This is a genomic window from Ruegeria sp. P8 (genome assembly GCF_056534665.1).
In genome coordinates this window covers 1-56,815 of sequence record NZ_JBQERC010000007.1, presented here as the reverse complement: position 1 = coordinate 56,815, position 56,815 = coordinate 1, and the positions used below count along the sequence as shown (strand labels likewise).

Annotated in this window: 56 protein-coding genes; 32 read left to right on the top strand and 24 right to left on the bottom strand. The window is 56.7% G+C overall.

Annotated elements, in window-relative coordinates; all coding sequences use genetic code 11:
• Positions 1-52: 52 nt before the first annotated feature.
• The 5 genes from ACR0BZ_RS10880 to ACR0BZ_RS10860 are packed head-to-tail and all read left to right on the top strand — an operon-like array spanning position 53 to position 6,008.
• The gene (locus ACR0BZ_RS10880; RefSeq protein WP_480488014.1) at positions 53-1,564 is read left to right on the top strand and encodes a tripartite tricarboxylate transporter permease; all 1,512 of its coding nucleotides are present in this window, start codon (positions 53-55) and stop codon (positions 1,562-1,564) included.
• Entirely contained in the window at positions 1,561-2,016 is a 456-nt protein-coding gene (locus ACR0BZ_RS10875; RefSeq protein ID WP_480920183.1) for a tripartite tricarboxylate transporter TctB family protein, read from the top strand. Before ACR0BZ_RS10880 ends, ACR0BZ_RS10875 begins: the two co-directional genes overlap by 4 nt.
• Positions 2,017-2,058: 42 nt before the next feature.
• The gene (locus tag ACR0BZ_RS10870; protein WP_480483461.1) at positions 2,059-3,018 is read left to right on the top strand and encodes a Bug family tripartite tricarboxylate transporter substrate binding protein; all 960 of its coding nucleotides are present in this window, start codon (positions 2,059-2,061) and stop codon (positions 3,016-3,018) included.
• A gap of 60 nt (positions 3,019-3,078) precedes the next feature.
• Positions 3,079-4,500: an acylating sulfoacetaldehyde dehydrogenase gene (gene sauS, locus ACR0BZ_RS10865; protein WP_480483459.1), complete on the top strand. Its 1,422-nt coding sequence runs from the start codon at positions 3,079-3,081 to the stop codon at positions 4,498-4,500.
• Positions 4,497-6,008 carry a class I adenylate-forming enzyme family protein gene (locus tag ACR0BZ_RS10860; RefSeq protein ID WP_480832981.1) on the top strand — a complete coding sequence of 504 codons (1,512 nt, stop codon included), beginning with the start codon at positions 4,497-4,499 and terminating at the stop codon, positions 6,006-6,008. The genes sauS and ACR0BZ_RS10860 overlap by 4 nt, the downstream gene beginning before the upstream one ends.
• A 195-nt stretch (positions 6,009-6,203) precedes the next feature.
• Here the strand turns inward: ACR0BZ_RS10860 and ACR0BZ_RS10855 are convergent, their stop codons facing one another.
• On the bottom strand, positions 6,204-6,368 hold the full coding sequence (locus tag ACR0BZ_RS10855) for a hypothetical protein (protein WP_480832979.1): 165 nt from the start codon (positions 6,366-6,368) through the stop codon (positions 6,204-6,206).
• A gap of 343 nt (positions 6,369-6,711) precedes the next feature.
• Here ACR0BZ_RS10855 and ACR0BZ_RS10850 point away from each other — a divergent pair, with 343 nt between their 5' ends.
• The 5 genes from ACR0BZ_RS10850 (at position 6,712) to ACR0BZ_RS10830 (ending at position 12,619) form a co-directional block, all read left to right on the top strand.
• Entirely contained in the window at positions 6,712-7,014 is a 303-nt protein-coding gene (locus tag ACR0BZ_RS10850; protein ID WP_480920182.1) for a hypothetical protein, read from the top strand.
• 239 nt (positions 7,015-7,253) lie between these two features.
• Entirely contained in the window at positions 7,254-8,882 is a 1,629-nt protein-coding gene (locus ACR0BZ_RS10845) for a peptide ABC transporter substrate-binding protein (protein WP_480483451.1), read from the top strand.
• A 66-nt stretch (positions 8,883-8,948) separates the two neighbouring features.
• Positions 8,949-9,872, top strand: coding sequence for an oligopeptide ABC transporter permease OppB (oppB, locus tag ACR0BZ_RS10840; RefSeq protein ID WP_209507493.1), 924 nt, complete (start codon positions 8,949-8,951; stop codon positions 9,870-9,872).
• Positions 9,873-9,882: 10 nt separating this feature from the next.
• Positions 9,883-10,812, top strand: a complete 930-nt coding sequence (locus ACR0BZ_RS10835; protein ID WP_209507494.1) for an ABC transporter permease subunit — start codon at positions 9,883-9,885, stop codon at positions 10,810-10,812.
• Between the two features lies 1 nt (position 10,813).
• The gene (locus tag ACR0BZ_RS10830; protein ID WP_480920181.1) at positions 10,814-12,619 is read left to right on the top strand and encodes an ABC transporter ATP-binding protein; all 1,806 of its coding nucleotides are present in this window, start codon (positions 10,814-10,816) and stop codon (positions 12,617-12,619) included.
• Positions 12,620-12,711: 92 nt separating this feature from the next.
• On the opposite strand, the gene ACR0BZ_RS10825 is transcribed toward ACR0BZ_RS10830, so the two are convergent.
• The 3 genes from ACR0BZ_RS10825 to ACR0BZ_RS10815 are packed head-to-tail and all read right to left on the bottom strand — an operon-like array spanning position 12,712 to position 14,599.
• Positions 12,712-13,773, bottom strand: coding sequence for a YeeE/YedE family protein (locus tag ACR0BZ_RS10825; RefSeq protein WP_480920180.1), 1,062 nt, complete (start codon positions 13,771-13,773; stop codon positions 12,712-12,714).
• Positions 13,774-13,815: 42 nt separating this feature from the next.
• Entirely contained in the window at positions 13,816-14,172 is a 357-nt protein-coding gene (locus tag ACR0BZ_RS10820) for a metalloregulator ArsR/SmtB family transcription factor (protein ID WP_480483447.1), read from the bottom strand.
• Positions 14,173-14,224: 52 nt separating this feature from the next.
• A complete protein-coding gene (locus ACR0BZ_RS10815) occupies positions 14,225-14,599 on the bottom strand; it encodes a hypothetical protein (RefSeq protein WP_480920179.1) in 375 nt (124 codons plus the stop codon).
• Positions 14,600-14,679: 80 nt separating this feature from the next.
• Between ACR0BZ_RS10815 and ACR0BZ_RS10810 the strand changes: the two genes are divergently transcribed.
• The 14 genes from ACR0BZ_RS10810 (at position 14,680) to ACR0BZ_RS10745 (ending at position 27,358) form a co-directional block, all read left to right on the top strand.
• Positions 14,680-15,420, top strand: a complete 741-nt coding sequence (locus tag ACR0BZ_RS10810) for a cytochrome c biogenesis CcdA family protein (RefSeq protein ID WP_480920178.1) — start codon at positions 14,680-14,682, stop codon at positions 15,418-15,420.
• Between the two features lie 14 nt (positions 15,421-15,434).
• Positions 15,435-16,013, top strand: a complete 579-nt coding sequence (locus ACR0BZ_RS10805) for a thioredoxin family protein (protein ID WP_480588162.1) — start codon at positions 15,435-15,437, stop codon at positions 16,011-16,013.
• A 131-nt stretch (positions 16,014-16,144) separates the two neighbouring features.
• Positions 16,145-16,621 carry a sulfur oxidation c-type cytochrome SoxX gene (soxX, locus tag ACR0BZ_RS10800; RefSeq protein ID WP_209507501.1) on the top strand — a complete coding sequence of 159 codons (477 nt, stop codon included), beginning with the start codon at positions 16,145-16,147 and terminating at the stop codon, positions 16,619-16,621.
• Between the two features lie 46 nt (positions 16,622-16,667).
• Positions 16,668-17,084 (top strand): thiosulfate oxidation carrier protein SoxY, encoded by a 417-nt coding sequence (gene soxY, locus ACR0BZ_RS10795; RefSeq protein WP_209507502.1) that lies wholly within the window; start codon positions 16,668-16,670, stop codon positions 17,082-17,084.
• A 34-nt stretch (positions 17,085-17,118) separates the two neighbouring features.
• A complete protein-coding gene (soxZ, locus tag ACR0BZ_RS10790; RefSeq protein ID WP_209507503.1) occupies positions 17,119-17,448 on the top strand; it encodes a thiosulfate oxidation carrier complex protein SoxZ in 330 nt (109 codons plus the stop codon).
• A 70-nt stretch (positions 17,449-17,518) separates the two neighbouring features.
• Positions 17,519-18,364: a sulfur oxidation c-type cytochrome SoxA gene (gene soxA, locus ACR0BZ_RS10785; RefSeq protein ID WP_267366180.1), complete on the top strand. Its 846-nt coding sequence runs from the start codon at positions 17,519-17,521 to the stop codon at positions 18,362-18,364.
• An 87-nt stretch (positions 18,365-18,451) separates the two neighbouring features.
• Positions 18,452-20,149 carry a thiosulfohydrolase SoxB gene (gene soxB, locus ACR0BZ_RS10780; protein ID WP_480507619.1) on the top strand — a complete coding sequence of 566 codons (1,698 nt, stop codon included), beginning with the start codon at positions 18,452-18,454 and terminating at the stop codon, positions 20,147-20,149.
• Between the two features lie 65 nt (positions 20,150-20,214).
• A complete protein-coding gene (soxC, locus tag ACR0BZ_RS10775) occupies positions 20,215-21,486 on the top strand; it encodes a sulfite dehydrogenase (protein WP_480920177.1) in 1,272 nt (423 codons plus the stop codon).
• Positions 21,470-22,510: a c-type cytochrome gene (locus ACR0BZ_RS10770; protein ID WP_480920176.1), complete on the top strand. Its 1,041-nt coding sequence runs from the start codon at positions 21,470-21,472 to the stop codon at positions 22,508-22,510. Before soxC ends, ACR0BZ_RS10770 begins: the two co-directional genes overlap by 17 nt.
• A gap of 2 nt (positions 22,511-22,512) precedes the next feature.
• Positions 22,513-23,220 (top strand): c-type cytochrome, encoded by a 708-nt coding sequence (locus ACR0BZ_RS10765; RefSeq protein WP_480920175.1) that lies wholly within the window; start codon positions 22,513-22,515, stop codon positions 23,218-23,220.
• Between the two features lie 24 nt (positions 23,221-23,244).
• The gene (locus ACR0BZ_RS10760) at positions 23,245-24,507 is read left to right on the top strand and encodes an FCSD flavin-binding domain-containing protein (RefSeq protein ID WP_480920174.1); all 1,263 of its coding nucleotides are present in this window, start codon (positions 23,245-23,247) and stop codon (positions 24,505-24,507) included.
• A gap of 80 nt (positions 24,508-24,587) precedes the next feature.
• Positions 24,588-25,022, top strand: a complete 435-nt coding sequence (locus ACR0BZ_RS10755) for a DUF302 domain-containing protein (RefSeq protein ID WP_267366782.1) — start codon at positions 24,588-24,590, stop codon at positions 25,020-25,022.
• A gap of 1 nt (position 25,023) precedes the next feature.
• Positions 25,024-26,247, top strand: coding sequence for a 5-aminolevulinate synthase (hemA, locus tag ACR0BZ_RS10750; RefSeq protein WP_480920173.1), 1,224 nt, complete (start codon positions 25,024-25,026; stop codon positions 26,245-26,247).
• Between the two features lie 52 nt (positions 26,248-26,299).
• Positions 26,300-27,358, top strand: coding sequence for a YeeE/YedE family protein (locus tag ACR0BZ_RS10745; RefSeq protein ID WP_480920172.1), 1,059 nt, complete (start codon positions 26,300-26,302; stop codon positions 27,356-27,358).
• A 1-nt stretch (position 27,359) separates the two neighbouring features.
• Here the strand turns inward: ACR0BZ_RS10745 and ACR0BZ_RS10740 are convergent, their stop codons facing one another.
• The 3 genes from ACR0BZ_RS10740 to ACR0BZ_RS10730 form a co-directional block, all read right to left on the bottom strand.
• Complete coding sequence (locus tag ACR0BZ_RS10740; RefSeq protein WP_480920171.1) at positions 27,360-28,304, bottom strand: MBL fold metallo-hydrolase; 945 nt, start codon at positions 28,302-28,304, stop codon at positions 27,360-27,362.
• A complete protein-coding gene (locus ACR0BZ_RS10735) occupies positions 28,301-29,230 on the bottom strand; it encodes an MBL fold metallo-hydrolase (RefSeq protein WP_480920170.1) in 930 nt (309 codons plus the stop codon). The genes ACR0BZ_RS10740 and ACR0BZ_RS10735 overlap by 4 nt, the downstream gene beginning before the upstream one ends.
• A gap of 300 nt (positions 29,231-29,530) precedes the next feature.
• Entirely contained in the window at positions 29,531-30,376 is an 846-nt protein-coding gene (locus ACR0BZ_RS10730; RefSeq protein ID WP_480920169.1) for a LysR family transcriptional regulator, read from the bottom strand.
• An 86-nt stretch (positions 30,377-30,462) separates the two neighbouring features.
• On the opposite strand from ACR0BZ_RS10730, the gene ACR0BZ_RS10725 reads away from it, so the two are divergent.
• Both ACR0BZ_RS10725 and ACR0BZ_RS10720 read left to right on the top strand, forming a co-directional pair.
• Positions 30,463-30,930, top strand: coding sequence for a c-type cytochrome (locus tag ACR0BZ_RS10725; protein WP_480478107.1), 468 nt, complete (start codon positions 30,463-30,465; stop codon positions 30,928-30,930).
• A 14-nt stretch (positions 30,931-30,944) separates the two neighbouring features.
• Positions 30,945-31,832 (top strand): c-type cytochrome, encoded by an 888-nt coding sequence (locus tag ACR0BZ_RS10720; protein WP_480920168.1) that lies wholly within the window; start codon positions 30,945-30,947, stop codon positions 31,830-31,832.
• 92 nt (positions 31,833-31,924) lie between these two features.
• Here the strand turns inward: ACR0BZ_RS10720 and nagA are convergent, their stop codons facing one another.
• Genes nagA through ACR0BZ_RS10700 form a run of 4 tightly spaced genes read right to left on the bottom strand, consistent with a single transcriptional unit; the run spans position 31,925 to position 35,743 of the window.
• The gene (gene nagA / locus ACR0BZ_RS10715; RefSeq protein ID WP_480920167.1) at positions 31,925-33,058 is read right to left on the bottom strand and encodes an N-acetylglucosamine-6-phosphate deacetylase; all 1,134 of its coding nucleotides are present in this window, start codon (positions 33,056-33,058) and stop codon (positions 31,925-31,927) included.
• Positions 33,055-34,083: an SIS domain-containing protein gene (locus ACR0BZ_RS10710; protein ID WP_480559070.1), complete on the bottom strand. Its 1,029-nt coding sequence runs from the start codon at positions 34,081-34,083 to the stop codon at positions 33,055-33,057. The genes nagA and ACR0BZ_RS10710 overlap by 4 nt, the downstream gene beginning before the upstream one ends.
• 29 nt (positions 34,084-34,112) lie before the next feature.
• Positions 34,113-34,868, bottom strand: coding sequence for a GntR family transcriptional regulator (locus ACR0BZ_RS10705; RefSeq protein ID WP_480478115.1), 756 nt, complete (start codon positions 34,866-34,868; stop codon positions 34,113-34,115).
• Positions 34,865-35,743 (bottom strand): glucosamine kinase nucleotide-binding domain-containing protein, encoded by an 879-nt coding sequence (locus tag ACR0BZ_RS10700; protein WP_480920166.1) that lies wholly within the window; start codon positions 35,741-35,743, stop codon positions 34,865-34,867. The genes ACR0BZ_RS10705 and ACR0BZ_RS10700 overlap by 4 nt, the downstream gene beginning before the upstream one ends.
• Positions 35,744-35,909: 166 nt before the next feature.
• Here ACR0BZ_RS10700 and ACR0BZ_RS10695 point away from each other — a divergent pair, with 166 nt between their 5' ends.
• The 6 genes from ACR0BZ_RS10695 to ACR0BZ_RS10670 all read left to right on the top strand — a co-directional run bounded on the left by ACR0BZ_RS10695 (position 35,910) and on the right by ACR0BZ_RS10670 (position 41,931).
• Positions 35,910-36,797 carry an N-acetylmuramic acid 6-phosphate etherase gene (locus ACR0BZ_RS10695; protein ID WP_480920165.1) on the top strand — a complete coding sequence of 296 codons (888 nt, stop codon included), beginning with the start codon at positions 35,910-35,912 and terminating at the stop codon, positions 36,795-36,797.
• 24 nt (positions 36,798-36,821) lie between these two features.
• Entirely contained in the window at positions 36,822-38,075 is a 1,254-nt protein-coding gene (locus ACR0BZ_RS10690; protein WP_480773800.1) for an ABC transporter substrate-binding protein, read from the top strand.
• Between the two features lie 66 nt (positions 38,076-38,141).
• On the top strand, positions 38,142-39,056 hold the full coding sequence (locus ACR0BZ_RS10685; protein ID WP_267366203.1) for a carbohydrate ABC transporter permease: 915 nt from the start codon (positions 38,142-38,144) through the stop codon (positions 39,054-39,056).
• A gap of 12 nt (positions 39,057-39,068) precedes the next feature.
• Positions 39,069-39,908, top strand: a complete 840-nt coding sequence (locus ACR0BZ_RS10680; RefSeq protein ID WP_267366204.1) for a carbohydrate ABC transporter permease — start codon at positions 39,069-39,071, stop codon at positions 39,906-39,908.
• Complete coding sequence (locus ACR0BZ_RS10675; protein ID WP_480920164.1) at positions 39,905-40,939, top strand: Gfo/Idh/MocA family protein; 1,035 nt, start codon at positions 39,905-39,907, stop codon at positions 40,937-40,939. Before ACR0BZ_RS10680 ends, ACR0BZ_RS10675 begins: the two co-directional genes overlap by 4 nt.
• Positions 40,936-41,931 (top strand): ABC transporter ATP-binding protein, encoded by a 996-nt coding sequence (locus ACR0BZ_RS10670; protein ID WP_480483400.1) that lies wholly within the window; start codon positions 40,936-40,938, stop codon positions 41,929-41,931. The genes ACR0BZ_RS10675 and ACR0BZ_RS10670 overlap by 4 nt, the downstream gene beginning before the upstream one ends.
• Before the next feature lie 83 nt (positions 41,932-42,014).
• Here ACR0BZ_RS10670 and ACR0BZ_RS10665 read toward each other — a convergent pair whose 3' ends face one another.
• The 13 genes from ACR0BZ_RS10665 to ACR0BZ_RS10605 form a co-directional block, all read right to left on the bottom strand.
• Positions 42,015-44,234: a CHASE2 domain-containing protein gene (locus tag ACR0BZ_RS10665; protein ID WP_480920163.1), complete on the bottom strand. Its 2,220-nt coding sequence runs from the start codon at positions 44,232-44,234 to the stop codon at positions 42,015-42,017.
• A gap of 45 nt (positions 44,235-44,279) precedes the next feature.
• A complete protein-coding gene (locus ACR0BZ_RS10660) occupies positions 44,280-45,233 on the bottom strand; it encodes a FecR family protein (protein ID WP_480920162.1) in 954 nt (317 codons plus the stop codon).
• Between the two features lie 298 nt (positions 45,234-45,531).
• Positions 45,532-47,046 (bottom strand): aldehyde dehydrogenase (NADP(+)), encoded by a 1,515-nt coding sequence (locus ACR0BZ_RS10655; protein ID WP_480920161.1) that lies wholly within the window; start codon positions 47,044-47,046, stop codon positions 45,532-45,534.
• Between the two features lie 71 nt (positions 47,047-47,117).
• Positions 47,118-47,798 carry a GntR family transcriptional regulator gene (locus ACR0BZ_RS10650; protein WP_480483392.1) on the bottom strand — a complete coding sequence of 227 codons (681 nt, stop codon included), beginning with the start codon at positions 47,796-47,798 and terminating at the stop codon, positions 47,118-47,120.
• A gap of 226 nt (positions 47,799-48,024) precedes the next feature.
• Entirely contained in the window at positions 48,025-49,050 is a 1,026-nt protein-coding gene (locus ACR0BZ_RS10645) for a trans-3-hydroxy-L-proline dehydratase (protein WP_480920160.1), read from the bottom strand.
• Between the two features lie 8 nt (positions 49,051-49,058).
• A complete protein-coding gene (locus tag ACR0BZ_RS10640) occupies positions 49,059-50,159 on the bottom strand; it encodes a cis-3-hydroxy-L-proline dehydratase (protein WP_480920159.1) in 1,101 nt (366 codons plus the stop codon).
• Positions 50,160-50,174: 15 nt separating this feature from the next.
• Positions 50,175-51,425 carry an NAD(P)/FAD-dependent oxidoreductase gene (locus ACR0BZ_RS10635; RefSeq protein ID WP_480920158.1) on the bottom strand — a complete coding sequence of 417 codons (1,251 nt, stop codon included), beginning with the start codon at positions 51,423-51,425 and terminating at the stop codon, positions 50,175-50,177.
• A 66-nt stretch (positions 51,426-51,491) separates the two neighbouring features.
• Positions 51,492-52,424: a 4-hydroxyproline epimerase gene (locus tag ACR0BZ_RS10630; protein ID WP_480920157.1), complete on the bottom strand. Its 933-nt coding sequence runs from the start codon at positions 52,422-52,424 to the stop codon at positions 51,492-51,494.
• On the bottom strand, positions 52,415-53,374 hold the full coding sequence (locus ACR0BZ_RS10625) for a dihydrodipicolinate synthase family protein (protein ID WP_480588206.1): 960 nt from the start codon (positions 53,372-53,374) through the stop codon (positions 52,415-52,417). The genes ACR0BZ_RS10630 and ACR0BZ_RS10625 overlap by 10 nt, the downstream gene beginning before the upstream one ends.
• A 37-nt stretch (positions 53,375-53,411) precedes the next feature.
• The gene (locus tag ACR0BZ_RS10620) at positions 53,412-54,134 is read right to left on the bottom strand and encodes an amino acid ABC transporter ATP-binding protein (protein WP_480911418.1); all 723 of its coding nucleotides are present in this window, start codon (positions 54,132-54,134) and stop codon (positions 53,412-53,414) included.
• On the bottom strand, positions 54,131-54,793 hold the full coding sequence (locus tag ACR0BZ_RS10615) for an amino acid ABC transporter permease (protein WP_480920156.1): 663 nt from the start codon (positions 54,791-54,793) through the stop codon (positions 54,131-54,133). The genes ACR0BZ_RS10620 and ACR0BZ_RS10615 overlap by 4 nt, the downstream gene beginning before the upstream one ends.
• Positions 54,794-54,804: 11 nt before the next feature.
• On the bottom strand, positions 54,805-55,467 hold the full coding sequence (locus ACR0BZ_RS10610; RefSeq protein WP_209507537.1) for an amino acid ABC transporter permease: 663 nt from the start codon (positions 55,465-55,467) through the stop codon (positions 54,805-54,807).
• A 72-nt stretch (positions 55,468-55,539) separates the two neighbouring features.
• Positions 55,540-56,340, bottom strand: a complete 801-nt coding sequence (locus tag ACR0BZ_RS10605; RefSeq protein WP_480483375.1) for a transporter substrate-binding domain-containing protein — start codon at positions 56,338-56,340, stop codon at positions 55,540-55,542.
• Between the last annotated feature and the right edge of the window lie 475 nt (positions 56,341-56,815).

The window sequence follows — 56,815 nt, the reverse complement described above, 5'->3', positions numbered from 1 at the left end:
CCTGATTTGTCAACAAACCAAAAGTGCAGACAAACGGGTTGGGAGGCACTGGATGGAATTCATTTACTACTTCGGGGATGTGTTCACACCGATGTCCTTCTTGCTGCTTTTGGGCGGCACGATCGGAGGGCTGATCCTGGGCGCGACACCAGGCTTGTCACCAACGATGGCGGTTGCCCTTTTGATTCCGTTCACCTTCCAGCTTGAGGCCGCACAGGGGCTGATCTTGCTGGGAGCCGCCTATACCTCGACCGTTGCTGGTGGCGCGGTGAGTGCAATTCTACTGAAAATCCCAGGCGCTCCAGCCAATATTGCCACCACTCTGGACGGCCACACCATGGCCAAGCAGGGACAAGGGGCGCGGGCGCTGCAACTGTCGTTTCTGGCCTCGGCGGTTGGCGGCATCTTCGGTGTGCTCCTATTGATCTTTCTGACACCGGTTTTGGCCAAATGGGCGCTGGCGTTTGGCCCCTCACACCTGTTCTGGTTGGCCATTTTGGGGGTGACTGTGATTGGCACGCTAGATTCTGCATCCGTGGTCAAAGGTTTGCTATCGGGTTGTATCGGATTGTGGCTGGCGACAGTCGGTTTCGACGACATTATGGGCGCGCAACGCTTTATCTTTCACCCTGCACTGGGCGGCGGCATCAACATTATCGCGGCGCTGATCGGTCTGTTCGCGATCCCTCAGGTGCTGACGATGTTTGCAAAGGGACGCCACGACACGGGTGCTGAAGTCATTGAAGTACAGCGCCATTCGATCATGGCCGCATTGCGAGAACTGTTCAGCCGTACCCGAGCACTTAGCATCGGCACACTGACAGGTTCCATCATTGGCCTGATCCCAGGCGTTGGCGGGCAAATTGCCGGGCTGGTTGCCTATGATCAGAGTAAGAAGTTTTCAGCCGAGAAGGACAAGTTCGGCACGGGTCATTCCGAGGGCGTAATTGCCGCGGAGTCCGCCAACAATGCGATGGTGGGCCCATCTCTGGTACCGTTGTTGACCTTGTCGATCCCGGGTAGCCCAACCGCAGCCGTTTTGCTGGGCGGGCTACTGATTCACGGAATTTTCCCGGGCTCGGATCTGTTCGACAACCACCCGGACGTGGCGTGGACGTTCATAAACTCCATGCTGATCGGCCAGGTCCTGATGTGCGTCTTCGGCCTATACATTGCTGGTCTGGCCGCGCGTGTCGCGCAGGTGCCGCAATCGGTCATGGCGGCCGTTGTTCTGGCCCTTTCGGTCTTCGGCGCCTACTCGGTTCAGAGTTCGATGGGGGATGTCTATGTCATGGCGTGCCTTGGCATTGGGATGTTCTTTCTGGAACGATTTGGATTCTCGGCTGCTCCGTTGGTACTGGGATTGATCCTTGGTCCGATTGCCGAAGCCAACTTCATTCAGGGCGGAATGATCGCGGACGCGACCGTCGGCAAGGCCTCTTACTTCCTGACGGGCGGATTGAATCTTCTGCTGATCGCCGTTGTACTGGCTTCAATTGCCTACTCGGTTTGGATGGAACTTCGCCACCGGCGCTATACCACCAAAGAGGAGGCACAGGCATGAACCGCACACAACACATAATCGGGTCGGGTTTGGTTTTTGCCGTAGGACTTTGGGTAACCTGGGTCAGCTTTACTCAGCAACCGGTCGAGGCATTTCTGTTTCCGCGTCTTATCGCTTCGGTCTTTGTGGTTTTGGCAGGGTGGACCTTCGGCAAAGCGCTGATGGGATTGTCCAAGGTAGGCAACGGCGTGACCCGCATGATGTTCATCAACATGCTGCCGGGCCTGTTCGTCACCCTTATCTATGTCTTCTGGGCGTCCAGATCGCTGGGGTTCTACACAGCAACGGCAATCGCGTTTTTCATTCTGCTGTCGATTTACGATCCAGACCCACATTCCGAAGCCAAAACCTGGGTCAAGCGCGGTGTCATCACAGCGATCTTTGTGGCGGTGATGTACGGGCTCTTTGCCATGCTTCTGCAAGTCTACACACCAAGGGAATTTCTGTTCTGACCGCAAGGGATGCGGATGAACCAAAATAGGGAGGAAACGCAAATGAAACGGTTGATTACAGGGGCAGCACTGGCCCTCACGAGCCTGGCGGGCGCGGCGGTTGCCGAGGAGTATCCCGAACGCCCAATCATGATGATGGTCAGTTACGGCGCTGGTGGCGCAACCGACTTTCAGGCGCGGATTGTCACCATGACATCCGGGAATGAAGACGCGCTGGGAATGCCAATCGCCATCATAAACAAACCGGGCGCCGGAGGGCGTGTGGGTTGGAACTGGTTCGCAACCCAGGCCGACGCCGATGGCTACACGCTTGCTGCCTACAATGTTCCACATTTCATCGCCCAATCTATTAAGGGTGGGGTCGAGTATTCGGTCGACAGCTTTGAGCCCATCGCCAACTGGGGCGCCGACCCGGCTGTCTTCGTGGTTGGTGCGGACAGCCCGTTCAACTCGATGGAAGGTGTTGTCGCATATGCCAAGGAAAACCCCGGCAAGCTGACCGTGTCCGGGGCTGGGCTTTTTGTTGGTCACCACATTGCGGCTCTTCAAATCGACAAGGCTGCAGGAACAACGATGGCCTATATCCCGACCAAAGGTGGTGGCGCGGCGGCCATGAAAGCGGTAATTGCTGGCGAAGTCATGGGTGGTATAAACAACCTGTCGGATGCGTTCCGCGCAAAAGAGGCGGGCAACGTCAAAATCCTGGGTGTCGCAGATCTTGAGCGAAACGCGTTCCTGCCCGACGTGCCGACCATGATGGAACAGGGGCTCGATGTCGACAACTCGTCGGTCAATTTCCGGGGCGTGATGGTACCCAAGGGAACGCCGCCCGAGGTGATCGAGAAACTTGCGGAAACGGTTCCCGAGATGTTCGCCAACGATCGTGTGGTGAAAAAGATGGAAGCCGGCGGATCGCCCATGCACATCATGACACGCGATGAAGTGATCAAGATGTGGGAGAAACGTCAGCAAACACTGAACGAATTGTTGGCTGGGCTCTGAACCAGTCAACTCCCTACGGGGCGGAGTGGGTCCGCCCCGATCAAACAATCGAGGACCGAGATGAACGCTCAGGAAGGGGTTTCCCCCGAGATCGACGAAGTTGATCGCATAGTAGCGCATGCGCGCAAGGCCCAAGCGACCTTTGAAGAAAGCGGCAGTCAGGCGCTGTACGACAAGGCGGCGCTGGCGGCGGGATGGGCAATCATGGAGCCAACACGCAATCGGGCACTGGCGGAAATCGCTGTTGCGACCACCGGTCTGGGTAATGTTCCGGACAAGATTACAAAGAACCACCGCAAGACTCTGGGCTTGTTGCGCGATATCGCTGACGTGAAAACCCACGGCATCATTAGCGACAATCCAGCAACCGGCATGACCGAGATTGCACGTCCAATCGGTGTAATCGGTGCTGTGGTTCCATCGACCAACCCCGCTGCGACGCCGGCGAACAATATCATCAATGCGCTCAAAGGAGGCAACTCCATCGTGGTGGCACCATCCCCCAAAGGAGTCGCTTCCTGCGAGATGCTGATCGCTTTTATCCATTCAGAGTTTGACAAGCTCGGCCTCGATTGCGATCTGGTCCAGATGATCCCTGCGCCCGGATCCAAGGCCAAGACACAAAGGTTGATGGAAGCCGTAGATCGCGTGATCTGTACCGGCAGCCAGAACAACGTCCAACGCGCGCAATCCTGTGGAACGCCAGCAGTGGCGGTTGGTGCGGGCAATGTGACGGTGATTGTGGACGAAACCGCAGATTTGGCCGCAGCTGCTTCCAAGATCACGGCATCGAAATGCTTCGACAACGCGACGTCCTGCTCGTCTGAAAATGCGCTGGTTGTTGTAGATGCGGTCTATGACGCCTTTGTCGCCGCGATCGCCGTTGAAGGCGGTGCCTTGGTGCCATCTTCCGAGGCTGGAAACATCATCGCACGGCTGTGGCCCGATGGGCATCTCAACCGATCTGTAATCGCGCAGGACGCTGGCAAGATGCTTGAAGCACTGGATATGGCGGATAAGGTCCCCGAGGGGACCAAGTTCCTAGCCGTGGAAACTGACGGAATTGGCCCGGATCATCCTTTGTCGGGGGAAAAGCTCAGCCGGGTTCTGGCGCTTTATCGAGCGGCAAATTTTGAAGAAGCCAAGGTAATCGCGGCTCGTATTCTGGAACACCAGGGCGCGGGGCATTCTGTCGGAATCCATACCAGCGACGACGCGCGCGCGGTTGGGTTGGGTCGTGACCTGCCCACCTGCCGGGTCATTGTAAACCAGGCGCATACCTTTGCCACTGGTGGCAGCTTCACCAACTGCATGCCCTTTTCGCTGTCAATGGGCTGCGGCAGTTGGGGAGGCAATTCCATCGACACCAATCTGCATTGGCGGCATTTCGTTCAAACGACAAAGATCATCCGTGAAACGCCGCCGCGCGAGCCCGAATTGGAAGCGATATTTGGCGGCTATTGGTCGGAGGCGGGGCAATGATCGAACCACCCAAGGGAACCGTCCGGGACTGGCTTGACCGTCGGGCAAGCCGCGGGGGAACCGGGTTCGTTTTCCCGGACGGGGCGCGGGACCTGAATTGGGGTGAATTGCGTGACTCAGCTCGCCGCATCGCAAGCATGTTGACCGAACGGGGTGTGGCGAAGGGAGAAAGCGTCGCCATCCTCTACCCCAATTGCCGGGAAGCGCTTGAGGTCCTTTTTGGCGTTCTCTATGGCGGGTTTCGGGCCACGATGATCAATCTTGTCGCGGGTGACAGCGCCGTTGCCTATGCGCTGGAACACAGCGGCGCATGCTATGGATTTGTACATTCCGATCAAACGGACCTGTTCAGGCGAACGGCCAATCCTGCGAAAATCAAACAGTTGAAGGTGGCAGATGCCGTTGAGTCCGGCAGCAACCTGCATAGCCTCTCGCCTCATAGCCACGCGTTGTTGATGTATACATCCGGAACAACCGGTCGCCCCAAGGGGGTGGTCCACACACATTCCAGCCTGTTGGCAGGGGGTTGGACGACCAAAATTGCCCATGAATTGTCCGAGGCTGATCGCGGGTTTTGCGTCTTGCCGATCTATCATATTAACGGGCTCTGCGTGACGGTGATGGGAACACTGGTCTCAGGCGGATCGTTGGCCGTGTGCGAACGATTTTCTTCCAGCAAGTTCTGGGACAATCTTGGAAAGGCCGAGGCAACGTGGTTCTCGGTCGTGCCGACCATTATCTCGCACCTGCTGCACTCTGAGACTAGTCCGGATGCGCAATCCCGGCAACGCGTGCGTTTCGGGCGCTCTGCGTCGTCAGCCTTGGCGCCGGACGTGCAGCGTGGCTTTGAGGATCGTTTCGAAATCCCAATCGTGGAAACCATGGGCTTGACGGAAACTGCCGCTCAGATTCTGTCAAACCCGCTGCCCCCCGGCGTTCGGAAGATTGGTTCACCCGGCATTGCATATGGAAATGAGGTTGCAATTCTGGACGCGGAACTTCGGCCTGTACCTACCGGAACAGAAGGTGAGTTGGTCATACGCGGTCCGAATGTGATGCTGGAGTACCTCAATGACCCGGATGCTACTGCGGGCACATTTACTTCGGATGGCTGGTTGCTGACCGGAGATCTCGCCCGCATGGATCAGGACGGGTATGTTTATGTGACCGGTCGATTGAAAGAACTGATCATTAAGGGAGGGGAGAATATAGCCCCTCGTGAGATTGACGAGGCGCTTTATTCACACCCCGACGTTGTTGAAGCTGCGGCCTTTGCCCGCCCTTGCAAAAGCTACGGTGAAACCGTCGAGGCAGCGGTCAAAATTCGAGAAGGTTCTGAATTGACGCCGCAAGCTTTGTCAAAGATCTGTGAGTCCCAGCTAGGCCGTTTCAAGTCTCCTGACAAAGTTCATATTCTGATTGATCTTCCAAAGGGCCCTTCGGGAAAGATCCAGAGAAACAGGATCCTACAAATCGTTAGCGAGGAGGCGAGCGACTTGAAAATGTAGATGGCAATGCCGGTCCGACTCTACCTGAAAAATAAATGCCAAAACAACAGCGGGAATAGCCACAAAAGCAATTCCCGTCGCCAGCTTCAGCAGTGCCGAAGGCCTTTCAGTCGTCATGATTAGCGTGTTTCCATCAATGGTTCCACGCACCCGCTGTGGCAGATGCCTGAACGCCTCTCCTCTTTCAGAGCGATCTTACTCAACCGCCACCGTCACCGAGATTACCTTGCAGGTAAAGCGCAAAGCTGCTTCGGTGCCGTTCGCTTTGGCCACCGGTGTGGAAAGGTCGAAGCCAATGTCTGCTGTTTCGTCCGCCGAAAAGATGATGGCCTGCGTCTGGTCGGTCCTGCCCTGCGCCACCTGTATCTCGTCAACAAAGAGGGTGCCGTCCCGCCTTTGTCAGGGCTTCCACCGTCATAATCGAAATCGAGGACGACTTCATGAGTACCTTCGGTCACAGGTTCGGACGCCGAAACGGTAAGTATCTCGATCCCCAACCAGTTGTAGGCATAGGCTGGAACGCCATTTTCAACATAAAACGACCAGCCGCCAAAGCGGCCCGCTTGTGCGATAATAGCCGGGTGGTCTCCGTTAGAAGGTTCTTCGATATGTTCTGCAATGCGTTAGGAGAGGTTCTGGATATTCGGGGTCATGCCGGTCATGCCACTGCAATCGCCGAAGCTGCGTGTCGACGGAAAGGCCCATGCGATCACCCGAACTACTCGGCGCGCTCGACTCTGTGCAACAGAGCCTGACAAAGCTCAGTGATCTGACCCGTGGTATTCTGAACCGTGTGATACATGTAATGGACCACAGGCTTGCTGAAATGACGTCACTGATTCGCGTATTTTTTGGTTTGTCCGAGGCCAGAATGCTGTCGCCATTCGGGCACGAAGGATTGTTCGGATTTCGCGTGGCTTCACGAAAATGTCACGAAGACCGAGCTGATCCTCAGAAAATTGCCAGCGATAGGTCGTTGGAGATATTTCTGCTTGTGGTTGCCTAAAATTTCATCAAGGCTTTATCCCAGAGCCAAAAGATGTCACGGTTCAACGCAGTGAAAGACAACTTTCGCAACTTCTTTACCGACAGAAACCAAGAAAGCTGCGACGCAGTGTTCCTTGCGAATTGGCAAAACCAAAATCGAAATGGACGAAGTCCCAGCGGGCGTCGGTCTAATCCGGCTGCTGCGTGCGACCCCGATCAAGTGGGGCCGCGCGGCGACGAACATATGGGAGAGAAATCATGAACAGATACATTCGGAACTCAGTGGCGGGGCTTTTGTCGTCGACCATGATCACAGGTGCCGCGTTTGCCGCTGGCACGCATCCTGAAACCGGCGAAGCGCTGGCGGACGATCAAACCTTTACCTACCGCATTCTGGACGAGCACAGCTCGGTCGATCCGCAGGTTGTCGAAGACGTTTCCGGTGCTGAAATTGTACGCGACCTGTTTGAAGGGCTGATGAACCAGGATGAGGATGGCAATCTGGTTCCGGGCGTTGCCACAGGTTACACCGTCGATGACAGCAAGAAAGTCTATACCTTCACACTGCGCGGCGATGCTAAATGGTCGAATGGCGACCCGGTAACCGCCGGAGATTTCGTTTTCGCATGGAAACGCGCGGTTGATCCGGCGCTGTCCTCTCCTTACGCGTGGTTCATGGAGCTGATGTCGATCGAAAACGCATCAGCGATCATCGCAGGCGAAAAGCCGGTTGATGATCTGGGTGTCAAAGCCATCGATGACACGACCCTGGAAGTCACGCTGAGCGCGCCGCTGCCGTATTTCCCGCAGATGACAACGCATTCGACGACCTTCCCGGCACCTCAGAAGGTGATCGCGGAATTTGGCGATGAATGGACCAAGCCCGGAAACATCGTGTCGAATGGCGCGTATGTTTTGACCGAGCACCTGCCGCAGGAACGTTCGGTACGTGAGCGCAACGAGATGTACTGGGACAATGACAACACCATCATCGACAAGGTTGTGGCACTGGTCATCAATGACGAAAACGTAGCCCTGACCCGCTATCTGGCCGGTGAACTGGACCGGACCGAAGTTCCCGCCGGTCAATTCCCGCGTCTGCAGGAAGAGCATCCGGGCGAGGCTATCAGCTTCCCGCGCCTGTGCAACTACTACTACACGTTTAACGTGTCGGACAGCGGCCCTGAAGAATTCAAGGATCCCAAAGTTCGTCAGGCCCTGTCGCTAGCCGTTGACCGGGACATCATTACCAAGAATATCAAGGCCGGTGGCGAGCCGCCCGCGTATACATTCGTGCCAGAAGCAACCGCAGGTTTTACTGTCCCGGTCGTTGAAATGGCATCGATGAGCCAGGCTGAGCGCGATGAACTGGCCAAGGAACTGCTGGCCGAGGCCGGCTTCGGCGCGGATAACCCTCTGACCTTCTCGATGGTCTACAACACTTCGGAAGCCCACAAGAAAGTTGCCGTCGCGCTGAGCCAGATGTGGAAGCAAAAACTGGGCGCCAATGTTGAACTGGCCAACATGGAATGGAAAGTCTTCCTGGAAGAGCGGGGCAACCAGAACTTTGATCTGGCCCGCGGCGCGTGGTGTGGTGACTATAACGAAGCCTCAACCTTCCTTGACTTGTTGCAGTCGGATTCGGGCTACAACGACGGCAAGTATAACAATGCCCGCGTGGACGAGTTGCTGGCCGAAGCCAAAACTTCGGACGATCCGGCTCCGCTGTACACCGAGGTCGAGCGTATTATCGCTCAGGAAACCCCCGTTATCCCGATCTATCACTATGCTGGTGTCTACATGATGGACAGCGATGTCGGAAACTGGCCGGTCAAAAACGTAGAGCAAAACTGGTACTCCAAGAATCTCTACAAAATCGCCGAGTAATCATCTTCTGACCATGACCTGCCCCGAAGTTTTCTTCGGGGCAGCGCCATCTATTGGGGGCATTGAATGCTTGCCTATGTCATTCGGCGGGTGCTGACCGCCATACCGACGATCCTGCTGCTGATCGTCGCCTGTTTCTTTTTGATGCACTATGCGCCCGGTGGGCCCTTTACCTCGGAACGGACATTGCCGCCGCAGGTTCTGGCCAATATCGAGGCGCGGTACGGTCTGGACCAGCCGTTGTGGAAGCAACTCTGGGATTATCTGTACAATATCGTTGTGCATTTCGACTTTGGCCCGTCCTTCAAGTTCAAGGACCGCGATGTGAACGACATCATCGCGCAGGGCTTTCCGATCTCGCTGACCTATGGGTCGCTGTCCTTTCTGGTCGCTACTGTGGTGGGCATCGGACTGGGGATTGCCGCCGCAATCCGGCACAACAGCTGGATCGACTACTTTGCGGTTGGGCTGGGGATTGCAGCGCAGGCGCTGCCCAACTTCATCATGGGTCCGATCCTGATCCTGACCTTCACCCTGTGGCTGGGATGGTTGCCCGGCGGCGGGTGGAATGGTGGTCAGTGGCCCTATCTGATCATGCCGGTTATCGCCCTTGCGACATCTTACATGGGGTCGATTGCACGGATCACCCGGTCTTCAATGCTGGAGGTTCTGAATTCGAACTTCATCAGAACCGCCCGTGCCAAGGGCCTGCCGACAAGAACCGTGATCTGGCGCCATGCGATGAAGCCGACCTTGCTGCCGGTAGTATCTTATCTGGGGCCGGTGTTTGTCTATGTGCTGACCGGATCCGTCTTTGTTGACATCTATTTCTCGACCGGTGGTCTGGGGCAGGCTTATGTCGGCTCGGCCTTATCACGCGACTATGCCGTGCTGCTTGGGGTTACGATCCTCTATGGCGTTCTGACCGTTCTGGTAAACCTGCTGACCGATCTGGCCTATGCCTGGTTCGATCCGAAGATCCGCTACTGAGGGGCTGGATATGCTAGGAAAATCACAAAAAGCCGCGCATCTGGCCGAAGAAATCACCGATTATACAGCCGTTCAGGGGCGTTCGCTCTGGCAGGATGCGCGAATGCGCTTTGTACGAAACAAAGCGGCAATGGCCAGCGTGTTCATTCTGCTGCTTATCGTGTTGTTCACGATAATTGGCCCGTATTTTGCGGTCTGGAGCAATGAAGAGATCGACTGGAATGTCATGGGCGATGTCCGGGGCATGGGAATGCCGTCGATGGAAACGGGTCACTATTTCGGTGTCGATGATTTGGGGCGCGATTTGTACAGCCGCGTCATTCAGGCAACCACGACGTCCCTGCTTGTGGGGTTGATCGGGGCGGCGACCGCTTTGATCGTTGGTACGTGTTACGGCATTACTGCCGGGTATTTTGGCGGGCGGACGGATGGCGCGATGATGCGTTTTGTCGACATCCTTTTGGCTATCCCGACAACTCTGATCATCATTCTTCTGCTGGTTGTTGCCGGGCGATCCTTCTTCACGCTTTTCATCGCACTGGGCGCGGTTGGTTGGCTGACCATGTCACGTATCGTGCGCGGGCAGACGCTTGCCCTGAAGAACCGCGAATTCATCGAGGCCGCCCGAGCGGCGGGCGTCAGTGAATTTACGATCATGTATCGCCATATCCTGCCCAATCTGCTGGGTGTCGTGATCGTCTATGCCTCGCTTCTGGTTCCCGAGATGATCCTGACTGAAAGCTTCATCTCATTCCTGGGTCTGGGGATTTCCGAACCCTACACGTCACTGGGAAGACTGATCGCAGAAGGGGCGGGAACCATGGGCTATGGAACGCTGTGGCAATTGATGTTCCCGCTGACATTCTATGTCGCCATTATCATCACGATGTTCTTCATCGGCGATGGTTTGCGTGACGCTTTGGACCCGAAGGACCGCTGATATGAGTCTGTTTTCAGTAAAGAACCTGAGCGTCCGATTTGACACCCCCGATGGTGTCGTTGAGGCGGTCAAAGACATCAGTTTTGATATCAATCCGGGCGAATGCCTTGGTATCGTCGGTGAAAGTGGATCCGGCAAAAGCCAGACCTTCATGGCGGCAATGGGTTTGCTGCCCCCTGCCGGACATGCCAGCGGGTCAGCCAAGCTGAACGGTCAGGAGATTTTGAACCTGCCAGTGAACAAGCTGAACCAGATTCGCGGCGACGATGTCGGCATGATCTTTCAGGATCCTCTGACTGCATTAACGCCACATCTGAAGATTGGGCAACAGATGCGTGAAGTGCTGCAGGTCCACGAGGGCCTGAAGGGGTCAGCCGCGCGCGCGCGCTGTCTGGAGTGGTTGGACAGGGTGCGCATTCCCGAAGCGGACCGCCGTCTGGACCAGTTCCCGCACGAATTATCCGGTGGAATGCGACAGCGTGTGATGATTGCGATGTCGATGCTGTGCAGTCCCAAACTGCTTATTGCGGACGAGCCGACGACGGCGCTGGATGTTACGGTTCAGGCAGACATCCTTGATCTGATGGTTCATCTGCAAAAGGATGAAGGCACTGCAATTGCACTGATCACACATGACATGGGCGTCGTTGCGCGCATGTGCGACCGGGTTCAGGTCATGCGGATGGGCGAATTCGTCGAAGACGGTGAAACACGCGGGCTGTTCCGAAATCCGCAACACGAATACACGCGGGCCTTGCTGGAGGCGATGCCCCGGATTGATGCCGGCGACGCGCCGCGCGCTTTGGAAAAGGCCGAAGAACCCCTTCTCAAGGTCGATGACGTCAAAGTTCATTTCCCCATTCATGTCTCTGGCGGGTTGTTCGGGCGCAAGGTTCCGCTGAAGGCTGTCGATGGTGTCAGTTTTGATATTCGCAAGGGCGAAACTCTGGGTGTCGTGGGCGAATCCGGTTGCGGAAAATCGACACTGGCGCGCGCGGTCTTGCAACTGATCGAACCCAGCGCGGGGGGCGTCAGTTGGTTGGGCCATCCGATCGTCGGCTTGAAGCGGTCCGAGTTGAACAAGTACCGCAAGGACTTGCAGATCGTGTTCCAAGACCCTCTGGCCAGTCTTGATCCACGCATGACCATTTCAGCGTCGATTGCTGAACCGCTGAAAACCTACCGCCCCGATCTTACGGACCGGGAACGCAAACAGATGGTCGCCGCGATGATGGAGCGGGTCGGGCTGCAAGCGAACATGATCAACCGTTACCCGCACGAGCTGTCCGGAGGGCAGAACCAGCGCGTCGGCATTGCGCGGGCGATGATCAACAAGCCCAGGCTGATTATCTGCGACGAGGCGGTTTCAGCTCTCGACGTTTCCATTCAGGCGCAGATTGTCGAGCTGCTAAAGGAACTTCAGCAGGAATTTGGCCTGTCGATGATCTTCATCAGCCATGACTTGTCGGTTGTGCGTGCGGTATCGAACCGGATCATGGTTCTGTATCTCGGGCGAATTGTGGAAATGGGTGACGGTGAGGTGATCTGCTCGGAACCGATCCACCCTTATACTCAATCGCTGATTTCGGCCGTGCCGATACCGGACCCGGATGTAGAGCGGACGCGGCAGCGCCTCAAACTGCCGGGTGAGCTGCCATCGCCGCTGGATCCCAAAGCCGCGTTGCGTTTCTTGCCCAGTCGGCTGGTCAACGGTCACAGTGATTATGTTCCAAAGCTGCAGGAGGTCGCACCAGACCATTTTGTAGCGGAACACGACACACTGGATTCCATCATGGCCAATAGCTGAGAGAAGGGTCTGCTGCAGGTTTTCGGTGCTTGAAGCATGCGCCGAAAACCTGCGCAGGGACTGTACGAAGAAACCGTAGCGTGTGGTGGGGCTTAACGCTCGGGAATGAAAGACAATCCTGACACAAGCTGTCGCAGGCCAAGAGCTGCTCCGGCAAAGATCGCCGCAAAGGTTATGGGCGCGCTATAGGCCAGCAGAGAAAAAGCGGAGATGCCTTGTCCGACACTGCATCCAACCGCAATTATTGCTCCGGGCCCCATTATCGCCGCCCCCAGCATCTGCCGCTTAAGCTCACGTGGATCTTCGCAGGCTTCCCAGCGGAAATGACCTTTTGACCATGACCCGAGGAAAGCACCAATCAAAACCCCTGTAACCGAACCGACCGCAAACGAGAGCGTGTTGCCTGAGGCGGTCATGAGATAGAACACGGTATCACCCAAAGGCGCGGCAAACGTGTGTGTTTGCAAGGTCTCACCTTCAAACCCGTGTGTGGCCACCCAATTGGTGCCAAGCCAGCCTGAAACGACTGCTAATCCGACCGCCGCACCCCATAAAACCTGCGCAGGTGATTTGCGAAACCGATCATTTGTCAGGGAAAATACTACTATGGCCGAGCCGACAAGCGTTCCTGTAACCCATGCCGGTATCGACGTCAGCCGTTCGGCAAGGAAGCTGACGCTTTGAGGATTGCCGAGATCCATGGCTTCGGGAAAAAGCCAGATCCTGACATAGGCCAGAGGGCCGGACATGACCACATATGCGGAAAGGCCCACGATCAGGACAATGACGAATGACCGAAGGTCGCCGCCGCCAAGGCGTGCAAGCGCGCCATAGCCACAGTTTCCGCTGATGGCCATGCCATATCCGAACATCAATCCGCCAATGACCGATCCGATCGGATTCCATGTCTGCGCAATATAGGTCGTGCTGAACGGATTAATCCACCCTAACGCCATGCCCAAATGGCTGCCGACAATCGCAACACCTATCGCAACGGCCCACATACGCAGGCGCCGGTCGTCATTTGCATAAAGATAATCTTCAATCGCACCCAAGGTGCAGAACCGCCCAATGCGCGCGGCAAGACCAAGTACAATGCCGCCAACCAGACCGATCAGCGCAACTGTATTGGCGTCTCCCAGAAGTTCGAACATGGCCAGTCTCCTCCCAAAGCTGGCGGTGTTTCTCGCGGGCTTCTATTTGTCCCGACAGAAAAGATTGTAGACGACTTCCAGAATCTGAGTCGACCGGTCGTCCGCCAATCTGTAGTAGATCGTTTTGCCTTCGCGTCGTGTCTTGACCAGCCCTTCAAAGCGCAAGCGGGACAATTGTTGGGAAACGGCAGCCTGTCTGGCCGACAACATTTCCTCCATCTGCGTGACGGATTTTTCCCCTGATGACAAATAGCACAGAATCATCAGCCGCCCCTCATGGCTGATCGCCTTGAGGAAATTGGACGCCGTCTGGGCGTTATCCATCATCCTGTCCAAGTCCTCGTTGCACATGTCCTTGGTGAACACGGGCAGTTTCGACGGTTTGTCCAACACGATCATCTCGCTTTCGTGGCTTCACGTATTCAAAACAGTATATGTAAATCCCGAGGATTTAACCAGAGCTCTCGATCTTAACTCCGGCGTCACGTAGTAAAACACCCAATAGTCCCCAGAAAAAGTCTTCGCCAGGATAACCCTCAATCCGGCCGATCTCTTGACCGTCCTCCAGCAATACAAAGGTCGGCGTATAGAAAAGCGGCCGATCCAGGGTAATCCCTTCGGGTGTGGTTGCGTGGATGTCCGTTCGTTGCAGTGGGGCAGCTTTTCCTTCCGCTGTCAGCGGGTAGATCTCGGAAATTTCGGCGTCCCAGCGGGCGCACCACATACACCCGTCTTCTTCGGCCATCAGCAACACCATTTCGGCCCGAGACGCGGCAGGCCAGATCAACAATGTGATGACGACCAATGTTTGAATTACGTGACGCATCAAAAGCTCCGATTGACCTGGGTGGTACATCTTTATTATTTTGAATGTGTGAATAGTAACCTGTCTGGACGGATTTGACCATGCTCGACATCACGGTTGCAGGGGCTCTGATCGCGGGGCTTTTGTCGTTCCTGTCCCCCTGCATTCTGCCCATTGTCCCTTTCTACCTCAGCTATCTTGCAGGCGTCGGGATGGAGCAGATTTCGGCCGGTTCGACGATCACCCCGGATGTTCGCCGCCGGGCGACCCTGTCAGCGATTGCTTTTGCTGCAGGGATCATCACGGTCTTCATGGCGCTTGGGGCCACGGCGTCGATCTTTGGTCAGCTGGTTCGCGCGTATTTCGACATTCTGCGATGGATCGCTGCGCTCATCATCATCGCGATGGGCCTGCATTTTCTGGGTCTTTTCCGCATCGGTTTCCTGTATCGACAGTTTCGTGCAGATATCGGCGAGACGACAAATGTAAGCGTGATCGGGGCATATGTTCTGGGGCTGGCTTTTGCCTTTGGCTGGACGCCTTGCGTCGGGCCGGTTCTGGCGGCGATCCTGTTCACGGCGGCCGGAACCGAGACCGCCTGGCGTGGCGCCGTGCTTTTGTTCGTCTATGGGGTTGGCATGACAGCGCCGTTTGTTCTGGCAGCCTTTCTGGTTCGGCCCTTCATGCAATGGATGGCACGTTTCCGGAAACATCTGGGAATGATTGAAAAGGCGATGGGTGTCTTACTGATTCTTTTTGGCATCCTGATCGCGACCAATTCCATAAATCTAATCGCACAATGGATGCTGGATCACATGCCTTGGCTGGCGGCCATTGGCTAATTCGGGAGAACACCATGAAACGGATAGTATTGTTCTTGATTGCAGGGCTGTTTGCTGGGGCGGTTTCCGCGGCTGAACTGGGGGATGACGGTCTGCATAAAACGCCGTGGATGCGGGACACGTTCAAAGACCTTCGTGAAGACCTTGAAGAGGCGACGGGGGAAGGCAAGCGGCTGGTTCTGTTCATTGAACAACAGGGCTGCATCTACTGCAAAAAGATGCATGAAGAGGTTTTCCCCCAACCCGACCTGTCTGCGTATATCGAGGAAAACTTCTTTGTCGTTCAGCTGGACTTACACGGAAGTACGATGGCCATCGATTTTGACGGAGAAGAAGCCGAGCAAAGATCACTGATGCGCAAATGGGGGATTCTGTTCACCCCTACATTGGTTTTCTTACCGGAGGACGTGTCAGAGGATGCCACAGCAATCGAAGCGGCCGTTGCGGTCATGCCCGGGGCGTTCTCGAAGGGAACGACCCTCGATCTTTTTACCTGGGTCAATGAAAAACGGTACGAGCTTGATAACGGGGAAGATTTTCAACGGTATCACGCGCGCCGCATTCAAGAGAGAAACAATGTTTCGCAAGATTGACGTGTTGCAATATAAATAAAAAAATTCATTAAGATGAATTTAATGTTGCGATGAACCCTGCCCGTCGACTACGGTACACAGAGGCTTTGGGTCGCAAAGCGCCATCGGCGCGGTAGCAAATGGGAGGGATCATGAAGCTGAGACACTTGACTTTGGCTTGTATCATAACAGGCAGTGCCGCCATCGCGGCAGAAACAGGACCAAAAGACGTACAGTTCGACGATTATGGTGCGATCGAGGCTTCATTGACCGGCGTCGCCGGCGATGCGGCAAACGGTGCGGTCATCGTGGGCGAGAAATCCAAGGGCAACTGTGTGGCCTGTCATCAGGTCACGGCTTTGGCGGATATTCCGTTCCATGGCGAAGTCGGTCCGCTGCTGGATGGGGCCGGGGATCGGTGGTCCGAGGCGGAGCTTCGAGGACTGGTCGCAAATGCCAAGATGACGTTTGACGGAACGGTCATGCCGGCTTTCTACAAGGATGACGGCTATATCCGCCCGGGCGACGCCTATACGGGCAAAGCCCCGTCAGGGCCTTTGACGTCAATCCTGACTGCTCAGGAAATCGAGGATGTCGTCGCGTTCCTCGCAACCCTAAAAGAACAATAATCACGCTTTCAGGCGTGAATTCGTGAGGATCCAAAGGAGATTGAAAATGGAATTTTCTCGTCGCGAGACTCTGGCTCTTGGTCTGGGCGCTGCGGTCCTGACCCTGATGCCGTTCCGCGCAAATGCGGCTGCAGAAGACGCGATAGCCGCGTTTACGGGCGGTGCAGACATGGCTGACGGCGGTGTGACACTGACGGCGCCGGAAATTGCCGAGAACGGAAACACCGTTCCGATCGAAGTCAGCGCGCCGGGTGCGGCTGCGATCCTGATCGTAGCGGCCGGAAACCCCGAGCCCGGCGTTGCCACGTTCAACTTTGGCCCGCTGGCTGCTGCACAGGCGGCTTCGACCCGCATTCGTCTTGCAGGAACGCAAGATGTCATTGCTGTGGCCAAAATGGCTGATGGCAGCTTTGCCAAGGCCTCGGCAACCGTAAAAGTGACAATTGGCGGCTGCGGCGGCTGATCGCCACGCGCCCTGAAGAACAGGAGAACAACCAATGGCATCCGGTGTAAAACCCCGCGTCAAGGTTCCAAAAACAGCCGCTGCTGGCGAAGCAATCACGATCAAAACACTGATCAGCCACAATATGGAAAGTGGCCAGCGTAAGGATAAGGAAGGCAACGTCATTCCGCGCTCGATCATCAATCGGTTCACCTGCGAGTTTAACGGAGAGCTGGTGATAGACGTGACGATGGAGCCGGCGATTTCGACAAACCCGTACTTTCAGTTCGATGCAACCGTGCCTGAAGCCGGGGAATTCGTTTTCACGTGGTATGACGATGACGGGTCCGTTTACGACACAAAAAAACCGATCGAGATCGCCTGACGGCTCGACCGTAACGGCAGATCAGCGCCGGAGGTTAAAACCTGCGCTGATCACCCAAGGGAGGAACGCAATGAATAAAAAAGCACTCACGGCGATCGCGGCAGTTCTGGCTTTCCCGGTTTCAGTGGCAGCTGGACCTGACGAAGACAAGCTGGTGATCAACGAAGAACTGGAAATGGTTTCGGTGACCGAGGCCCCGGCCCATGTCGAGAACTTCGATACGATCTATTCGGGGTGGCATTTCAGGACCGATGAAACGCAGGCGTTGCAGATCGACGATTTCGACAACCCGGCTATGATATTTGTCGACCAGGCCGCTGATCTTTATGAGGCTGTCGATGGCGCGGCTGGCAAAAGTTGCTCTTCGTGCCACGATGATGTGGAAAGCTTCAAAGGGCTGCAAGCGTCCATGCCGAAGGTCGATGCGGAAACCGGCAAGCTGGTTGTGATGGAAGATCTGATCAACAAGTGCCGTACGGAACGCATGGAAGCAGATGCGTGGAAATGGTCTGGTGCCGATATGCAGGGCATGGTCGCGCTGATTGCCTTTCAGTCACGAGGGCTGCCCATGAATGTCGCCATTGATGGCGATGCTGCCCCATATTGGGAGCAGGGCAAGGAAATGTACTACACCCGATATGGTCAGCTGGAGCTGAGCTGCGCCAACTGTCACGAAGACAACTGGGGCAACATGATCCGGGCCGACCATCTGAGCCAGGGGATGGTCAACGGTTTCCCGACTTATCGTCTGAAACAGGCCAAGCTGATCTCGCGCCACAACCGTTTCCGCGGCTGTATTCGTGATACACGCGCTGAAACATTTGCTGAAGGTTCGGACGAATTCCGGGCACTGGAGCTTTATGTAGCATCGCGCGGCAACGGGCTTTCGGTCGAAACGCCGGCCGTGCGTCAGTAACAAAGAACCCGCGCCGGGATTTCCGGGCGCGGGTTTTTCATTTCTACTACATTCACACATTTATATGTGAAACAGGAAAGCCGACAAATGATATCGCGACGTGATTTTCTACAGGTCTCCATGGCGGCCTCAGCGCTGTACGGGGCATCCGGTTTCGGGAACTGGGCAAGGCTGGCGGCCCAGCAAAGCCTGACCCAGGACCAGTTGCTGGAATTTGAGACCTTCGGAAATATCAGCCTGATTCATATCACCGATATCCACGCGCAGCTTAAACCGATCTACTTCCGCGAGCCCGAGGTCAATCTGGGCATCGGAGACGCGCGCGGGCAAATGCCGCATGTGACGGGGGCCGCGTTTCGCAAGGCTTACGGGATCGAAGATGGCAGCCCGTCTGCCTATGCGCTGACCTACAACGACTTTGCTGCATTGGCGAAGACGTATGGCCGCGTCGGAGGGCTTGACCGGGTCTCGACCGTTATCAACGCCATCCGTGCCGACCGACCAGATGCGCTGTTGCTGGATGGGGGCGACACCTGGCATGGCTCGTATACCTGCTATCAGACAGCGGGTCAGGACATGGTCAATGTGATGAATGCACTCAAGCCCGATGCGATGACATTCCATTGGGAGTTCACGTTGGGCAGCGAGCGGGTCAACGAGATCGTTGAAGGTTTGCCTTTTGCGGCGCTGGGTCAGAATATCTTTGACGCGGAATGGGATGAACCTGCGGAGCTTTTCAAGCCCTACAAGTTCTTCGAACGCGGCGGGGCCAAGGTTGCCGTCATCGGACAGGCTTTCCCCTATATGCCAATTGCCAACCCCAGTTGGATGTTCCCGGAATACTCGTTCGGGATCCGGGATGAGAACATGCAGGCCATGGTGGACGAGGTGCGCGACGCAGGTGCCGATGTGGTCGTCGTCCTCAGCCATAACGGCTTTGACGTGGACAAAAAGATGGCGAGCCGCGTTCAGGGGATTGATGTAATCCTGAGCGGTCACACCCATGACGCTTTGCCTGAACCGGTTCTAGTCGAAAAGACGCATATCATCGCGTCTGGCTCGAACGGCAAATTCGTCAGCCGCGTTGATCTGGACGTGCGGGATGGCCAGATGATGGGGCTGAAGCACAAGCTGATCCCGATCTTTTCAGACGTCATCGCGCCTGATCCGGCAATCACTGCCCTGATCAACGAACAGCGCGCACCATATGATGCGGCACTAAGCGAAGTGATCGGCAAGACGGACTCGCTGCTGTATCGGCGCGGAAACTTCAATGGCACGTGGGACGATCTGATCTGCGATGCACTGATCAGCGAGCGCGAGGCGGACATTGCCATGTCGCCGGGTGTGCGCTGGGGTCCGTCGATCCTACCCGGTCAGGAGATCACGCGTGAGGATATCTGGAATGTTACTTCGATGTCCTATCCGAATGCGTATCGTACGGAAATGACGGGTGAATTCATTCACGTGATCCTCGAGGATGTTGGCGACAACCTGTTCAACCCCGATCCCTATTACCAGCAGGGTGGCGACATGGTGCGTGTCGGCGGCCTTGGATACCGTATCGATGTCACCAAACCGCAAGGGCAGCGGATCAGCGACATGACCCTGCTCAAGACAGGTGAGGCGATTGATCCGGCGAAATCCTATGTTGTGGCCGGTTGGGCCAGCGTCAACGAGGGCACCGAAGGCCCGCCCATCTGGGATGTCGTCGAAAACCACATTCGTAATCAGGGCACCGTCACCGTCGAGCCGAATACATCGGTCGAGGTGATCGGAGCCTGACAGCGCGAACCGAATGTCAAACATTGAATACAAGATTTGCTGATCGAATGACGGAGGCAAACAAAATGAGCGAGAATCCAAGGGCAAAAGCCCCATCGCGTCGCCAGTTTCTAAGCGGTGCTGCCGCGGTTGGCGTAGGTGCGGTCGGTGCCTCAGCGGCGCGCGCCGCAGGCCCTGACCCGCTGATCACTCAGGTTCAGGAATGGGCACAGGCAACGGGCGAAGGTGTAGATGCAACCCCCTACGGCCTGCCAATCCAATTCGAGAGTGATGTCGTACGGCGCAACGTCGAGTGGTTGACCGCAGACACAATCAGTTCGATCAATTTCACGCCGATCCACGCGCTGGACGGCACGATCACCCCGCAGGGATGCGCATTCGAGCGGCACCATTCGGGTGCGATCGAACTGAGCAAGGCGGACTACCGTCTGATGATCAACGGTCTGGTCGAAACTCCGCTGATATTCACATATGAAGATCTGGAACGTTTCCCGCGTGAAAACCGTATCTATTTCTGCGAATGCGCTGCCAATACCGGTATGGAATGGGCTGGTGCGCAGCTCAACGGCGCGCAGTTCACGCACGGAATGATCCACAACATGGAATATTCCGGTGTTCCGCTGCGCACCCTGCTGGAAGAGGCGGGGGTAAAGACTGACGGCAAATGGGTTTACGTCGAAGGCGCGGATGCTTCCTCGAACGGCCGCTCGATCCCGCTGGAAAAGGCGATGGACGACGTACTTGTAGCATTCAAAGCCAATGGCGAGGCTTTGCGCAAAGAACACGGATATCCCGTTCGTCTTGTCGTTCCCGGCTGGGAAGGCAACATGTGGGTCAAGTGGCTGCGCCGGGTCGAGGTCACCGAGATGGCTATCGAAAGCCGCGAAGAGACATCCAAGTATACGGATACTCTCGAAAACGGAACATCACGCAAGTGGACATGGGTCATGGACGCCAAATCGGTCGTCACATCGCCCAGCCCGCAAGCGCCGATAACCCATGGCCCCGGGCCGTTGGTGATCACCGGGTTGGCCTGGTCCGGGCGGGGCTCGATTACCGGCGTCGACGTGTCGGTGGATGGTGGCAAGAACTGGGTTCCGGCCCGTCTGGCGGCGCCCGGAACAGACAAGGCGCTGACCCGGTTTTATCTGGACCATAACTGGGACGGTTCAGAGATGCTGTTGCAGGCCCGCGCCAAGGATTCGACCGGTTACGTCCAACCCAGCAAAGCTCAGCTGCGGGATGTGCGAGGCGAGAACTCGATCTACCACAACAATTGTATCCAGACCTGGTGGCTCAAGGAAAATGGAGAGGCGGAAAATGTCGAAGTATCGTAAGCTATTGGCCGCCTCGGCCCTTGGGTTGTGCGTAGCGGTTCCGGCCCATGCAGACAAGCTAGGGCTTGGGCGCCCTGCGTTGCCCGAAGAAATCGCGGCATGGGACCACGACGTTGCACCTGACGGAACCGGATTGCCCGAAGGTTCCGGCGACGTGTTCACCGGTGAAGAGGTCTTTGCCGAAAGGTGCGCGATCTGTCATGGCGATTTTGCTGAAGGTGTGGACAACTGGCCGAAACTGGCGGGCGGCGAGGGCACGCTTGCAGATAAAGACCCGCTGAAAACAGTGGGCTCTTACTGGCCGCACCTTTCGACGGTATGGGATTATGTGAACCGTTCGATGCCGTTTGGAGACGCACAAACGCTGGAGCCTGACGAAGTTTACGCGATTGTCGCTTATATACTGTATTCCAACGACATCGTTGATGATGAGTTCACGCTGTCGCACGAAAATTTCCATGAAGTGGAAATGCCGAATGCCGGGGGTTTCATCGTGGATGACCGCGAAGCGGCCGAGGCGCATTTCTGGACGGATGAGCCATGCATGACGGATTGCAAAGAAGGCGTGGAAATCACCAAGCGCGCCGCCGTTCTGGATGTAACGCCTGACGAAGCCGGGGCTGACAGTCCGGACCAGGCGGCTGTTTCCGAAGAAGCATCCGTCGAAGTCGATGAACCTGCTGAGGACATAGCGGCACTTGATCCTGAGATGATCGAAAATGGCGAAAAAGTTTTCAAGAAGTGCAAGTCCTGCCATCAGGTCGGGGACGGGGCCAAGCATCGCACCGGTCCGGCACTGAACGGTGTCGCCGGTGCCAATGCGGCTGGTGCCGAAGGCTTTAAGTACTCTCAGGCGATGAAAGCTGCTGCCGAGGATGGGTTGGTTTGGACAGATGAAGAAATGGCTGCATTTCTGGCCAAACCCAAAGCCTATATGAAGGGGACACGTATGTCCTTTGCCGGCCTCAAGAAACAGGATGATATCGACGCTGTCATTGTTTACCTTAAGTCGTTCGGAAGCTGATCATGTGGCGGCGGTGGGCAACAGGTGTCATGTTTGCTGCGAGTATCCTGGCAACCGCTGCCGCCGCGACTGAGGACCTTGGCGATGCAGCAGCTGGCAAACTTGTGTTTGCCCAATGCGAAGGATGTCATCAGGTCGGCGCGGGCGCTGAAAACAGGATCGGTCCGCACCTGAATGGTATTTTTGGCCGCCGGGCCGCCGGGCTTGAGGAGTTCACCTATTCCAAAAGCCTGATCCGTGCGGGTACCTCGGGTCTGGAATGGCATGCCGACACATTGTCGGCTTACATTGAAAACCCCCGCGCATTCGCATCCGGCACCAGAATGAGCTTTCGCGGGCTCGAGAACCCGGAAGACCGGGCCAATGTAATTGCCTATTTGCGTGTGTTTTCCGACAACCCGCAAGACATCCCCGAAGCCGACCCAACGGCAAAGGGAACGGACCATTCCGTCAACCCCGAAATCCTCGCGATTCAGGGCGATCCCGAATATGGCGAATACCTGAGCAGCGAATGCACGACGTGCCACCAGATAGAGGGTGGCGATGATGGGATTCCTTCGATCGTTTACTGGCCCGACCAGGATTTTGTTGTCGCCATGCACGCCTACAAGGACAAGCAGCGGCCCCATCCCGTCATGCAGATGATCGCGGGCCGCCTGAGCAGTGATGAGATCGCGGCATTGGCCGCTTACTTCAACAACCCACAGTGACAATGCCTAAGGGGAGGAAACGCGATGACACTCGACAGACGGACATTTCTGGGAACCGCAGGGGTACTTGCTGCCGGGCTGTCGGCCCCGATGGTGCTGGCGCAGGGCAAGCCCCGTGTCGTGGTGATCGGGGGCGGGGCAGGCGGCGCAACCGCGGCGCGCTATATCGCCAAAGACAGCAAGGGTGAGATTGATGTCATTCTGATCGAGCCGTCCAAAACATATTACACCTGTTTTTTCTCGAACCTGTATCTGGGCGGGTTTCAAGAGCTTTCGGACATTGCGCACAGCTATGGCACGCTTGCCGCAAAATACGGTATCAACGTGGTTCACGATTGGGCCGTGGGTGTCGACCGCGACGCCAAAACTGTCTCATTGGCGGGTGGCGGATCTATTCCTTATGACAAATTGATCCTGAGCCCGGGTATCGACTTTGTCGATGGCGCGGTCGAGGGGTGGGATGTAACTGCACAGAACAAGATGCCGCATGCGTATAAGGCGGGCTCTCAAACCGAGCTGTTGAAGGCGCAGGTTATGGCGATGCCCGAGGGTGGAACCTTTGCGATGGTCGCACCTCCGAACCCGTACCGTTGCCCGCCCGGACCTTATGAGCGGGTTTCGATGGTTGCGCATGTGCTGAAGGCGAACAATCCGACAGCGAAAATCATCATTGCTGATCCGAAGGCCAAATTCTCCAAGATGTCTTTGTTCCAGGAAGGTTGGGCCGACCATTACGAAGGCATGATCGACTGGATCGGAGAGGATTTTGGCGGCGGCAATGTATCGGTCAATCCGGATGCCATGACGGTGACCATCGACGGTGAAGAAACCAAGGTCGACGTCTGCAACGTGATCCCGGCCATGAAAGCCGGGCGCATTGCGGAAATGGCCGGTGTAACCGATGGCACCTGGGCACCGGTGAACGCGGTGGACATGTCATCGAAAGCTGACCCTGACATCTATGTTCTTGGTGATGCCAGCCAGCAAGGCGACATGCCGAAATCCGGTTTTTCGGCCAACAGCCAGGCGAAAGTCTGTGCCAATGCGGTTCGTGGCGCATTGACCGGATCAAAGATCTTCCCGGCCAAGTTTTCGAACACGTGCTGGTCTCTCATTGATACGGATGACGGGGTCAAGGTCGGTGCGACTTATGAGGCGACGCCTGAAAAGATTGCCAAGGTGGATGGCTTTATCAGCCAAACCGGCGAAGATTCCGACCTGAGAAAAGCAACCTACCAAGAGTCGCTGGGTTGGTATGCTGGTATCACATCGGACATGTTCGGCTAAGAAACGCCAAGGCTTTGACCGGTGTCAAAGCCTTGGCGGTGAAATCTGAAGAAATGTGGTTCAGGAGGAGGAACATCATCATGAAACACTTTATCGCATCAGCCGCACTTTCAGTTGTATTGGCAAACCCGGTTATTGCTGAGGAGGTCATTGCCGTTCCCTTTGACGGTAGCTTTGATGATGCAACCTTTGCCGTTGAATCAGCAATTGTTGGGCAGGGGCTGGTTATCGATTATGTGAGCCATGTTGGTGAGATGCTGAACCGGACGGGGGCGGATGTCGGCAGCGACAAGCAAATCTTCACAGCCGCTGAGATTTTTATCTTCTGTTCCGCAAAGCTCTCGCGCGAGATGATGGAGGCCGACCCGATGAATATCGGCTATTGCCCCTACGGAATATTCGTGGCCGAGGACGAAGGCGGTGTCAAAGTGGGCTACCGAAGCTATCCTGACGGACCGATGGAGAAAGTCGAAGCCCTGTTGGCCGGTATCGTAGAAGAAGCCGTTGGAAACTGACATGGACTACCAACAGTATTTTCGTGACCAGTTGAGGCAATTGCAGGACGAAGGAAATTACCGGGTCTTCGCCGAGCTTGAGCGTCATTGCGGAGCATTTCCAACTGCACACAACCACGCAGAAAACGGACCTGAGAAAGTCACAGTCTGGTGCTCGAACGATTATCTGGGAATGGGTCAGCATCCAAAGGTTCTGGCAGCCATGCACCGGGCGATTGATAGCTGCGGCGCAGGGGCTGGCGGGACCCGGAATATTTCGGGGACCGCGCATGAGCATGTTCTGCTTGAGCGCGAGCTTGCAGATCTGCATGGCAAGGAAGCAGCGCTGCTATTCACGTCCGGGTATGTTTCAAATTGGGCTGCTTTGGGAACTCTGGCCTCTCGAATTCCCGGTATCACGGTTCTGTCCGACGAATTGAACCACGCGTCGATGATCGAGGGTATCCGCCACAGTCGTTGCGCAAAGCGGGTCTGGAAGCATAACGATTTGAAGGACCTTGAACGACATCTCATGAACCTGCCGTCCAACTCGCCAAAACTGATCGCGTTTGAAAGTGTGTACTCGATGGATGGCGATATAGCACCAATCGCCGAAATCTGCGATCTGGCGGATCGGTACGGCGCGATGACCTATCTGGACGAGGTTCATGCAGTAGGGCTGTATGGGCCGCGTGGTGGTGGCATCGCCGAACGCGAAGGGTTGATGGATCGCCTGACGGTCATCGAAGGCACGTTGGGCAAAGCGTTCGGCGTGGTTGGTGGATACATCGCGGCGTCAAAGGAACTTGTCGACTTTGTCCGTTCTTTTGCCAGCGGATTTATCTTTACCACCGCATTGCCCCCGGCCGTCGCCGCTGGTGCCGCAGCATCCGTACGGCACCTCAAGCAAAGCAATGAGGAGAGGTTTCTGCATCAGCAACGCGTATTCGAGGTTCGAGGCCGGCTGGACGCTTTGGGCATACCGCACACACCCAACCCAAGCCACATAATCCCGGTCATGGTCGGCGATCCGGTTAAGTGCCGCTTTATCTCAGATGTCTTGATGCGCGACTATGGGATTTATATCCAGCCGATAAACTATCCCACTGTCCCGAAAGGCACCGAACGTCTTCGGATTACGCCTTCACCTGTACATTCGTCAGAAGATGTAACCCTGTTGGTCGAGGCATTGGGTGCGTTGTGGACACAGTGCCAGCTTGCGCGCAAACCGATGGCCGCACAGTGAGAACTTGACGGAAGGCAAAGACGGACACGTAAAGAGGTGAGAGTTTTTGTCTATGGAACGCCTCATCGATCTGCTGGGAGATTCGGGCACATTGGCCGTTGCCGGTTTGCTTGTTGGCATCCTGTTCGGAGTCACCGCTCAGAAATCTCATTTCTGCTTGCGGGCATCCACTGTTGAAGTCGCCGAGGGCGAGCTTGGGCCACGTCTGGCCGTCTGGCTGATCGCATTCACGTCGGCGCTGATGCTGGTACAGGGGTTCGTCTCGATTGAATGGCTGGATTTGTCCGGGGCGCGTTCAATTGCGTCAACAGGCAGCCTGAGTGGGGCGGTGATCGGCGGTCTGATGTTTGGCGCCGGAATGATTTTGGCACGCGGATGCGCGTCGCGCCTGTTGGTGTTGGCCTCATGCGGCAACCTGCGGGCTATGGTGACGGGGCTGGTTCTGACATTGGTTGCGCAAGCGGCTTACACGGGTGTGCTCAGCCCCGCGCGCGAGGCGCTGTCCGGTCTTTGGACGATCACAGGTGGCAATGCGCGCGACCTTTCGGCACTACTTGGTTTTTCGCCTATCGCATACACAGTCTTTGCCGCAGGGACCTTTGTTCTGGCCGTTGCCTTTGCAGTGCGCCAGCAGGTGACAATGACAAGGATTGTCACGGCCGCCGGAGTTGGTGTCGCAGTGGCGCTTGGCTGGTTGATGACATTTGCGATTGCACAAGCCTCCTTCGAAGTCGTGCCGGTGTCTTCGGTCACGTTCACCGGCCCGGCAACGGACACATTGATGGCGCTGGTGGCCGAGCGGAACATTGCGCTGTCCTTTGGCATTGGTCTGGTTCCGGGCGTTGCAATTGGCGCCGCTGTTTCTGCAGTTCTTTCCGGCGAGTGGAAAATCGAACAGTTCGGCCCGGATACTCCGATGGAGCGTTACCTTGTCGGGGCCGTCTTGATGGGCTTTGGTGCAATGTTGGCAGGTGGCTGCGCCGTTGGTGCCGGATTGTCCGGGGGATCGGCCTTGTCGCTGACTGCGTGGCTTGCCGTCTTCTCGATGTGGGTCGGGGCCGTCGCCACCCATCGGATGATGATGCGAATGCCTGTTCTTCGGCGGTCCTGACTTATTCGAATTCCATCTGTTCGTAGACACGACCGGCGTTTTTTGTGGCCAGTTCTTCGAACGTGTCCAAATGGGCATAAGGGCTTTGGTCGACGTAATAGGCCTCGGCCAGATCCCCGCCAGCATCCATATGTTCCTGGATCTTTGCGCGCAGGTAGACAAGATAGTCGCGTGTATACCGGCGCACCTGATCCATGTTCGTAGGATGACCGTGCCCGGGGATCACATATGTGGCTTCCAGTGCCTCGAACTCGTTGTCCCAGGTCTCAAGCCAATCTGCGGTGTAGGTGTCCTGAAAGATTGGCAGCATACGTTCGTGAAATGCCATGTCACCAGCGATGACAAGGCTTTGATTGGGCAACCAGATCGAAATGTCGCCGGGGCTGTGCGCAGGTCCAAGATGTTTGGCCTCGATGCGAAAATCGCCGAGTTCGACAACGTATTCATCGTCAAACGTTTCTGTCGGACCGGCCAAAAACGTTCCTTTTGCCTTGTCCTTGTTATATGCCTGCATCCCTTCAAGGATTTGTGGCCCATATTCTTCGAATTCAGCCGCAGCATCTGAATGAGCGACGATGGGCACCCCAAGTTCCGACCAGTAGGCATTCCCCAGCATAGCGTGCCCCTGACCGTTTTCGTTAAAGATAAGCTTCACGGGCTGATCCGTGAGCGCTTGAATCTCCTTATGAAGCGCTTCGGCAAGCACATAGGCCGCGCCACCGTTGATGACGACAACGCCCTCTCCGGTCACGATGAAGCTGAGGTTGTTGTTGTGGCCCGAATTCTCATAGGTCGGGGGTGCGGTTGCACCGATGGCGGAAAAGACGCCGGGAATAAATTCGACAGGTTTCGAGTAAAGAACGCTCTGCGGGTACTGGTCTGCAATATCCTCACTGGCCCAGGTTTGCGTGGCCAGGGTACAGGCAATCAACAAAGCGCGCATCATGCAGGCTCTCCAATAAATCGATAGGTCGAACCGGCCTTTTCGACACGGCCAATTCCGCCATTTGGCAAATGGAATCCAATAATCTTCATTTGGGTATGAGAAATCTGATCCAGCAGCGATTTCCTGGTATTTGCCGCGGCGTCAGGGTCCTGATCCGTACCGCTCAGCCAGTCTGGACGCTCGAACGCGACGTGTGGATTGCCGAGCGCATCGCCCACGACCATCACCGCGTCACCGCCTTTGCGAATTTCGAAGGCCATGTGTCCGGGTGTGTGCCCGAAACTAGCGCGTGCTGCGATACCGGGAAGGATTTCCTGCCCATCATCAAAGAATGCAACCATGTCTTCGATGGCTTCCATGCGCCGCTTTGCGCCCACCGCGAATGCCGTGCGGTCGGCTCCTATCGTGTCAACGGTTGCAGGGTTCCACCAATAATCCCATTCCTTGCGGCTAAAATGATATCTGGCATTGGGAAAGAGAGGATCTCCGAAGTCGTCCAGCACACCCCAGATGTGATCCGGATGAGCATGGGTGAAAACTACTTGCGTGACCTCATCCGGAGACAACCCGACGGTGTCCAGAGTTTCCGGAAGTTTGCCAGCGGTTTGCATGAAGTCTGGCCCGGCCCCGACGTCGAACAGTATGGTATTCTGGTCATCGCGATAGAGCACAATGTTGCACTCGGGCTCGTAGCTGGTCAGATCTGCCTGATAGCGGTTCAGAAGTTCTGTCAGCTCTGCCTCGGGCATTGCCCCAAAGACCATTTCGGGCGGCAATGACAGATACCCATCTGACAAAGTTGATATCCTTGCCGATTGGCCAAGTGTCATTTCCGCAACCGCAAAGCTGGGTCGCAGGCAGAGCGCCGCCAGACATGCGCCTTGGGACAGGAAGGTCCGCCGGGAGAAATTTGGGTCTCTGCTCATACAAAATCAATAAGATGAATGTTTATATTTGTAAATGATGAATGGCACGGGCGGCACATTCTCTCTGGGGCTTTTCACCACTTGCGTTGGAACGTTCGCAGCAAGGTGTCGCATATCTGGCCCTTCCCAAAGTACCTTTGACACGTCTTGGCGAAACAGATTTAGAAACGACTACCTGGAGCGGCGGTGAAAACCTGAGCATCGCGGCGCAGGACGTCTTTTTGCAGGTGCAGGGCACCCGCCACGACTTGCCGGAGATTTCAACGCCAAAAGACCCACCAATTCACTTTAGTTTTGACGTCACCCAGCCAGTGCATGCGGCAGGTGTTCAACCAGAGCCCGCTGCACGACCGCAAATCTTGGCGTGTGTGCGATGTCCTCAAGCGTCGCGACCCAAAGTGGAACCTCGATTCGGGGATCAATGTCGTTCAACCTATGAAGCCGGGGATCAGCGTCGCCTATAAACGCAGGTAAAAAAGCTCTCCCCACACCGGATGCAACCATCTGCTGAAGCACCAGAAAACTGTCTGCTCCGTTTGTCATGTCATCGGCGCGAACATGTTCAGCCAACCATTTGGCCGGGAGTGAACGGCTGAGAGCCCCATCAAGCCGAATCCATTTTTGGTCACGGGTACCGTCACTATAAACCCCAAAGTGCAACGTTCCTGCGCGCTCTCCGGTCAACCCTTCACCAAGTTGAACCGAAGGGCGGACAACTATATCCGCAGTTAACCTGGTCAGATCATGGTGACTGTTACCGCTGAGGATCGTCAGTTCGAGGCTGGGGTAGAGAGCGGAAATTGAGTTTAGTACCTGCGGCAGGACAAACTGGCAAAGGCTGTCCGTGGACGCGATACGCACATGACCCGCTGGCGAACGATTTGCGCCCACAACGGCGCGTTCTACCGAAAGCACGGCGTCTTCAACGCTTTCCATGGCGGACAGAATTGTTCTGGCTTCGGGAAGTACTGAATACCCTGACGGGTCTTTCCGAAAAACAACACAGCCATATCGGTGTTCGAAGGCGGCAACTCTGCGCAGGACGGTTGCATGTGCAACGCCCAGGGCTGTCGCCGCCGCATTCAACGAGCCGTGTTTGCTGACGGCGAGGGCATACCGAATATCGTCCCAATTGTCGTTGTTCATAAATGAACAGGAGAGGCCGAATAACAAACAATTACAAGAAAAATCGTTCAAGCTATCATATGGCACATTAAACAGGGAGCCACACCATGATTAAGAAGTCTTCGATCTTTGCGGCAGGTCTTTTGTCCTTGGCCGTAGTTGGAACTGCAATTGCTCAGGATAGCGAAAACCCGGCTGTAAAAGCGCGGACTTCGATTATGCAGCTTTACGCTTTCAACCTTGGCACGTTGGGCGCCATGGCCAAGGGAGAGGCAGAATATGATGCCGAAGCGGCTACGCGAGCCGCAAATAATATTGTCGTTGTGTCGCAGATCGACCAGTCCGCGATGTGGCCAGCCGGATCGGATAATGTGTCAGACCCGTCAACCCGCGCCTTGCCCGCTATTTGGGAAAACTTCGCAGATGTCGGGGCCAAAGGGCAGGCACTGGCCGATGCCGCTGTTGCGATGCAGGCTGCGGCAGGTCAGGATGTTGAAGCTCTGAAAGGGGCGATGGGCCAACTTGGCGGAGCCTGTTCGGCCTGTCACAAAGCATACAGAGCACCAGAAAATTAAAGGAGTATTGATCAGTGCGGCGCATTCTACTTTTCGCCGTTCTAGTCATGCTTATGGTCGGGTTGGCCGGTTTGCTGCTAACCCGGCCGCAAAGAGTTGATCCGGCACAGTTGGCCGGTCTGACCCCCGACGTGACCAGAGGGGCGTCTGTCTTCCATTCAGCAGGATGCGCCTCGTGCCACTCGGCCCCGGATGCCCGCGCGGAAGGAAAGCTTGTTCTAGCAGGCGGGCGCCGGTTTGAAACGGATTTCGGTACGTTTGTAGCTCCAAACATTTCCAGTGAACCAGACGTCGGAATTGGATCATGGTCCGCGTTGGATCTGGCCAATGCCCTGAAACACGGAACAGGACCAAAGGGACAACATTATTACCCGGCCTTTCCCTATACCTCTTATGCCAAGATGACGGTCGAGGACGTCGCGGCGCTTCATGCGTTTTTGAACACCCTGCCTGCATCTGATGCGGCAAGTATCCCGCATGACGTTGGTTTCCCTTTCAATATCCGGCGCGGGCTGGGGTTGTGGAAATTTGTGTTTTCAGGCTCGGGCTGGGTGGTTGAAGGTGATTTGACCGACCAGCAAATCCGGGGGCGGTATCTGGTGGAAGCTTTGGGGCACTGCGCGGAATGCCATACACCGCGAAACGGACTGGGAGGGTTGAAGCGGGATCTCTGGCTGACCGGAGCGCCAAATCCGAATGGCAAGGGGCGCATCCCCGGTCTGACCACCGCCCAGCTTGACTGGTCCGAGGCTGACATCGCTGAATATCTGAAATCCGGTTTCACACCGGATTATGACAGCGCCGGAGGCGAAATGGTCGAAGTCATCGAGAATACCTCGAAACTAAGCGATGAAGACCGATTGGCCATTGCTGCTTATCTGAAATCCGTTCCCGTTCAGTGAATTGGCTACTGGTTGCAGAAACTCGGGCATTTGTCAGCGCAGGTCTTATGACACTGGTTCTGAGCAACGCAAAAAACGTTTGGTGTGCTGGGTCAAACCAGCACGGCTACATTGCTCAGATCTCTGGCAATGCGGATCAGCGGGCATTGCTCTCCTATGGTTAACCGCCCCGCGTCGGATAATCCTGTCACTTCGGCGGGTATGCGAGTTGCGGCAGCCAATGCGTCTTCCAACGGCACTTCTGCCTGCGTGGTCAGGACACGCAGTGCTGTGGTCAAGTCCAAATCAGCCCCCGCTAAAGTGCCATCAGACAGTGTCAAACGGCCGTCTTTGCGGGAAATGCGGCGGCCTTCCAGTTCGAACATGCGCTGGTCTGTGCCAGCCGGTGCCATCGCATCGCTGACCAGAAATATCCGGCCCGGGCCCCGCTTGGCGGCCCAGGCTGTGCGCATGGCTTCAGGGTGAACATGAATACCGTCTGCGATCAGTCCGGCGTTTAATCGACCCGAGGTCAGAACCGCCCCGACAAGCCCGGGAGATCGATTGCCCAGCTGACTCATGGCATTGAACAGATGCGTCACGCAGGACGCACCGGCCTTGGCATAAGACAGGCAGGTATCAAAATCCGCATCACTGTGGCCCAGCGAAACAACGGCACCGGCCGAGACCAGCGCTTTCACCTGCGCAATTGACACGTTCTCTGGCGCAACCGTCAGCATCAATGCGGGTAGCGCTTGTGCAGCCGCGACAAGCGTCGTCAGGTCCTCGTCATCCATGGGGCGAATCAGGGCCGCATCATGGGCACCTTTCCGAGCCACTGAAAGATGTGGTCCCTCAAGATGCAGGCCAGCGATCCCCGGAACACCCGCAGCTACAGCCGCCTTGGCCGCTTCGATGGCGGCGCGGGTCTTGGCTGCGGTATCCGTGATCAGGGTGGGAAGGATCGAGGTTGCTCCAAGCGTCCGGTGCGCCTTGGCAATGCGTGCCAGTGTATCGACAGACGGGGCGGCGTTGAACATCACTCCGCCACCGCCATTCACTTGCAGGTCAACATAGCCGGGGGCCAGTATGTCGCCTTGCAGATCGACAAGCTTGCCAGCGTCTGTCTTCACGTCAACGCCTATGTCAGTGATGCGGCCAGCCTCCAGTCGCAGCGCGGCACCGTCGTGCAGTTTGGTGCCGTCATAAACAAGCCCGCCGTGGTAGATGGTCGCCTGGACGCTCATACCGTTTCCGTCACTTTCCGCAGGTGACGTGGCGCATCCGGGTTGACCCCGCGCTGTACTGCGACCTGCTCGACCATTGAATAAAAGGACACGATAGCTGCCACCGGGTCCGTCAGCCAGTGATCCGTGCGGACATGAGGCAGCACCTCGGCCTTTGTGACCAATGGGCTGGTGGCAAATACCTGTGCCCCTTTGGCCGCGAGCGTGTCGGCAACCTCGGCCAACAGCGGCTCTGCCGGATCATTGGCGGCAAAGGCAATAACCGGAAATCCGCCTTCCACGATCGAGACCGGGCCGTGCAGCACCTCGGCCGAGGAATAGCTTTCGGCATGGATCTGGCAGGTTTCCTTGAATTTCAGCGCGGCCTCGTTCGAGATCGCTACGCTTGGTCCGCGACCAAGCGTATAAAGCGAGCTTTGGGTGACGGCAGCCGCCGCTTTGCCCCAGTCACACCGTGTGGCGGCATCAAGGTGCTTTGGCAGGCCACGCAGCGCAGCCAGAAGATCTTTGTCGCCTTTCAGTTCCGCCAGTAGCCAAAGCCCGGCAACCAGCGAGGTCACGAATGTCTTTGTCGCCGCTACACTAAGCTCGGGGCCTGCGTGCAGCGGCAAAGCCGCCTCAGCCGCCAGTGCAAGGGGGGAAGATGGGTCATTTGTGATTGCTACGGTGCTGGCCCCGGCCTTTCGGGCATTTTTCGTAAGCTGCACGATATCCGGGCTTTTTCCTGATTGTGAAACAGAAAGGCAAAGCGCCCCGGCCACATGCAGGTCAGCGCCATACACTGACGCGACCGATGGGCCGACGGATGCCATAGGCAAGCCAAGAAGCAATTCGCTTGCGTATTTCAGAAAAGTACAGGCGTGGTCGGAAGAGCCGCGCGCCGCCGAAATCATGAACTTCAGCCCGCCGTTCCGGGCGACGTCCGCGGCTGTGCTCAGGGCATCTCCGCCATTGCTGAGCAATCGCTCGACGGCAACAGGGATCTCTTCGATTTCCTGACGCATCAGGGTCGTTTTCGGGGTCATCGGGGCAGCCTTTCCATCAGAATCGCAGATCATGGAGTAAGTCGCAGCTCAGCCACAAAGTCATAGGCATCGCCGCGATAGTTGGATTTTGTGAACTCGGCGACGCGCCCGCCTTCCAGATGGGAAATCCGCTGGATGCTTAACCCCGCCGCGCCTTCGGCGACACCAAGCAGAGCTGCATCTTCAGCCTCAAGATTAACGGCGGAAATCTTCTGGATGGCGCGAACAGGTCGGCAGCCGTTTTCTTCCAGAAGATCATAGAGTGAGTCGCGCACGGCAAGCGGGTTTGGCAGAATGTCCAATGGCAACGAGGCACGTTCGACTGCCATGGGGCGCCCGCCAGCCTCTCGCAGGCGGCAAATGCGGGCCACCTGTCCGTCAGCGGGCAGCCCGAGCACCGCCGTTTCCTCGGGTGATGGTAGAAAAACGCCCCGTTCCAACCACTTGGAGGTTGATTCCATACCGCGCAGGCGCATGTCCTCACTGAAAGACGTCAGATGCGAAAGCGATTGTTCCAATTTCGGCGCGGCGTTCCGTACGAAAGACCCGGAACCCTGCCGCTGTACGATTGCGCCCTGTTTCACCAGTTCCTGAATGGCCTTGCGCACGGTGACCCTGGACAGGCCGGTGATCTCGGCGATCTCGCGCTCGGGCGGCAATGAGGAATTCGGGGGCAGGACACCAGCGTCGATGCCTTCCTCCAGTCGCTGACGCAGTCGGACATAACGCGGCCCGCCGCTGTTTTCGAGCCAGTCGTCAGAAGCCAGAAAGGATGCTGCGTTCATGCCGAATGCTCCACTTGAAAAGCTCGGGCCAAGGCGATGGCCCCGTCGATAGGCGCACCTTTGGGCTCTGTTACTGCGCCACGCGCACGATCTGGCAGATACGCCTCGTAATGGGGGCCAATACCCCCGGTCAGGCATAATGGCATGGCCGGGGTCCAACCCATTGCTTCCAGTGCCTGTAAAAGATGCGCGGCGCCTTCGCGCATAAGCGAAACCGCCCGTTCATCCCCTGACCTCGCTGCCGCTGTCACCTGTCGCGCAATTTGACCGAATTCATGAGGCTGGGCCGCAGCCGCGAAAGCGACAATGCCGCTTGTACTGCCAAATTCGTTCAGCAAGGCCTCGGTCAGGTTGGATTTTGAGACCAGCCCGTCCCATGCATCCAGCGTAACGGAAAGCGCTCTGCGCCCAATCCACTGAGCAGAGGCCTCATCCCCCAGTACTGAGCCCCAGCCACCGGCAAAGCGTCGGCCGGCTTGCGATTGCAGGGCCAGAAACGAACCCGTCCCGCAATGGGCGATTGCACCATCGGTTGCCTGATGCGCACCCGCCAGCGCAGGGTGACGATCATCCTCGACCAGTATCCTGTCCAACGGCAAATCCGCGGCTACTCGCTGGGCGATCTGTTCGCCGGTGACACCGGCCAGTCCAAAATACGCCGGTACCGGTCTCAGGGTGCCGGGCTGAACATTGAGCTTGGTTGCAAGCATCTTCAGGCCGTCTTTCAGCCGCACAATCGCGCCGTCATAATCGCTGGCGACGTTGGCGGGGCCAACCTCGACCACCAGCCGCTGCCCCCCATCGTCATAGGCGATCCGACAGGTTGTTCCGCCGCCGTCTGCTGCGATGATTGGATTGTTTTTCGACCTAAGCATGATGATACCTATATAATGCCTATGTTGAAATGTAAATGCCAAAGTAAATCCAATAAGGGCGGAAAGATCGAAAATGCGTTGAATTTTAAGGCCAATAACAGCTGAAAAAAAATTAGTGGACAAATGGTATTGTATAGGTATGCTTTCTGGCAACGAGGAGAAACACGTGCTGCCACACATCACAGAACAACTCCACCCGGACGCATACGATTTGGGCAACCGACCGCTGGAAGAGGCGGCGCTGGCCCTGTCCAGGGGTCAGCAGCAAGCGGCCGGTGCCCCACAGGGCGCCCTGCGTGCGATTTGCGACGGTGCAGACGCCATGGCCCGCAGTCTGGCATCAGGTGGTTCATTGTACTACGCGGCGGCGGGGTCTTCGGGGCTGATGGCTGCGGCTGATGCAATGGAACTGGGCGGTACTTTCGGCATCGACGAAAACCAAGTCCATATCCTGATGGCCGGAGGGTTGCCGCAATCCGCGCATATGCCCGGTGGAACCGAGGATGACACCGACGGGCTGGTCGAAGAGCTGGCCGGGCTTATGCGCAGCGACACGGTCATTGCTGTCTCTGCCAGTGGCACCACCCCCTATACACTTGAGGCCGCGCGACTTGCGCGTGCTGCGGGTGCCAGCACGATCGGGATAGCCAACAACCCGGGCAGCCCGCTGTTGGCGCAATGCGATCACGCGATTCTGCTTGCCACCCCGCCTGAACTGATTTCAGGCTCAACCCGAATGGGCGCCGGTACAGCCCAGAAAATCGCGCTGAACATGCTGTCCAGCCTTATGGCAATCAAGTTGGGTCATGTTCACGAGGGCATGATGGTCAACCTGCGAGCAGACAACGCAAAGCTGCGGGCGCGTGCGACCGGCATCGTCGCCCGGATCGCCGGAGTTGATGCAGGCACCGCCCAAAACGCCTTGGCTGAAGCGCAAGGAGACACCAAATCCGCCATTCTCATCGCCGCTCGCGGCGTTTCACTGGCGGCAGCCAATGCGCGCCTGAAAGAAGCGGGCGGAGTTCTGAGCGCGGCACTGACACCTGATAAATAACTGCAAACCAAATGGGAGAGTACAATGAAACGTAATAGCCTGAAACTGGCCTTGCTTGGTGGGACGCTGTTAGCCTCTGCCGCCTATGCCGAGGACGTCACCCTGACTATCGAAAGCTGGCGTAACGATGACCTGACACTGTGGCAGGACCAGATCATCCCGGCCTTTGAAGCAAAGCATCCTGGCATCAAAGTCCAGTTCACGCCGTCTGCCCCGGCAGAATACAACGCGGTTTTGAACTCGAAACTTGATGCGGGGTCTGCCGGTGACCTGATTACCTGCCGCCCCTTCGATGCTTCGCTGGCGCTTTATGAGGCCGGTCACCTGACCGATCTGTCCTCGGTCGAGGCGATGAACAACTTCTCGGACGTTGCAAAGTCTGCCTGGCAGACGGATGACGGTTCGGCCAGCTTCTGCGTGCCGATGGCATCGGTTATTCACGGCTTCATCTACAACAAGGACGCTTTTGCCGAGTTGGGCCTCGAAGTGCCGACCACAGAAGACGAGTTCTTTGCCGCTTTGGACAAGATCAAGGAAGACGGCACTTACATCCCAATGGCAATGGGTACCAACGACCAGTGGGAAGCTGCCACGATGGGCTACAACAACATCGGGCCGAACTACTGGAAGGGTGAAGAAGGTCGTCAGGCGTTGATCGCAGGCGAACAGAAGCTGACCGATGAAGCCTGGACAGCCCCGTACGCAACGCTGGCCCGCTGGGGTGCGTATCTGGGTGATGGCTACGAAGCACAGACCTATCCCGACAGCCAGAACATCTTCACTTTGGGCCGCGCGGCCATCTATCCTGCGGGATCATGGGAGATTTCCGGCTTCAACGCACAAGCCGATTTCGAGATGGGTGCATTCAAGCCTCCGGTTCAGAACGCAGGCGACACCTGCTATATCTCGGACCATACGGATATCGGCATCGGCATGAACGCGGCCACGAAGAATCCTGAAGCCGCTGAAGCATTCCTGACCTGGGTCGCAAGCCCTGAGTTTGCTGAAATCTTCGGCAACGCTCTACCCGGCTTCTTCCCGCTGTCGAGCACTCCGGTCGAGTTGCAGGACCCGCTGGCCAAGGAAATCGTCGGTTGGCGTGAAGAATGTGAATCGACCATCCGCTCGACTTATCAAATCCTGTCCCGCGGCACACCAAACCTCGAGAACGAGACCTGGGGCGCATCCGTTGCCGCGATCAAAGGTGCCAAGTCGCCTGAAGAACTGGGTGCAGAACTACAGGCGGGCCTCGCCTCGTGGTACGCACCACATCAGTAAGCTGAACCATACCCGGGCAGCATGAGTTGCCCGGGTACGCCCGGCATTCCATTGAAAGCGCTCCCCATGACCCGCCCCCGCATCCGCTGGCATATCGTCGTGTTTCTGGCACCAGCCGTGCTTGTCTACACAGCGGTGATGATCTTTCCCCTGTTCAACACGCTCCGTCTGGCCCTTTACTCTGAGGTCGACCAGAGCCGCGTTTTTGTTGGACTGCAGAACTTTCAAACGCTGTTTTTCGATCCGATCTGGTCGGAACAGTTCTGGAATGCGCTGGGCAACAATTTCTGGTTCTTTCTGATTCACATGCTGGTGCAGAACCCCATCGGCATCGCGCTGGCAGCGCTGCTCAGCCATCCGCGCCTGCGATTTGCGGTGCTCTATCGGTCGGCGATCTTCATTCCAACAATCCTGAGCTTTGTGATCGTCGGATTTGCATGGAAACTGATCCTGTCGCCCATCTGGGGCATCGCTCCTTCGATGCTGGATGCGGTTGGGTTGAAATCCCTCTTTGCCCCGTGGTTGGGAAAGGAGGAATACGCTTTGACCACTCTGGCGCTGATTTCGGTCTGGCAGTTTGTCGGTATCCCAATGATGCTGATTTACGCGGCCTTGCTATCGATCCCTGAGGAAATCCTGGAAGCCGGGGAAGTGGATGGCATCACCGGTACAAGTGCCTTTTGGAAAATCAAGCTGCCGCTGATCCTGCCCTCGATCGGGATCATCTCAATTCTGACATTTGTCGGCAATTTCAACGCCTTCGATCTGATCTATGCTGCACAGGGCGCTCTGGCGGGGCCTGACTTCTCGACCGATATTCTTGGCACCTTCATGTATCGCACATTCTTTGGCTTCCAGCTGCAATTGGGTGATCCGCATATGGGTTCGGCCATCGCTGGTGCGATGTTTGCAATCATCCTGCTGGGTGTCTGTGTCTACCTTTTCGGCATCCAGACCCGGATGCGCCGGTACCAGCTGTAAGGAGCAGATGACATGAACAAGGCCCGCTCCAACCCGCTAAACACCTTCGCGATGCATGGTGCACTGATCTTCTATACGCTGATCGCACTGTTTCCGGTTTTCGTGATCCTGATCAACAGCTTCAAGACCCGCAAGGCGATCTTTCGCGAACCGCTGGCGCTGCCCGATGCCGACAGTTTTTCGATGATCGGGTATCAGACAGTGATGAAGCAGGGGGATTTCTTCCTTTATTTCCAGAACTCCCTGATTGTGACGGTTGCATCCCTGACTTTGGTTCTGCTGTTTGGCGCAATGGCGGCTTATGCGCTGAGTGAGTACCGGTTCAAGGGCAACATGCTTATGGGTCTGTACCTGGCGCTTGGAATCATGATCCCGATCCGCATCGGCACCGTGGCCATCCTGGAAATGATGGTGGCGACCGGGCTGGTGAACACCCTGTGGGCACTTATCCTTGTCTATACGGCGCAGGGCCTGCCCTTGGCGGTGTTCATCCTAAGCGAGTTCATGAAACAGGTGAGTGACGACCTCAAGAATGCGGGCCGTATCGACGGGCTAAGCGAATACACAATCTTCTTTCGGCTTGTGTTGCCGCTGGTGCGTCCGGCAATGGCAACGGTTGCCGTGTTCAACATGATCCCGATCTGGAACGATCTATGGTTCCCGCTGATCCTGGCTCCTGCGGAAGAGACCAAGACACTGACGCTGGGAAGCCAGGTCTTCATCGGTCAGTTTGTGACAGACTGGAACGCGGTCCTGTCAGCCCTTTCAATGGCGATCCTGCCGGTGCTGATCCTCTATGTGATCTTCTCGCGACAGCTTATCCGCGGCATCACGTCAGGAGCGGTGAAATGACCCGCGTCCTGATTGCAGGCCTTGGGAACATGGGGCTGAGCCATGCGTTGGCACATCATCTTCACCCGGACGCGCAGATTGTCGGGTTGGTGAACCGATCCGGCCGCGTGGATCACCCTGATCTGACGCGCTATCCGGTGTATTCAAGTTTTGAAGCCGCTCTGACCGAAACCAAACCGGATCTGGTTGTGGTTGCGACCTACTCGGACAGTCACGCGGATTACGCCTGCGCCGCGATGGAGGCGGGTGCGCATGTGTTTGTCGAAAAACCGCTCGCCACCAACGTTGCCGATGCGCAGCGTGTGGTCGAAACAGCAACGCGGCTGAACCGTAAGCTGGTGGTGGGCTATATCCTGCGCCATCACCCATCCTGGATGCGTCTGATCGCCGAGGCTCGCACTCTGGGTGGCCCCTATGTGTTCCGTCTGAACCTGAATCAACAATCCTCGGGCTCTGAGTGGGAGACGCACAAGGCCCTGATGCAGACCACGTCGCCCATCGTGGATTGCGGTGTGCATTATGTCGATGTGATGTGCCAGATCACCGACGCAAACCCCCTTCGTGTTCATGGCATGGGTCTGCGCCTGTCGGATGAAATCGCGCCTGACATGTACAATTACGGCCAGTTTCAGGTCGTGTTCGACGACGGTTCGGTCGGGTGGTACGAGGCTGGTTGGGGTCCGATGATGTCCAAAACCGCGTTTTTCGTGAAGGACATCGTGTCACCCAACGGGTCTGTTTCGATCACCGACGGAAACAAGGGCGCGTCAGCGGACATCGATGGTCACACCAAGGTTGGTGGCCTTCTGGTTCACACGCCGCAGGGCGACAGGATTATCGACATGCCTGATGAGCCCGGCCATCAGGAACTGTGCGATGCTGAACAAGCCTATATGCTGCGCGCCATCGCCGAGGATATCGACCTGACCCGCCATATGTCCGACGCCGTACAATCCCTTGCCATCTGCCTGGCCGCTGATCAAAGCATCCGCACTGGCCAACCCGTTTCTCTTGAGGAGACCCGCCAATGACCGCCCTTTCACTGAAAAACATTCACAAATCCTTTGGCAATGTAGAGGTCCTGAAGGACATCAATCTTGAGGTTGAGGACGGCGAGTTTGTGGTTTTTGTCGGCCCCTCCGGATGCGGCAAGTCCACTCTTCTGCGCGTTATTGCAGGGCTTGAAGATGCCACATCGGGTGAGATCAGAATTGCTGGCGAGCAGGTCAATCTGACCCCGCCCTCGAAACGCGGCATCGCCATGGTGTTCCAGAGTTACGCGCTTTATCCGCACCTGAATGTACGCGGCAACCTGACCCTTGCCCTGAAACAGGAACGCCAGCCGAAAGCCGTGATCGACGAGCGCGTCGCCGAGGCGAGCCGGATGCTGGGGTTGGAGCCCTACCTTGACCGCTACCCATCCGAACTGTCGGGGGGGCAGCGCCAGCGTGTTGCCATCGGTCGCGCCATCGTGCGCCAACCCAAGCTGTTCCTGTTCGACGAACCGCTCTCCAATCTTGATGCTGCTTTGCGCATGAACACCCGGATCGAGATCGCAAATCTGCACAGGCAACTCTCGGCCTCGATGATTTATGTCACGCACGATCAGACAGAAGCGATGACATTGGCCGACAAGATAGTGGTGCTGCGCGACGGTCGGGTGGAACAGGTCGGCAGCCCGATGGAGCTGTACAACAACCCGGCAAACCGCTTTGTCGCGGGCTTTCTTGGTTCACCGTCCATGAATTTTCTGCCTGCGGACAACCTGACCCCGGGCGATGCGCGCGAACTGGGGTTGCGCCCGGAGGACATCCGCCTGGAAAGCGGCGGACCGATCGCCGGCACCGTTTCGCATGTTGAGCAGTTGGGCGGTGATACCAATGTCATTCTGCAAACCAGCAATGTGCCAATCACGGTCCGATTGTTTGGCCAGCACGCAATTGCCCCAGGTGACGATGTACAATTCGGATTTGATCCCAACCGTGCATATTACTTCGGGAATGACGGGCAGAGATTACAGTAACGATAATTTTCAGCCCGTCTTGCATCAGTTTGTTCCGGTGTGAGCGTGACCCAAAGAGGGCAAGCGCCGGAAAACGTGACTGGTTAACCAAGATTGTGGCGTGTGAACATAAATTGCCCGGATGGTAGGTTCGACCGGAAGTCAGCGGCACGACCGGGCAGCACCCTGTAGAACTGACGCAAGCCGGGCTCGATGTCTTCAGCCAGTTCTTCGCACTGTTGGCACAAGGTCTTGACCAGGCTGTTCGGGTGTCGATTGGTGATCGCCAAAATCAGCTCTGCATGTGCAGCCCTGAGATCCTGGAATGCCGCTGTTTGCAACAGGGCCTGATCGCCCACCAAAACAAAGACGGGTTCCGGGTTGGCTTTGCCTTTCAGATCAACATGCCCGGCCTCTAACATGGCCAGATCCCCATGCGTGATTTCATGGACGCCGTTGGAAACGACGATGTCATAGTCGACTGTTCGACAGCATTGTTCGATCCGTGCTGAGACATTCACGACGTCACCGATAACCGTGTAGTTGAACCGTTTCTGCGAGCCGATGTTGCCGACGCAGGCCTGCCCTGTGGCAAGTCCCGTTGCCAGCGCGATAGGGGGGCGGTTTTGCATGATGTCGGATGCATTGAACTCTGCCAAAGCGCGCCGCATTTTCAGCGCGGCTAATGAAGCCCGGCACGGGTGGTCAGCGACAGGCAAAGGCGCGTTCCAGAACGCCATAACAGCGTCGCCGATAAACTTGTCGATGGTTCCTCGTTCAGCCAGTATCTGATCGCCGATACTGGAAAAAAGCGCATTCAGCAGTGAGACTAGCTCGGTGGCAGATGCGGATTCAGACAGAGGTGTGAAACCCCGGATGTCGGAAAACATCACTGTGATATCCTGCGTCTCGCCTCCCAATTGCAGCTGATGCCCGGTGGCTTCCATCTCATCAAGGATTTCCGGGGCGACGTAATGAGAGAAGACTTTCCGGATTTTGCGCTTTTCCCGTTCGGTGGACAAGAAAAGATACCCTGCCAGAAGCCCGAAATTGGCCATGCCACCGATAAGCGGAAATGTGGCGTCGAACAAAACCGACTGGTTTTGAAAAACCAGCCAACTGATTGTCAGAACGGCGGCAGCGGCGACACCGCCTGCAATGAAAGATGCAACCGCACCGAAACTGGACATGACGGCAATCACGACAAGCCCGAGAAAGGCGAAGGCAAGCATTTCCTGCGCTGCGGTCACGTCCGAGCGACTTAGCATTTCGTTGGTCAACACCTGTTCCAGAACCTGGGCATGAATTGAAACACCGGGAACGCTTTCCCCAAGCGCCGTCTGATGCATATCGAATAAGCCGGCGGCCGACGTTCCGACCAAGATGATCCGCCCCTCAACTTCCGCCCGAACGTCCGCATCATCCGAACCTTTGAGGATATCGTTGGCCGAGATATACAGCTCGGGCGCATCACGCCGGTATCTCAGCCAAATCTCGCCGTTTTCTGTCGTTGGTATCCGGTATCCCCCGACCTCAACCGCCAACATGATGCCTGTTTCGTCCTGCGCACCTTCGGCCATGATATTGGTCTCGCCCAAGGCAACTCTCAGAGCTTCAATCGATAGACCCGGCAACAGCCCATCTGGCCCGCGCCAAAGAACCGGCACGCGGCGCATGATACCGGTTCCGCCGATGGGCGAGACGTTGACCCCACCAATACCGGCCGCAGTCCGGTCCAAAGGGGGCGCGATTGGCGTCCAATGAGGAACTGAGATTAGACCCGCGGCGGGATTTTCCCCGAACTCAATGATACCTGCTTTCGCAGAGATAGGATTTCCTTCAGCAGACAAACGTGCGGCAGTCCCAAGAACGACCGGCCAATAAGCGATTTCCATCCCAAGCAAGACATCATTGTCGAGCTTCCGAGCGTGGCGTTCCACTGTGAGAACCCCTGCCAAAGACGGATCGTTCAAAAGCCGTGAGGGGGAAAACCGGTCAGGCTCAGCGAACAACATATCAAATGCGATGGCCGCAGCGCCATATTCACCCAGATTTTGAACCATCTGCGCCACCAGTGTTCGGGGCCAGGGCCATTGCCCCCAATTGGCCAGAGAGGCCTCGTCAATATCTACAACCCGTATGGGGAGGTCAGGATTGAACTCACGCGGGGATGACCTTTGCAGAACGTCGAAATAGATCAGACGGGTCATTCGCACCGGATAGGGATCCATGACCCGGATGAAACAACCCACAAGGATCAGACACAATCCGACAAGGCGGAACGCCCATTTCCCTGTCTTGGTTTTGCGCTTTTCGTCGCTCACGTCGTTCTCCGGACAAGTGAGTCCATTTCCGCTTTTTCGACATCGCTACCGGAACAGCTCACTATTTGATTCTTGCTGCTCTGGATCTTCCTGACCTGGTTCCTCTCGATCAGGTTCTTCGGGTTCCGGTTCAGGCTCTTCCGGTTCCGGTTCCGGTTCTTCTGGCTCCGGTTCCGGTTCTGGTTCTGGTTCTTCCAGCTCCGGTTCTGGTTCTACTTCTGGCTCTGGGTTTGACGGAGGTGCTGGCGGCGCTGCGACGCTGACTGGGCGCGGCTGGGGCGCAGTTCTGCGAAAATCGGCCCTGTCGACTTTGGCCTGCTGCACGGGCGCGCCTTCGCCAGAACATCCCTCAACCCGTACCTGCAAAGGAGGCAGAAGGCCTTCCTGCGACTGAATAAATGGGAATCCCTCTTTCAGTGCTTGATCGTACTGTGCCTGATCAGCGGGCCGCCCGACTGTTCCGCCTCCACCGGTGGCATACATGCTGCACACGCGGCCTGTGGACCTGCAAGACCCTTGTGCACTGCACATTTGAACAGTTCCGTGCAGGACAAGCATTGCGCTTTGGGTTTGTGATACGACCCACATATCGAAGGTTGTGCCACGAACTGCCATTGTCGCTGTCGGGGTCTTGATCGAATAGGCTCTTTTTCTGCTTTTGCCTGAAATGAATCGAAAGCTGCCGCCCAAGGCCTGCACGGCAAAGCTTTTGGCCTTTCGGTTGCCGCGCAGCATGGTCACATCCAAAACCATATGCGCATTGGGGCCTACGGCAATTTTGGTTTCATCCACAAATACGATCTGCACCAAACCGCTGTGGTCTGTAGAAATCGTATCGCCCGACACCACATCCATTCCTGAAATGACAGGCTGTGCGTTTCCGGCGCGAATGATCTGAGCGCCTTGCTTGGCGCTGATAACTTTCCCGATGTTGGCAAGGGCCTGCGCTGGCATGAGCGCGACAACAAATACAACCAACACAATCTTTAACCAAGCCAAACCATAGCCCCTTCCCCCAACGGGTCTAAGTAAGCGCGAAGCGCGCCAAGCTCGATTTTTGCCCCCAGAAATGTGTTATTCTTATTCAATTACTCTAAAATGCTAGCAATATTTATGCATTATGGTGTGTATTTGTAGCAAGAGATTTTTTGATCGTGAATTTCTGCGTTAAGTCCGACGTGAGCCTCCCCACTTAACAGGCCGAAGTGTAGCCTCCATCAAATGAGAGCAATGGGCACCCGGCTCATCGCTTGCCCCGCGATGAGCCATGACGTTATGGATGTGTTTATCCTAAAACTCAGAGGAATTGTTCGGGCAACAATGCGTCCGGCATGTTCTGGTAACACACGGGTCTCAGGAACCGCCGGATTGACAATGTGCCAACCGAGGTAGCACCGAAATTGGTCGAAGCGGGGTAGGGGCCGCCATGCACCATGCTGTCGCAGACCTCGACGCCCGTGGGAAAGCCATTGGCCAGTACACGCCCGGCCTTGCGCTCGAGGATCGGCATCAGGGAACGCGCGGTGTCCATGTCCGCATCATCCATATGCAGGGTGCAGGTCAGCTGACCTTGCAGACTGTGTGCGACGGCCCGCATTTCGTCAGGCGTTTCGGCGGTCACTATTACGCCCAGCGGGCCAAAAACCTCTTCACCAAGGGTTTGGTTTTCCAGCCAGTTCGCAGCATTGGTACGATACAGGTACGGGGACGCGGTGCGTTGGTCACACATCGAGGTCAGAACCTCCTGCACACCTGTTGTATTGGCGATCCTTGCCTGACCAGTTCGGTAAGCGTCGGCGATGCCGTCGGTCAGCATGGTCTGCGCGGGTGTTTCTGACAAGGCGGTTCGCGCGGTCTCGGCGAAGCGATCCGCTGCTGCACCCGCCAGCAAAACGGCTACCCCGGGGTTGGTACAGAACTGACCTGCGCCCATGGTCAGCGACCCTGCCCAGTTCTGAGCAATGTTGTCGCCCCGGTTCGTTAGCGCAGCATCGAGAACGAACATCGGGTTGACCGAGCCAAGTTCACCGAAAAACGGGATTGGCTCAGGACGCGCGGCACATAGATCGAACAGTGCCCGACCACCAGCCAATGAGCCAGTGAATCCGACAGCCCTGATCAGCGGGTGTTGTACCAAAGCGGAACCCACGGTCCGGTCACCCCCCTGAATCAGACTGAAAACACCGGGATGAATTTTGCAGCGTTCGATGGCAGCATGTATGGCCTCGGCTATGATCTCACCGGTGCCCGGGTGAGCGCTGTGCCCTTTTACGACAACGGGGCACCCAGCAGCCAAAGCGGCTGCGGTGTCGCCGCCTGCAGTTGAAAAGGCCAAAGGGAAATTCGAAGCACCGAATACGGCGACAGGGCCAATAGGGCGCTGAATCATTTTCAGATCCGGGCGCGGCAGCGGCGAGCGGTCTGGCAACGGGCCGTCGTGGCGCCGATCCAGATACTCACCGCTCAGAATATGTGTGGCAAACAAGCGAAGTTGGCCCGATGTGCGACCCCGCTCCCCTTGCAGACGGGCCTCGGGCAGGCCGGTTTCCTGCGTGCCTATTGCAGTAATCGCCTCGGCGTGGGCTTCGATCTCATCTGCGATGGCATTCAGAAATGCCGCGCGGTCTTCCCGGGTCGAAAAACCATAGCTCCAGAACGCTTCTTCGGCAGCTTCCGCAGCCGCATCAACATCCTGAAGGCGCCCCACCGAAAAACTGTGTGACGGTCCAAAAGCGGGCTGTGACTGAAAAAACGTGTCACCTGAAAGCCAGTTTCCAGCGATGAGGTGCTTACCATGGGGGGAGCAGGTCATGAAGGTTCCATATTTACGATTCTGAAGCTATGGATAATGTATCCAATTAAGAGAGACAATCAAGCGCCCTGTTAGGTCTCCTCCATGGCGCGTTTTGCTACGATCATCTCCAGCAGCTGTTCCTTTGTTCGCCGGATGTGCCGCATCAGCATGTTACAGGCTTCGTCAACGTTCCCTGCTTGCGCCAGTTTCAACAGCTCTCGATGCTCTTTTTTCGCCGGTTCCCGCTGCTTCATCACGCTCAAATGCATTCGGACATAGCGGTCTGATTGCAGATTGACGCGGTCCAGCAATTCATTCGTCAGTTTCCTCTGCGACGCCGCGTAGAGGGCGGAGTGATATTGGTAATTCAGGATCCCCCACTTGCTGACGTCATTCTCGTCATAAGACGCTTCCATCTGCGTCAAAATCTCGTTGCATCGTGCAAAGTCGGCAGATGTCATCTGCGGAATGGCTCTGCGGAAAAGATCGACTTCAATAAGCATTCGAAGGTCGAATATTTCTCCAATCTCGTTCAATGAGTGTTTGGTAACTGATCCGCCCCGATTATTGGCCCATTGAATCAGGCCTTCAGCGTTCAGACGCTTTAGGGCTTCGCGGATGGGCATCCGAGATACGTCGTATTCTTCGGCCAGAGCTTCCTGGCGAATAGCTTCACCTTCGGCAAGTTCACCGTTCAGAATACGTTCACGAAGATCGTTCGCGATGACATCTGGTAGGCTTTGCTTGGTTATCGCGCGCTTTCCTGCCATATCTTTCCTGCCACTTGTTTGGGTACAGCTACCGGTTACCGGCGTTATTCCAAGCTGAGCCGCGACTCGGCCACCCAGAAAGCTGATTAAGGACACTCCGCTTGATAATGCATCCAATATCCATGGTGATTCAACCCTGCTGAGACAGCGAGGTAAGACCAAGAGCGAATGGAACCTTCTGTAACTGCCTTTCCCTGAGAGCGGGCGCGGCCAATGCACTGTTTAGTCAGACACCCCAGGTGTCCGACAAGCGATACCCGCCAGGCCAGGGGTCATCCGGGTCAAGCATGTGTTGGTGAATTCCGGTGATCCAGCCGCGCCCACTGATTTCGGGGACAATCGCGGTACGGCCGGCCACTTCGGTTGTATCGACAATCCGACCGGTGAACCGTGATCCGATGATCGAGACCGCCTCGAACGTCTGACCCGGCGACATCAATCCTTTTGCCGCCATCAGCGCCATGCGCGCGGAAACCGCTGTACCTGTAGGCGACCGATCAACCTTGCCGGGTTGGATCGCCACGGCAGATTTTCCGGTCAATCCGGTTTCGGTCTCGCTGATCGGGCCGCAGAAAGCACAGAATGAGATATGGTCCCAATCCGGGTTTTCAGGATGCGAAAACCCAAGCTGTTCATTGGCTGCATTGGTGATCTTCACCCCCAATCGGGCAATGTCACGGGCCTCATGTTCGACAATCTCGAATCCCAAAGCCTGTGCATCGACCACGACAAAACTGTCACCCCCATAGGCGGTATCAACCATGATCGTATCCAATCCGGGTACCTCAAGTGGGACGGACAGTTTGTCGGCAAAGCTGGGCAGGTTCTGCACGAAAATGCGTTGCGCTTTGCCACCGCTGCATTCTGCCCGGACTTGAACCAGCCCGCCCGGGGCCTCAAGCACCATATGAGTTTCTGGTTCCTGCATCGGAATGATCCCGCCATCCAGCAACACGGTTGAAACACAGATCGAGTTCGAACCCGACATCGGCGGTGTGTCTTCGGGTTCCATAATGATAAAGGCCGCGTCGGCCCTGGGGTGTTTCGGGGGCACCAGAAGATTGACATGACGGAAAACACCGCCCCGAGGTTCGTTCAGAACGAAGTTGCGCAGCGTCTGGTCGCCCGCGACGAAGCTGCGCTGTTCCCACAAGGTGTCGCCCGGTGGCGGGGCAACGCCCCCAACGATAACATCCCCGACTTCGCCTTCTGCGTGGGCTGAAATGACATGAACGGTTTTGCTGCTCCGCATCGGATCTCTCAATATTGTGCGACAGGCTCGCCCAGAGCGTCGAAAATCGGTGTAACACCCAGACCCGGACGGGCGGGTGCAGTCATCCGGCCGTTGACACGCTTTGGCGCACCCTCGGCAATGTCCACGGTGCCGTAAGAGTTGAAATCCGTGGCAGAGAATGTGAACTCGGACGGCGTTGAACGGGCCAGATGTGCGATGGCCGCCGTGGTGATGTCACCGCCCCAAGTGTCTTCGATCGTCATGGGGATGCCGTGCGCCACGCACAGGTCCCGCATAAGACGGGCTTTGGTCAACCCTCCGACTTTCGAGATCTTCAGGTTGATCACATCCATCGCGTCTTCGGCAATGCCGCGGACCAGCGTGTTGGGAGTGTCGATCACCTCGTCCATTACGAAAGGCAACGCGGTGCGGCGGCGGATCGACACGCATTCCTCATAGGTCAGGCAAGGCTGTTCCACATAGACATCCAGACCCGAAATCGCGCCCACCACGCGTGCGGCCTCGTGCCGGGTCCAGCCGGTATTGGCGTCTGCTACAAGCAGATCCGACTTTTTCAGAACGGCGCGGGTGGCGTGGATACGGTCGATGTCGTCATTGGCCTCGCCACCCACCTTGAGCTGAAACTTGGTGTAGCCTTCGGCAGCATAGCCTTCGATCTTTTTGGCCATGATCTCGGGAGCTTCCTGACTGATCGCGCGATAAAGCACCACATCATCCTGCGCAGCGCCCCCCAGCAATGTGTAAAGCGGCTGGTCCGTGGCCTTGCCCAGCAGATCCCAGCAGGCAATATCCACCGGAGCCTTAGCATAGGGATGACCCCGCAAGGCCGCATCCATCGTACGGTTGATCTGACCGATATTCAGTGGGTCCTGCCCGATCAAATGCGGGGCCAGCTCTGCCAGCCCGGCCCGGACGCCGAGCGCAAAAGACGGCAGATAGGCCGAGCCAAGCGGGCAGCATTCGGCATAGCCCTTCAACCCTTCATCCGTGATGATTTCCAGAACGGTGCTGTCAAACACTTCGACAAAATTGCCGTTGGACCAGCTATAGCGGCCTTCTTTCAGCGGCAGATCCACCTGATATACGTTCAGCCCGGTGATTTTCATAAGGTGTTCTCCAGATTAGAAGCGTGTGGATGAGAAAGGTGACATATCGAGCACCGGCTTGGCGTCAGTGACCAGATCGGCCACCAGTTCGGCCGTGCCTGCGGATTGGGTCAGCCCGAGATGACCATGGCCAAAGGCATAAAGTACGTGTGGTGCGCGCGAAGATCGGTCAATCACTGGCAGGCTGTCAGGCAGTGATGGGCGAAAGCCCATCCATTGCGTGCCACCTTCCAGGTTCAGGTCTGGCATGAAGCGCCCGGCCTTGGCCAGCAACGTGTCAGCGCGCCGGTAATTCGGGGCCAGCTTCAATCCACCCAGTTCGACTGCACCGCCGATGCGCACGCCGCCGTTGATCCGGGTTACCACAAACCCATGCCCCCCAAAGGTCAGATGAGTGCGCAGGTCAAAAGCGCCTTCGGGCAGGGTCGTGTTATAACCCCGCTCGGTCTCAAGCGGGATATGATCCCCCAGGGTCTTGGCCAGCTGGTGTGACCAGGCTCCGGCGGCAACAATCACCTGACCTGCCGAAATGTCGCCGTTGTCCGTGTCAAGGCGCACGCCGTCATCGGTTGGTTTCAGTGCCGTGATCCCTGCGATCTTTACCTGCCCACCGCGCGCGATGAACTGTGCCGCCAGATGCTCGGTCCAGCGGGCAGGGTCGACGGTATTCATCCATGTCGAGGTAAAACCCGCATGGGTAAATCGCCGGTTCAGCCCGGGCTGAATTTCGGCAATAGCATCCGGGCTGTCCAGAAGATCAAACGGGATGCCATGGTCCTTGCGCAAGTTCCAGGTGGGCAGACTGGCACGGAATTCTCCCTCACTCTCGAACAACTGCAACTGGCCTTCGCGCTGCATCAGCGCCTCGCCGTCTACATGCTCGATTTGGCGCTCCAGCGCAGTGCGGCTGTGGTTCATCAGCGCGGCTTGTGCGGATAGTGAGGCTGCATAACGATCGCGCCAACTGGCCCGCCAGAACCGGAGCATCCACGGTGCAATACTCAGCGCATAAGTGGGCGGGATCGACAAAGGCCCCAACGGATCAAGCAGCCATTTTGGCGCTTTGCGCATGATCCCAGGCGTTGCAAGCGGCACGATATCTGTAAAGGCAAAGGCCCCGGCATTGCCCTTTGACGCCTCGGCTGCAACGCCTTCACGGTCCAGCACAAGCACCTGCCTTCCCCGCTTTTGCAACTCTAGCGCAGCGCTGATGCCAATGATGCCAGCACCGATCACAACTATGTCCGTCTTGGTGTCATGCTGCATGGTTACAGGTTCTCAAATAGTGGTACGGGGTCGGGGACCGGACAGCGTCTGTCCCCGGCCTTGACTTCAAAGCGCGATGCCATCACGGAACGGATCATTCGGCGCGAAAACCAACCTGCCTTCCGACATGATATGCGCCTGCCCGGTCAGGGTGGGAATGACACCCCCGTTTGGGCCGGGTTGGTAGCTCAGCACGTAGGGGCTGCCGATCACGCTTTCCTGCACAATCTCTTCCCCTGCTTCCAGCACCCCGTTTGCCGCCAGACAGGCGAGGCGCGCCGAACTGCCGGTTCCGCAGGGCGACCGGTCATATTGATTGTCCGGGCACAGTACAAAGTTGCGGCTGTGAACATCCTTGTTGGGGGATTGATCCTGAAGGATCACATGGTCGACCAGTTCTTCGTTTTCGCCATGCACGCCCTGTGCGATGCAGGCTTCGCGTATGGTAATGGTCAGATCGGTCATCGCCCGAATGTTTGCCGGGTTCACCGGGATTGGGCTGGGATCAACAATGAAGAACCAATTCCCACCGTAGGAAAGATCGCCGGTGATTGACCCATGGCCGTCAACCTCAATCTGCACAGCTGCCCGCACGCGACGGCTCTCGACATTTGTGACGCGCACGGTATTGGCGTCCAGCAACTCCACCGAGATGACCCCGACCGGCGTTTCCACCCGGTGCGTGCCGGGCCGGATCCGACCCATATGGGCCAGAGTGACACTCAAACCGATGGTGCCATGCCCGCACATGCCCAGAACGGTATCCGCATCGAAATAGATCACGCCAGTCTCACATCCAGAATCTTCGGGCGCGACCAGAAGCGCCCCCACCATACCGGGCTGCCCACGCGGTTCCAACAAGATGGATTTGTAGAACGCCTCATGCTCGGTGGCCAAGCGTCGTGCACGCTCGGCCAGTGGGCCGGACCCCAGGTCGGGGCCGCCGTCGAGGATCACCCGCGTAGGCATTCCCCCTGTGTGACTGTCAATCACATGCATTCAGCAATGACCCCGCCCTGGCCGGACCAATCAGTAAACCAAGTGCGGAACAGGTCGTATTGCTGTTCGCAATAGTTGCGCTGGGCATCCGTCAACTCGTCGGTTTCGTTGAAGTGCAAACGGTATTCCTCTTCGCCGTTCAGGACCAGCAGGTGTTTGTAATACAGCACCAGATCGGTGCCCTCGTCAAAGCTGGCCAGCACACCAAAGGCTTCTTCAAGCTCGCGCGCGCGCAGGCGCGCTTCGGCATGGCCCGCCGCCGCTTTCTGGCACAGGGCAGCCAGCAGCAATGCCTCTTTCGGCAAGGCAGTGCCAATCCCTGTGATCGAACCGGTGGCGCCGCAATTGACGAAGCCATGGTAGACCTCGGTGTCCACACCAACCATCAGTGTAACCTGATCATCTTTCGAGGTAATGTGTTCCGCCGCATAGCGCAGATCGCTTTTGCCACCGAATTCCTTGAACCCAACAAGGTTCGGATGATCTGCACGCAATTCCAGGAACAGATCGGCGCGCGTCGCAAAGCCGTAAACCGGGCTGTTATAGATGATTGCCGGGATATCAGGTGCAGCCGACAGGATCGCTTTGAAATGGTTACGCTGCGCCGCGATGGACGATCCACGCGACAATACACGTGGGATCACCATAAGCCCTGCCGCACCAACCTTTTGCGCATGCGCGGCAAGCGCCACGGCTGATTTCGAATTAATAGCACCGGTGCCGACGACAACGGGCAGTCCGGCCGTGATCAGACGTTCGACACCTTCCATCCGTTCGGCATCCGACAAGAGAGGCCAGTCGCCCATCGAGCCGCAATAGACCACGGCAGACATACCCGCTGCGATCATTTCCTTGCCCTTTTTCACCAGCGCGTCGAAATCCGGTGTCCGGTCCGGTTTGCAGGGGGTCATCAGGGCTGGCATGGTGCCGGTGAAGATATTCTGGGACATGAAGGTGACCTTCCTAGTTGTTTTGGGGCGGGGGCTTTTATCGCACATTCGCCAGGAATTTGCGGGTGTGTTCGGATTGGGCTTCGCTAAAAATCTGGGCGGGCGAGCCGATCTCTTCCATCACGCCCTGATGAAAAAAAGCAACCCGGTCTGATACATCACGAGCGAAACCCATCTCATGCGTGACACAAATCATCGTCATCCCTTCTTCGGCCAAAAGCCGCATCGTGTCGAGAACTTCGCCCACCAGTTCAGGATCCAGCGCCGAGGTTGCTTCGTCAAACAGCATGTATTCCGGCTCCATCGCCAGCGCGCGGGCAATGGCAAGACGCTGCTGCTGACCACCCGATAAGGCCGAGGGGAAGACGTTCAGCTTTTCGCCCAACCCGACGTGGGTCAACTGCTTTGCGGCAATGTCACGCGCCTCGTCCCTCGACTTGCCTTTGACAATCTTCGGGGCCAATGCAACGTTTTCCAGTGCTGTCAGATGCGGAAAGCTGTTCCATTGCTGGAACACCATCCCCAGCTTTGTGCGCAGCTTGTTGATGTCGGTGCCTCTTGCATGAACATCAATGCCATCAACCCGGACCGATCCCTGCTGGATCGGTTCCAGCCCGTTGATGCAATAGAGAAGGGTCGATTTTCCGGAGCCTGACGCGCCAATCACCGACAAAACTTCTCCTTTCTGCACATCCAGATCAATGCCTTTCAGCACATGCAGCGATCCAAAATACTTGTGCAGGTCGCGTATTTCGATCATTGGGCCCACCTTTTTTCTAGCGACGCGGAATACCGCGAAATCGGATAGCTGAGCGCGAAATAGAACGCGCCAGCGATTGTCAGAATCAGGAATGGTTCCTGCGTGCGGGTGATCAGGATCTGGCTGGCTTTCAGCAGTTCAACATAGCCCAGAACCGAGACCAGCGCGCTGTCTTTCATCACACCCAGCGCGACGCCGACCCATGCCGGGAACACCGCGCGCCCACCGATCGGGAAGACGACATAGCGCAGATCCTGCCAATAGGTCATGCCCAGACTGCGCGCCGCGCGGCGCATCGGATCACCAACGGCTTCAATCCCGCCGCGCGCCACATTCGCAACCAGTGCTGCCGTGTAGATGGACAGGATCACCACGCCCGAGGCAAACGGGTCCAGATTGAGCCCGACAATAGGTGCAAAGTTGTAAAACAGCACCAGCTGGATGATCAGAGGGACCGACCGGAAAGTATCCAGAACCGGAGCCAACGTCAGGGTCGCTGCCAGTTTGCCCTCGTACAGAAGCCAACCGCACACCACGCCAAAAACCGTTCCAATGGAAATCGAAAGCACTGAAATCCAGAGCGTTCGCAGCGCGGCTTCGCCCAGAAACCACAGATCGTTGATGTTGAAGCCGCTGAAAAAGCTGACAGTGGGTTGCATCTGTGCCTCCTTCAGTAGCGGAAAAGCCGGGACGCCAGCAGGCGCGAGGCAAGCAGGATGATTTTGACGATCACGTAGTAGATGACCGCGGTGACGGCGAAATATTCAAAGATTCGGAAAGTGCGCGAGGCAAAGAACTGGGTCTCGCCCGACAATTCCCGGAAGCCGACCAGCATACCCAGTGACGACATTAGAACAGCCCAGACCATCTGGTTCGTGATCGGATGATAGACAATGCGAAACACCTGCGGGATCACGACGCGTGTGTAAGCCTGCCACGCGGTCATGCCCAGCGATCGGGACGCGCGTAGCTGTGTCTCGGGGACGGCCTGAAAGCCGCCACGGAAGTTTTCAGCCAGATAACCGGCGCAATTGAATGTCAGCCCGGCCAGCACGATGAAGTACGGCGATAGATGCAGGCCAAAGGCACCAAGCCCGAAGCCGAAAAAGAACAGCTGGAACAGCGCCGGAGTATTGCGCGCCAGTTCGACCCAAGCTGAGGCGAACCAGTAAAGCGGACCTTTCAGGTGCAGCCGCGTCAGCGCCAGACAAAGTCCGATGATAATGCCAAGGACCATTGCCAGCACAGCAACCTGTATCGTCAGCAGCGATGCCTCAAGAAGGTCCGGCAGGCTTTTCATCACCGGTCGCCAATGGAAGTTATAGTCGAACACGGGTGTTCCTCACGCAATCTACCGGTCCTTTCGCCCGGCCATAGCCGGACGAAAGCATGGAGTAGGAAAGGGTCAGTACATTACGCCGGGAATGCGCAGCTCAGGCGCTTCGCCGCCGACATATTTACCCCAATGCTCCTGATAGCGGCCCGATCGCACCTGGTGGGTCACGAACAGGTTCAGGAAGTTCAGCCAGGTGACATCTTCGCGCTTGCCTACAACCGAAGTGTAGTCGGTGGTCCAAGGCATGCGAGGGCCGGCAACAACAGTGTCATATTGCTGGGTAATCGGCAGCACGGCAGTGTTTGTGGTAATGCCGATATCGGCCTTGCCCTGAGCCACCGCCAGGAAAACCTCATTCTCGGACTGGTAGCCCTGGTAATTGCCTTCTTCGCCCCATTCGGCGGCGATCTTCAGCCATTCCTGCTCGGGTACGGTGCCGATCGCGGCGGCCACGCGCTTGCCACGGATATCCTCGAAGGTCTCAATGCCGCTTTCGGCATTCACGACACCCTGCGCATAATAGATGGCGTAAGGAATGGTAAAGCCCACCGTCCGCGCCCGTTCAAGGCTGTCCGAGGTTGCTCCGAACACAACGTCTGCGCGTCCGGTGACGATCACTGGCAGGCGTTCGGCCCAGGTCAACGGCAGGATTTCAGCCTCAACTTCAAGTGCGGCGGCCAGATCATTGCAGTATTCGACGTCAAAGCCGGCCGGTTCGTTATTCGCGTCGCGATACCCAATTGGCGGAAAATCCAACACAACACCGCAGCGCAATGTCCCGCGATCTACGACATCGTCCAGCGTGTCCGCCATCGCAGGAGCTGTGGTGATAGTGGTGAGGGCCGCCAGCGCGGCGAGTTTCTTGAGCATGTGATCCTCCCTGAATCAATCGATACGCGCAGCTATAGAGGATATTGTATCCAACATCCAGTATTTTGTTGAGCAGGAAAAACCAGCTTTCAAAAGGTGTCGTGGCTCTTGGAAGTGATTGAAATGACTGACTTGGCCCGCGTGGAAGGCCCTCGTTCGTTGGCGGCCAAATGGATTTGACACCATGTTCTACTGGAGTTGGAGGTTTTTGGCTGAACGTGGCCCGTCGTCAAACGTGAAGGTGCATTGTGCTCGGAGGCTGGGGTGCTTTCAGCTTGAGACGGAATACGTTTTGTGATGGGAGTGTGTGACGCCTAGGCAACTCCAACCTGCGTCTCTTAAAGAAAACCGGCAATGCTGGCCCGCGCGACCAAATGTGCGTTCGGTCAGACTTTGACGGCTTGGAGTTCTTCGAGCAGGTCGAGGAGTTGGTTGAGTTTTTCTTGTCCCATTTGTTTTTCGATACTTTGGTAGA

Coding starts and splice junctions, on each gene's coding strand:
- ACR0BZ_RS10880 (WP_480488014.1), top strand. CDS start 53: ATGGAATTCATTTACTACTTCGGGGATGTGTTCACACCGATGTCCTTC.
- ACR0BZ_RS10875 (WP_480920183.1), top strand. CDS start 1,561: ATGAACCGCACACAACACATAATCGGGTCGGGTTTGGTTTTTGCCGTA.
- ACR0BZ_RS10870 (WP_480483461.1), top strand. CDS start 2,059: ATGAAACGGTTGATTACAGGGGCAGCACTGGCCCTCACGAGCCTGGCG.
- sauS (WP_480483459.1), top strand. CDS start 3,079: ATGAACGCTCAGGAAGGGGTTTCCCCCGAGATCGACGAAGTTGATCGC.
- ACR0BZ_RS10860 (WP_480832981.1), top strand. CDS start 4,497: ATGATCGAACCACCCAAGGGAACCGTCCGGGACTGGCTTGACCGTCGG.
- ACR0BZ_RS10850 (WP_480920182.1), top strand. CDS start 6,712: ATGCGATCACCCGAACTACTCGGCGCGCTCGACTCTGTGCAACAGAGC.
- ACR0BZ_RS10845 (WP_480483451.1), top strand. CDS start 7,254: ATGAACAGATACATTCGGAACTCAGTGGCGGGGCTTTTGTCGTCGACC.
- oppB (WP_209507493.1), top strand. CDS start 8,949: ATGCTTGCCTATGTCATTCGGCGGGTGCTGACCGCCATACCGACGATC.
- ACR0BZ_RS10835 (WP_209507494.1), top strand. CDS start 9,883: ATGCTAGGAAAATCACAAAAAGCCGCGCATCTGGCCGAAGAAATCACC.
- ACR0BZ_RS10830 (WP_480920181.1), top strand. CDS start 10,814: ATGAGTCTGTTTTCAGTAAAGAACCTGAGCGTCCGATTTGACACCCCC.
- ACR0BZ_RS10825 (WP_480920180.1), bottom strand. CDS start 13,773: ATGTTCGAACTTCTGGGAGACGCCAATACAGTTGCGCTGATCGGTCTG.
- ACR0BZ_RS10820 (WP_480483447.1), bottom strand. CDS start 14,172: ATGATCGTGTTGGACAAACCGTCGAAACTGCCCGTGTTCACCAAGGAC.
- ACR0BZ_RS10815 (WP_480920179.1), bottom strand. CDS start 14,599: ATGCGTCACGTAATTCAAACATTGGTCGTCATCACATTGTTGATCTGG.
- ACR0BZ_RS10810 (WP_480920178.1), top strand. CDS start 14,680: ATGCTCGACATCACGGTTGCAGGGGCTCTGATCGCGGGGCTTTTGTCG.
- ACR0BZ_RS10805 (WP_480588162.1), top strand. CDS start 15,435: ATGAAACGGATAGTATTGTTCTTGATTGCAGGGCTGTTTGCTGGGGCG.
- soxX (WP_209507501.1), top strand. CDS start 16,145: ATGAAGCTGAGACACTTGACTTTGGCTTGTATCATAACAGGCAGTGCC.
- soxY (WP_209507502.1), top strand. CDS start 16,668: ATGGAATTTTCTCGTCGCGAGACTCTGGCTCTTGGTCTGGGCGCTGCG.
- soxZ (WP_209507503.1), top strand. CDS start 17,119: ATGGCATCCGGTGTAAAACCCCGCGTCAAGGTTCCAAAAACAGCCGCT.
- soxA (WP_267366180.1), top strand. CDS start 17,519: ATGAATAAAAAAGCACTCACGGCGATCGCGGCAGTTCTGGCTTTCCCG.
- soxB (WP_480507619.1), top strand. CDS start 18,452: ATGATATCGCGACGTGATTTTCTACAGGTCTCCATGGCGGCCTCAGCG.
- soxC (WP_480920177.1), top strand. CDS start 20,215: ATGAGCGAGAATCCAAGGGCAAAAGCCCCATCGCGTCGCCAGTTTCTA.
- ACR0BZ_RS10770 (WP_480920176.1), top strand. CDS start 21,470: ATGTCGAAGTATCGTAAGCTATTGGCCGCCTCGGCCCTTGGGTTGTGC.
- ACR0BZ_RS10765 (WP_480920175.1), top strand. CDS start 22,513: ATGTGGCGGCGGTGGGCAACAGGTGTCATGTTTGCTGCGAGTATCCTG.
- ACR0BZ_RS10760 (WP_480920174.1), top strand. CDS start 23,245: ATGACACTCGACAGACGGACATTTCTGGGAACCGCAGGGGTACTTGCT.
- ACR0BZ_RS10755 (WP_267366782.1), top strand. CDS start 24,588: ATGAAACACTTTATCGCATCAGCCGCACTTTCAGTTGTATTGGCAAAC.
- hemA (WP_480920173.1), top strand. CDS start 25,024: ATGGACTACCAACAGTATTTTCGTGACCAGTTGAGGCAATTGCAGGAC.
- ACR0BZ_RS10745 (WP_480920172.1), top strand. CDS start 26,300: ATGGAACGCCTCATCGATCTGCTGGGAGATTCGGGCACATTGGCCGTT.
- ACR0BZ_RS10740 (WP_480920171.1), bottom strand. CDS start 28,304: ATGATGCGCGCTTTGTTGATTGCCTGTACCCTGGCCACGCAAACCTGG.
- ACR0BZ_RS10735 (WP_480920170.1), bottom strand. CDS start 29,230: ATGAGCAGAGACCCAAATTTCTCCCGGCGGACCTTCCTGTCCCAAGGC.
- ACR0BZ_RS10730 (WP_480920169.1), bottom strand. CDS start 30,376: ATGAACAACGACAATTGGGACGATATTCGGTATGCCCTCGCCGTCAGC.
- ACR0BZ_RS10725 (WP_480478107.1), top strand. CDS start 30,463: ATGATTAAGAAGTCTTCGATCTTTGCGGCAGGTCTTTTGTCCTTGGCC.
- nagA (WP_480920167.1), bottom strand. CDS start 33,058: ATGAGCGTCCAGGCGACCATCTACCACGGCGGGCTTGTTTATGACGGC.
- ACR0BZ_RS10710 (WP_480559070.1), bottom strand. CDS start 34,083: ATGACCCCGAAAACGACCCTGATGCGTCAGGAAATCGAAGAGATCCCT.
- ACR0BZ_RS10705 (WP_480478115.1), bottom strand. CDS start 34,868: ATGAACGCAGCATCCTTTCTGGCTTCTGACGACTGGCTCGAAAACAGC.
- ACR0BZ_RS10700 (WP_480920166.1), bottom strand. CDS start 35,743: ATGCTTAGGTCGAAAAACAATCCAATCATCGCAGCAGACGGCGGCGGA.
- ACR0BZ_RS10690 (WP_480773800.1), top strand. CDS start 36,822: ATGAAACGTAATAGCCTGAAACTGGCCTTGCTTGGTGGGACGCTGTTA.
- ACR0BZ_RS10685 (WP_267366203.1), top strand. CDS start 38,142: ATGACCCGCCCCCGCATCCGCTGGCATATCGTCGTGTTTCTGGCACCA.
- ACR0BZ_RS10680 (WP_267366204.1), top strand. CDS start 39,069: ATGAACAAGGCCCGCTCCAACCCGCTAAACACCTTCGCGATGCATGGT.
- ACR0BZ_RS10675 (WP_480920164.1), top strand. CDS start 39,905: ATGACCCGCGTCCTGATTGCAGGCCTTGGGAACATGGGGCTGAGCCAT.
- ACR0BZ_RS10670 (WP_480483400.1), top strand. CDS start 40,936: ATGACCGCCCTTTCACTGAAAAACATTCACAAATCCTTTGGCAATGTA.
- ACR0BZ_RS10655 (WP_480920161.1), bottom strand. CDS start 47,046: ATGACCTGCTCCCCCCATGGTAAGCACCTCATCGCTGGAAACTGGCTT.
- ACR0BZ_RS10650 (WP_480483392.1), bottom strand. CDS start 47,798: ATGGCAGGAAAGCGCGCGATAACCAAGCAAAGCCTACCAGATGTCATC.
- ACR0BZ_RS10645 (WP_480920160.1), bottom strand. CDS start 49,050: ATGCGGAGCAGCAAAACCGTTCATGTCATTTCAGCCCACGCAGAAGGC.
- ACR0BZ_RS10640 (WP_480920159.1), bottom strand. CDS start 50,159: ATGAAAATCACCGGGCTGAACGTATATCAGGTGGATCTGCCGCTGAAA.
- ACR0BZ_RS10635 (WP_480920158.1), bottom strand. CDS start 51,425: ATGCAGCATGACACCAAGACGGACATAGTTGTGATCGGTGCTGGCATC.
- ACR0BZ_RS10630 (WP_480920157.1), bottom strand. CDS start 52,424: ATGCATGTGATTGACAGTCACACAGGGGGAATGCCTACGCGGGTGATC.
- ACR0BZ_RS10625 (WP_480588206.1), bottom strand. CDS start 53,374: ATGTCCCAGAATATCTTCACCGGCACCATGCCAGCCCTGATGACCCCC.
- ACR0BZ_RS10620 (WP_480911418.1), bottom strand. CDS start 54,134: ATGATCGAAATACGCGACCTGCACAAGTATTTTGGATCGCTGCATGTG.
- ACR0BZ_RS10615 (WP_480920156.1), bottom strand. CDS start 54,793: ATGCAACCCACTGTCAGCTTTTTCAGCGGCTTCAACATCAACGATCTG.
- ACR0BZ_RS10605 (WP_480483375.1), bottom strand. CDS start 56,340: ATGCTCAAGAAACTCGCCGCGCTGGCGGCCCTCACCACTATCACCACA.